At 66.8% G+C, this 56,061-nt stretch carries 52 protein-coding genes, 3 tRNA genes and 1 pseudogene (1 of these 56 only partly in view); 26 read left to right on the forward strand and 30 right to left on the reverse strand.

All coding sequences use genetic code 11. The features are described from left to right. Positions 1-9: 9 nt before the first annotated feature. Positions 10-776 (reverse strand): annotated as a pseudogene (locus E4V01_RS20895) (IS5 family transposase). Positions 777-1,026: 250 nt separating this feature from the next. Further along, positions 1,027-1,101: transfer RNA gene (locus E4V01_RS20900), tRNA-Glu, on the reverse strand. Between the two features lie 147 nt (positions 1,102-1,248). Here E4V01_RS20900 and rlmB point away from each other — a divergent pair. From rlmB to E4V01_RS20945, 9 genes are all read left to right on the forward strand, one after another. Then, positions 1,249-2,055, forward strand: a complete 807-nt coding sequence (rlmB, locus tag E4V01_RS20905; RefSeq protein WP_135299676.1) for a 23S rRNA (guanosine(2251)-2'-O)-methyltransferase RlmB — start codon at positions 1,249-1,251, stop codon at positions 2,053-2,055. Positions 2,056-2,469: 414 nt separating this feature from the next. Continuing rightward, entirely contained in the window at positions 2,470-4,182 is a 1,713-nt protein-coding gene (gene rpsA, locus E4V01_RS20910; RefSeq protein WP_135299677.1) for a 30S ribosomal protein S1, read from the forward strand. A 224-nt stretch (positions 4,183-4,406) separates the two neighbouring features. Further along, the gene (locus tag E4V01_RS20915) at positions 4,407-5,600 is read left to right on the forward strand and encodes a putative sugar O-methyltransferase (protein WP_245517630.1); all 1,194 of its coding nucleotides are present in this window, start codon (positions 4,407-4,409) and stop codon (positions 5,598-5,600) included. A gap of 261 nt (positions 5,601-5,861) precedes the next feature. Then, on the forward strand, positions 5,862-6,830 hold the full coding sequence (sppA, locus tag E4V01_RS20920; protein WP_060768132.1) for a signal peptide peptidase SppA: 969 nt from the start codon (positions 5,862-5,864) through the stop codon (positions 6,828-6,830). A gap of 41 nt (positions 6,831-6,871) precedes the next feature. Next, on the forward strand, positions 6,872-7,180 hold the full coding sequence (gene ihfB / locus E4V01_RS20925) for an integration host factor subunit beta (protein WP_012251998.1): 309 nt from the start codon (positions 6,872-6,874) through the stop codon (positions 7,178-7,180). 238 nt (positions 7,181-7,418) lie between these two features. Then, complete coding sequence (locus E4V01_RS20930; protein ID WP_135299679.1) at positions 7,419-7,787, forward strand: LapA family protein; 369 nt, start codon at positions 7,419-7,421, stop codon at positions 7,785-7,787. Positions 7,788-7,817: 30 nt separating this feature from the next. Beyond that, complete coding sequence (locus E4V01_RS20935; protein WP_135299680.1) at positions 7,818-8,465, forward strand: phosphoribosylanthranilate isomerase; 648 nt, start codon at positions 7,818-7,820, stop codon at positions 8,463-8,465. A 121-nt stretch (positions 8,466-8,586) separates the two neighbouring features. Further along, positions 8,587-9,828, forward strand: a complete 1,242-nt coding sequence (trpB, locus tag E4V01_RS20940; RefSeq protein WP_060768129.1) for a tryptophan synthase subunit beta — start codon at positions 8,587-8,589, stop codon at positions 9,826-9,828. A gap of 104 nt (positions 9,829-9,932) precedes the next feature. After that, positions 9,933-10,009 (forward strand) — tRNA-Met (locus tag E4V01_RS20945). A gap of 140 nt (positions 10,010-10,149) precedes the next feature. Here E4V01_RS20945 and E4V01_RS20950 read toward each other — a convergent pair. The 8 genes from E4V01_RS20950 to mdcA all read right to left on the reverse strand — a co-directional run bounded on the left by E4V01_RS20950 (position 10,150) and on the right by mdcA (position 16,597). Continuing rightward, on the reverse strand, positions 10,150-10,341 hold the full coding sequence (locus E4V01_RS20950) for a hypothetical protein (protein ID WP_153227057.1): 192 nt from the start codon (positions 10,339-10,341) through the stop codon (positions 10,150-10,152). Between the two features lie 226 nt (positions 10,342-10,567). Further along, positions 10,568-11,491, reverse strand: a complete 924-nt coding sequence (locus E4V01_RS20955; protein ID WP_135299682.1) for an acyl transferase — start codon at positions 11,489-11,491, stop codon at positions 10,568-10,570. Then, positions 11,488-12,348: a triphosphoribosyl-dephospho-CoA synthase MdcB gene (gene mdcB / locus E4V01_RS20960; protein WP_135299683.1), complete on the reverse strand. Its 861-nt coding sequence runs from the start codon at positions 12,346-12,348 to the stop codon at positions 11,488-11,490. Before mdcB ends, E4V01_RS20955 begins: the two co-directional genes overlap by 4 nt. After that, positions 12,345-13,004, reverse strand: coding sequence for a malonate decarboxylase holo-[acyl-carrier-protein] synthase (mdcG, locus tag E4V01_RS20965; RefSeq protein WP_135299684.1), 660 nt, complete (start codon positions 13,002-13,004; stop codon positions 12,345-12,347). Before mdcG ends, mdcB begins: the two co-directional genes overlap by 4 nt. Further along, positions 12,997-13,713, reverse strand: a complete 717-nt coding sequence (mdcE, locus tag E4V01_RS20970) for a biotin-independent malonate decarboxylase subunit gamma (protein ID WP_135299685.1) — start codon at positions 13,711-13,713, stop codon at positions 12,997-12,999. Before mdcE ends, mdcG begins: the two co-directional genes overlap by 8 nt. Continuing rightward, positions 13,700-14,632 (reverse strand): biotin-independent malonate decarboxylase subunit beta, encoded by a 933-nt coding sequence (locus tag E4V01_RS20975; protein WP_135299686.1) that lies wholly within the window; start codon positions 14,630-14,632, stop codon positions 13,700-13,702. Before E4V01_RS20975 ends, mdcE begins: the two co-directional genes overlap by 14 nt. Positions 14,633-14,634: 2 nt before the next feature. Next, complete coding sequence (gene mdcC / locus E4V01_RS20980; protein ID WP_135299687.1) at positions 14,635-14,943, reverse strand: malonate decarboxylase acyl carrier protein; 309 nt, start codon at positions 14,941-14,943, stop codon at positions 14,635-14,637. A gap of 7 nt (positions 14,944-14,950) precedes the next feature. Further along, positions 14,951-16,597, reverse strand: coding sequence for a malonate decarboxylase subunit alpha (gene mdcA / locus E4V01_RS20985; protein WP_135299688.1), 1,647 nt, complete (start codon positions 16,595-16,597; stop codon positions 14,951-14,953). A 268-nt stretch (positions 16,598-16,865) separates the two neighbouring features. On the opposite strand from mdcA, the gene madL reads away from it, so the two are divergent. The 4 genes from madL to E4V01_RS21005 all read left to right on the forward strand — a co-directional run bounded on the left by madL (position 16,866) and on the right by E4V01_RS21005 (position 19,918). Further along, positions 16,866-17,336 (forward strand): malonate transporter subunit MadL, encoded by a 471-nt coding sequence (madL, locus tag E4V01_RS20990; RefSeq protein ID WP_135299689.1) that lies wholly within the window; start codon positions 16,866-16,868, stop codon positions 17,334-17,336. Positions 17,337-17,340: 4 nt separating this feature from the next. Then, positions 17,341-18,105: a malonate transporter subunit MadM gene (gene madM, locus E4V01_RS20995; protein ID WP_135299690.1), complete on the forward strand. Its 765-nt coding sequence runs from the start codon at positions 17,341-17,343 to the stop codon at positions 18,103-18,105. 5 nt (positions 18,106-18,110) lie between these two features. After that, positions 18,111-18,797 (forward strand): GntR family transcriptional regulator, encoded by a 687-nt coding sequence (locus E4V01_RS21000; RefSeq protein ID WP_135299691.1) that lies wholly within the window; start codon positions 18,111-18,113, stop codon positions 18,795-18,797. 122 nt (positions 18,798-18,919) lie between these two features. Next, positions 18,920-19,918 (forward strand): SDR family oxidoreductase, encoded by a 999-nt coding sequence (locus E4V01_RS21005; protein WP_135299692.1) that lies wholly within the window; start codon positions 18,920-18,922, stop codon positions 19,916-19,918. 29 nt (positions 19,919-19,947) lie between these two features. On the opposite strand, the gene E4V01_RS21010 is transcribed toward E4V01_RS21005, so the two are convergent. Next, a complete protein-coding gene (locus E4V01_RS21010) occupies positions 19,948-21,153 on the reverse strand; it encodes a DUF2252 family protein (RefSeq protein ID WP_135299693.1) in 1,206 nt (401 codons plus the stop codon). Positions 21,154-21,534: 381 nt separating this feature from the next. Between E4V01_RS21010 and E4V01_RS21015 the strand changes: the two genes are divergently transcribed. Together E4V01_RS21015 and E4V01_RS21020 are read left to right on the forward strand one after the other, a co-directional pair. Beyond that, the gene (locus tag E4V01_RS21015; RefSeq protein WP_135299694.1) at positions 21,535-23,061 is read left to right on the forward strand and encodes an ATPase domain-containing protein; all 1,527 of its coding nucleotides are present in this window, start codon (positions 21,535-21,537) and stop codon (positions 23,059-23,061) included. Then, a complete protein-coding gene (locus E4V01_RS21020) occupies positions 23,061-25,106 on the forward strand; it encodes a PAS domain-containing hybrid sensor histidine kinase/response regulator (RefSeq protein ID WP_060768115.1) in 2,046 nt (681 codons plus the stop codon). The genes E4V01_RS21015 and E4V01_RS21020 overlap by 1 nt, the downstream gene beginning before the upstream one ends. A 196-nt stretch (positions 25,107-25,302) precedes the next feature. Here E4V01_RS21020 and E4V01_RS21025 read toward each other — a convergent pair whose 3' ends face one another. The 3 genes from E4V01_RS21025 to E4V01_RS21035 all read right to left on the reverse strand — a co-directional run bounded on the left by E4V01_RS21025 (position 25,303) and on the right by E4V01_RS21035 (position 27,223). After that, the gene (locus tag E4V01_RS21025) at positions 25,303-25,641 is read right to left on the reverse strand and encodes a hypothetical protein (protein WP_060768114.1); all 339 of its coding nucleotides are present in this window, start codon (positions 25,639-25,641) and stop codon (positions 25,303-25,305) included. A 56-nt stretch (positions 25,642-25,697) separates the two neighbouring features. Further along, positions 25,698-26,315 carry a hypothetical protein gene (locus tag E4V01_RS21030; RefSeq protein ID WP_135299695.1) on the reverse strand — a complete coding sequence of 206 codons (618 nt, stop codon included), beginning with the start codon at positions 26,313-26,315 and terminating at the stop codon, positions 25,698-25,700. Positions 26,316-26,659: 344 nt separating this feature from the next. Beyond that, positions 26,660-27,223 carry a helix-turn-helix transcriptional regulator gene (locus E4V01_RS21035; RefSeq protein ID WP_135299696.1) on the reverse strand — a complete coding sequence of 188 codons (564 nt, stop codon included), beginning with the start codon at positions 27,221-27,223 and terminating at the stop codon, positions 26,660-26,662. A 693-nt stretch (positions 27,224-27,916) separates the two neighbouring features. Between E4V01_RS21035 and E4V01_RS21040 the strand changes: the two genes are divergently transcribed. From E4V01_RS21040 to E4V01_RS21065, 6 genes are all read left to right on the forward strand, one after another. After that, complete coding sequence (locus tag E4V01_RS21040; protein WP_135299697.1) at positions 27,917-29,053, forward strand: hypothetical protein; 1,137 nt, start codon at positions 27,917-27,919, stop codon at positions 29,051-29,053. 284 nt (positions 29,054-29,337) lie between these two features. Then, complete coding sequence (gene csgH / locus E4V01_RS21045) at positions 29,338-29,673, forward strand: curli-like amyloid fiber formation chaperone CsgH (protein ID WP_135299698.1); 336 nt, start codon at positions 29,338-29,340, stop codon at positions 29,671-29,673. A gap of 141 nt (positions 29,674-29,814) precedes the next feature. After that, entirely contained in the window at positions 29,815-30,651 is an 837-nt protein-coding gene (locus E4V01_RS21050; protein WP_135299699.1) for a hypothetical protein, read from the forward strand. Positions 30,652-30,690: 39 nt separating this feature from the next. Continuing rightward, on the forward strand, positions 30,691-31,134 hold the full coding sequence (locus E4V01_RS21055; RefSeq protein WP_060768108.1) for a curli assembly protein CsgF: 444 nt from the start codon (positions 30,691-30,693) through the stop codon (positions 31,132-31,134). A gap of 135 nt (positions 31,135-31,269) precedes the next feature. Next, entirely contained in the window at positions 31,270-32,193 is a 924-nt protein-coding gene (locus tag E4V01_RS21060) for a CsgG/HfaB family protein (RefSeq protein ID WP_060768107.1), read from the forward strand. Positions 32,194-32,197: 4 nt separating this feature from the next. Next, positions 32,198-33,073, forward strand: coding sequence for a lytic transglycosylase domain-containing protein (locus E4V01_RS21065; RefSeq protein ID WP_135299700.1), 876 nt, complete (start codon positions 32,198-32,200; stop codon positions 33,071-33,073). A gap of 78 nt (positions 33,074-33,151) precedes the next feature. Here the strand turns inward: E4V01_RS21065 and E4V01_RS21070 are convergent, their stop codons facing one another. Then, positions 33,152-33,511: a curlin repeat-containing protein gene (locus tag E4V01_RS21070; protein WP_060768105.1), complete on the reverse strand. Its 360-nt coding sequence runs from the start codon at positions 33,509-33,511 to the stop codon at positions 33,152-33,154. Positions 33,512-34,014: 503 nt separating this feature from the next. Here E4V01_RS21070 and E4V01_RS21075 point away from each other — a divergent pair. Beyond that, a complete protein-coding gene (locus E4V01_RS21075; protein ID WP_135299701.1) occupies positions 34,015-34,236 on the forward strand; it encodes a hypothetical protein in 222 nt (73 codons plus the stop codon). After that, the gene (locus tag E4V01_RS21080) at positions 34,196-35,032 is read left to right on the forward strand and encodes a hypothetical protein (RefSeq protein ID WP_135299702.1); all 837 of its coding nucleotides are present in this window, start codon (positions 34,196-34,198) and stop codon (positions 35,030-35,032) included. Before E4V01_RS21075 ends, E4V01_RS21080 begins: the two co-directional genes overlap by 41 nt. Before the next feature lie 26 nt (positions 35,033-35,058). Here the strand turns inward: E4V01_RS21080 and E4V01_RS21085 are convergent, their stop codons facing one another. The 14 genes from E4V01_RS21085 to rpsT form a co-directional block, all read right to left on the reverse strand. Then, on the reverse strand, positions 35,059-35,274 hold the full coding sequence (locus E4V01_RS21085; RefSeq protein WP_060768103.1) for a hypothetical protein: 216 nt from the start codon (positions 35,272-35,274) through the stop codon (positions 35,059-35,061). A 185-nt stretch (positions 35,275-35,459) separates the two neighbouring features. Continuing rightward, the gene (locus E4V01_RS21090; RefSeq protein WP_135299703.1) at positions 35,460-36,344 is read right to left on the reverse strand and encodes an SMP-30/gluconolactonase/LRE family protein; all 885 of its coding nucleotides are present in this window, start codon (positions 36,342-36,344) and stop codon (positions 35,460-35,462) included. Positions 36,345-36,534: 190 nt separating this feature from the next. Then, positions 36,535-37,437 carry an NAD(P)/FAD-dependent oxidoreductase gene (locus tag E4V01_RS21095; protein WP_135299704.1) on the reverse strand — a complete coding sequence of 301 codons (903 nt, stop codon included), beginning with the start codon at positions 37,435-37,437 and terminating at the stop codon, positions 36,535-36,537. A gap of 72 nt (positions 37,438-37,509) precedes the next feature. After that, positions 37,510-37,845 (reverse strand): Grx4 family monothiol glutaredoxin, encoded by a 336-nt coding sequence (gene grxD, locus E4V01_RS21100; protein ID WP_060768100.1) that lies wholly within the window; start codon positions 37,843-37,845, stop codon positions 37,510-37,512. Positions 37,846-37,918: 73 nt separating this feature from the next. After that, on the reverse strand, positions 37,919-38,155 hold the full coding sequence (locus E4V01_RS21105) for a BolA family protein (protein WP_135299705.1): 237 nt from the start codon (positions 38,153-38,155) through the stop codon (positions 37,919-37,921). A 27-nt stretch (positions 38,156-38,182) separates the two neighbouring features. Then, positions 38,183-40,408, reverse strand: a complete 2,226-nt coding sequence (gene purL / locus E4V01_RS21110; RefSeq protein WP_135299706.1) for a phosphoribosylformylglycinamidine synthase subunit PurL — start codon at positions 40,406-40,408, stop codon at positions 38,183-38,185. Between the two features lie 190 nt (positions 40,409-40,598). Further along, positions 40,599-41,783 (reverse strand): hydrolase, encoded by a 1,185-nt coding sequence (locus tag E4V01_RS21115; protein ID WP_135299707.1) that lies wholly within the window; start codon positions 41,781-41,783, stop codon positions 40,599-40,601. A gap of 144 nt (positions 41,784-41,927) precedes the next feature. After that, on the reverse strand, positions 41,928-44,129 hold the full coding sequence (locus E4V01_RS21120) for an ATP-dependent RecD-like DNA helicase (protein WP_135299708.1): 2,202 nt from the start codon (positions 44,127-44,129) through the stop codon (positions 41,928-41,930). 110 nt (positions 44,130-44,239) lie between these two features. Next, positions 44,240-44,926 carry a trna delta -isopentenylpyrophosphate transferase gene (locus E4V01_RS21125; protein ID WP_135299709.1) on the reverse strand — a complete coding sequence of 229 codons (687 nt, stop codon included), beginning with the start codon at positions 44,924-44,926 and terminating at the stop codon, positions 44,240-44,242. Between the two features lie 197 nt (positions 44,927-45,123). After that, positions 45,124-46,971, reverse strand: coding sequence for a DNA helicase RecQ (gene recQ / locus E4V01_RS21130; RefSeq protein WP_135299710.1), 1,848 nt, complete (start codon positions 46,969-46,971; stop codon positions 45,124-45,126). Between the two features lie 183 nt (positions 46,972-47,154). After that, positions 47,155-48,309 carry a DNA replication/repair protein RecF gene (gene recF, locus E4V01_RS21135; RefSeq protein ID WP_135299711.1) on the reverse strand — a complete coding sequence of 385 codons (1,155 nt, stop codon included), beginning with the start codon at positions 48,307-48,309 and terminating at the stop codon, positions 47,155-47,157. A gap of 40 nt (positions 48,310-48,349) precedes the next feature. Next, on the reverse strand, positions 48,350-49,471 hold the full coding sequence (gene dnaN / locus E4V01_RS21140; protein WP_135299712.1) for a DNA polymerase III subunit beta: 1,122 nt from the start codon (positions 49,469-49,471) through the stop codon (positions 48,350-48,352). Positions 49,472-49,793: 322 nt separating this feature from the next. Continuing rightward, positions 49,794-51,299, reverse strand: a complete 1,506-nt coding sequence (gene dnaA / locus E4V01_RS21145; RefSeq protein WP_060768092.1) for a chromosomal replication initiator protein DnaA — start codon at positions 51,297-51,299, stop codon at positions 49,794-49,796. Between the two features lie 804 nt (positions 51,300-52,103). Next, positions 52,104-52,370: a 30S ribosomal protein S20 gene (gene rpsT / locus E4V01_RS21150; RefSeq protein ID WP_056197115.1), complete on the reverse strand. Its 267-nt coding sequence runs from the start codon at positions 52,368-52,370 to the stop codon at positions 52,104-52,106. Between the two features lie 284 nt (positions 52,371-52,654). Here rpsT and E4V01_RS21155 point away from each other — a divergent pair. From E4V01_RS21155 to E4V01_RS21165, 3 genes are all read left to right on the forward strand, one after another. Next, positions 52,655-52,729: transfer RNA gene (locus E4V01_RS21155), tRNA-Thr, on the forward strand. A 1,091-nt stretch (positions 52,730-53,820) separates the two neighbouring features. Then, complete coding sequence (locus tag E4V01_RS21160; RefSeq protein WP_245517631.1) at positions 53,821-54,585, forward strand: hypothetical protein; 765 nt, start codon at positions 53,821-53,823, stop codon at positions 54,583-54,585. A 45-nt stretch (positions 54,586-54,630) separates the two neighbouring features. Further along, complete coding sequence (locus tag E4V01_RS21165; protein WP_135299714.1) at positions 54,631-55,734, forward strand: TAXI family TRAP transporter solute-binding subunit; 1,104 nt, start codon at positions 54,631-54,633, stop codon at positions 55,732-55,734. Positions 55,735-55,926: 192 nt separating this feature from the next. On the opposite strand, the gene E4V01_RS21170 is transcribed toward E4V01_RS21165, so the two are convergent. Continuing rightward, on the reverse strand, positions 55,927-56,061 hold the end of the coding sequence (locus E4V01_RS21170; protein WP_083530953.1) for a PAS domain-containing protein. The gene runs 459 nt beyond the window's last position; only the last 135 of its 594 coding nucleotides appear in the window; its start codon lies off the right edge, out of view; it ends in the stop codon at positions 55,927-55,929.

The raw sequence follows: 56,061 nt of genomic DNA on the forward strand, positions 1-56,061 counted from the left end.
GGCCTGTTGTCACTTGAGCCAATCGAGCGTTGCGGCGAGGCAGAGGACACCGGCGAAGCTGACGGCGGTCTTCTCGTAGCGGGTGGCGACGGCGCGCCACTCCTTGAGGCGCGCCCATGACCGCTCGACGATGTTGCGGTTGTTGTAGGCCCAGTCCGGGCAGGCGAGTTGCTCTTCGTTGCGTTTGGTCGGGATCGCGGGACGCGCACCGGTGGTCCAGATGTGCTCGCGGAAGCCGTGGCTGGAATAGCCACGGTCGCCCACGACCCACTTGGGCACGCCGGGCAGTTGGTCGAGGAGCGGAATGGCGTGAGGCAGTTCGTGGGCCTGCCCCGGAGCGATGCGGAAGGCGACGGCGCGGCCTCTCCCGTCGGCGATCACGCAGGCCTTGGTGCCATAGCCGCCACGAGAGCGGGCAAGTGCTTCACGAGCGTCTCGCTCGGCCGCAGATCCCCCCTTTTTGCCGCGCCCGCTGCCTTCTGGTGAGCCCGAACGTTGCTGCCATCGAGGAAGACCATGCCCAGCGCGACGCCGCGCTCCTGCACGCGATCGAGCAGCCGCTCCCACACCCCGGCGCGTGCCCAGCGGATGAAGATCTGTGCCGCCTGCCACCAAGGACCCAACTCCTCGGGGATGGCGCGCCACTTCGCCCCGTTCAGATGTCGCTAGAGGATCGCAGAGATCGTGCGCCGAAGCTCCTTGGGCGGTGTCTTGGCCTTCGGGCGACAGCCCTCGATCAGCGGCTCTAACTCACCCCACTGCGCGTCTGACAGCATCGCGTCTCCTCACTTGAAAACGAGAAAACGCCAAAATTCGCAACTCGTTCAGGCGACGACAAGCCCTAATGCGCACGAACGTGACGAGTGGCGAAGTCCCGTTCCGAAAGGCGTGGCTGCAGGCGATCGTCGATAGAGTTGAGGTGGATGCCGACGTTATCCGCATTGTCGGCGACAAAGCTCGCCTGGAAGCCGCCGTCGTTGGTGCGGCCACATCTGCCACGCTTACGTTCGCAGTTCTGTACGGAAGTGGCGCGCCCTGCGGGAATCGAACCCGCCTTTTCAGCGTGAAAGGCTGACGTCCTAACCGATAGACGAAGGGCGCTGTCCGACGGCGACCGGTCTATAGTCGGGTTCGCCGCCGACGGCAACGGCTTTGCCGCATGATTCCGCGACTTGACGCGGAGCGGTCCCATCGGCTTCTCGGACATCCGATACGCCGCATTCATTTCATGCCCAGAAAGACCCGCCCATGACCCCGCCGCGCGACCGCCCGGCCAAGCCGTACGGCTTCCGGCCCCGCCCGCGAACCCAGCCTCCGGGACCGGCTGCGCGTGAGGGGAGGGACCATGTCGTGCTCTATGGCTGGCACCCCGTCTCGGAGGCTCTGGCCAATGCGGGCCGCCACTTCCATCGGCTGCTCGCCACCGAGAACGCGCTGGCGCGCCTGAAAGAGGCCGGTATCGAACTGCCGATCGAGCCGGAGATGGTTCGCCCGAGCGCGATTGACCGACTGCTCGGTCCGGACGCGGTGCATCAGGGCCTCTACGCGGAGGCCGAGCCGCTGGCCGCACCCGCGCTCGACGCGATGCCGGACGACGCGCTGCTGCTCGCGCTCGATCAGATCACCGATCCGCACAATGTCGGCGCTATCGTTCGAACGGCGGCCGCGTTCGGCGTCACCGCCATCGTCACCACCGCGCGCCACTCGCCGAATGCCACGGGCGTGCTGGCAAAATCGGCGTCCGGCGGACTGGAGCACGTCCCGCTGGTGATCGTACGCAATCTGGCCGAGGCGCTGATCACGCTCGGCGAGCGCGGGTTCACCCGGATCGGCCTCGATTCCGACGCCGGCACGACGCTCGAAGCGGTCGGCCCGCGCCGACCGGCGGTGCTCGTGCTGGGGGCCGAGGGCAAGGGCTTGCGTCAGCGCACCACCGAATGCTGCGACCTGCTGGTGCGCATCGACGCGACCGGCGCCATCCGCAGCCTCAATGTCTCGAACGCCGCGGCGATCACCCTCTACGCACTGACGCGTTCGGCCGGGACGGCCGCCTGAAACCTGATCCCGGCGCCGGATGGCGCCGGGCATGGTCCAGAGACCGTTACGCTCCGGTCTCATCGCGACAAGATCCCGGACGAATCGTATCCGCTCGAACTCAGCTCTCGCGGCGACGTTCGCGTCCGGGAGTCCGGCATTCCAAGTCGTTGCAAGACGTTGCGTCGCGCACGCGGATCCGGTATCGCTCGCCCCGATTTCCTCATCGATACCGTCAGGATCCGGGCTTTCTCGCCCGGCGGACGCATCGCCGGGGGGATCGAGCCCTCGACCATCGCTTTCAGCATGCGTCGGCCCTCCGAGAGGAGGCGAGCCCGGCCGGATCGTCCATCCGGCGGGCGGCGGTGACGGGGGTCCTTTGCAACACGAGCCGCCGACGCAGGCCTCCCGAAATGGGGCCATTCAGGAGAAAGAATGTCAGCTGGTCTGAACGCAAGCTCTTCGGCCCGCGAGGATTTCGCGGCCCTGCTCGAGGAATCCTTCCTCCAGCATGAGATCACCGAGGGTTCGGTCGTCAAGGGCACCGTCGTCGGCATCGAGAAAGATGTCGCCGTCATCGATATCGGTGCCAAGACCGAGGGGCGCGTCCCCCTCAAGGAATTCACCGGCCCGGGCCGCGAGGGCGAGCTCAAGGTTGGCGACGAGGTCGAGGTTTACGTCGACCGCATCGAGAACGCGCTGGGCGAGGCCGTCATCTCGCGCGACAAGGCGCGCCGCGAGGAGTCGTGGGTCAAGCTCGAGAAGGCTTTTGAAGCCAACGAGCGCGTCACCGGCACGATCTTCAACCAGGTCAAGGGCGGCTACACCGTCGATCTCGACGGCGCCGTGGCGTTCCTGCCGCGCTCCCAGGTCGATATCCGACCGGTCCGCGACGTGACCCCGCTGCTCGGCACGCCGCAGCCGTTCCAGATCCTCAAGATGGATCGCCGCCGCGGCAACATCGTCGTGTCGCGCCGCACCGTGCTCGAAGAGAGCCGCGCCGAGCAGCGCTCGGAGCTGGTGGCCAACCTTGAGGAAGGTCAGGTCATCGACGGCGTCGTCAAGAACATCACCGAGTACGGCGCCTTCGTCGATCTCGGCGGGATCGACGGCCTGCTGCACGTCACCGACATGGCGTGGCGCCGCGTGAACCACCCGTCCGAGGTCGTGACCATCGGCCAGACGGTCAAGGTCAAGATCATCAAGATCAACCACGAGACGCACCGCATCTCGCTCGGCATCAAGCAGCTCCTGGCCGATCCGTGGGAGGGCATCGCCGCCCGTTACCCCGAGGAAGCCAAGCTCAAGGGCCGCGTGACCAACATCACCGACTACGGCGCCTTCGTGGAGCTGGAGCCGGGGATCGAGGGCCTGATCCACGTCTCCGAGATGAGCTGGACCAAGAAGAACGTCCATCCGGGCAAGATCGTCTCCACCTCTCAGGAGGTCGAGGTGCAGATCCTGGAAGTCGATTCGGTCAAGCGTCGTATCTCGCTCGGCCTCAAGCAGACCCTGCAGAACCCGTGGGATGCCTTCGCTGAGAAGCACCCGGTCGGTTCCGAGGTCGAGGGCGAGGTCAAGAACAAGACCGAGTTCGGCCTGTTCATCGGCCTCGAAGGCGATGTCGACGGCATGGTCCACCTGTCGGATCTCGACTGGAACCGTCCCGGCGAGCAGGTCATCGAGGAGTTCAAGAAGGGCGACATGGTGCGTGCCCAGGTTCTCGACGTCGATGTCGAGAAGGAGCGCATCTCGCTCGGCGTGAAGCAGCTCGGCGGCGATCCCTTCGCCGAAGCCGGCGAGGTCAAGAAGGGCCAGATCGTCACCTGCGAGGTCGTCGAGGTGAAGGATTCCGGCCTGGAGGTGAAGCTCGTCGACACCGACATGCAGACCTTCATTCGCCGCGCCGAACTCGCCCGTGACCGTGGCGACCAGCGTCCCGAGCGTTTCGCCGCCGGCGAGAAGTTCGACGCCCGCGTCATCCAGTTCGATCGCAAGGCCCGCCGCGTGCAGGTCTCGATCAAGGCTCTGGAGGTCGCCGAGGAGAAGGAGGCGATGGCCCAGTTCGGCTCGGCCGATTCGGGCGCTTCGCTCGGCGACATCCTCGGTGCCGCCTTCAACAAGAAGAAGGGTGGCGACGAGGAGTAAGCCTCGCCGCCTTCCGATGATGCCTCGGGGCCGGCTCTGCCGGCCCCGAACTTTTTTCAGTCCCGTTTTCGAAACGTCCCGAAGCGAGCGCGATGGCAAACCGCCTCTCGAGCTTAGGCGCCAGCCTGAGATGGTTGAGGGGCAGGCGCCCCGGACGCCGTTCCGACCCGCTCCCGTCCCGTTTCGATTCCGAGCGTTATCTCGACCTCAACGCCGATGTGGCGATGGCGATTGAGGCCGGTCTCGTCGCCTCGGCGGAAGTGCATTACCGCGTCTTCGGTCGCCGCGAGGGGCGTCCGTTCCAAGTCCCGTCCGCGACGGCCGAACTCGGCGGCGGAATCGCCGGACCGTGGACCTACCGATATCCCTACCGCGCCTGGCCCGAGCTGCCGGCCATCGCCTTCGCCAAGCCCCGACCCGGCCCTGAGGATGAAGCCATCGCGCGACGTCTCATCGCGGCCTGGCAATCCGGTGCCGGACGCGCGCCGGTCCAGGCCGACAGCGAGGGCATGTGGGCGGCCAGGAGCCAAGGCTTTCCCGATTTCCATCGTGCCCTGCAGCACGGCGATGCCGGCACGCTCGCCGGACTGCTGAACAACCTGTTCCAGTCGCATCTCGCGCACGGCATCGCCATGGGGCGCACGATGGCGACGCTGGCGCGCCATGCGCCGACACCGTTCGCCGCAAGCTGGTGCGACCGGCTGCTGCGGCTCTCGGAGGCGGTCGGCCTCGCCCCGATCCGCTCACCCGAACAGGGCGATTACGCGGCCGCGCTCGTCGGCCCCCTTGCCCACCATGTCGAGCCGGCGCGTCTCGAGGCCGAACTCGGCTTCCCCCTGGCTTTTCCAGAGGTCGGCGCTCCGTTCGGCGTGCGTTACGGCGCCGGCATCCTGCCCGAGCACGCCTTGACTCACGCCTATGCCGCTTGGCGGATCGGACAACTCGGCCGCTTCGACCGGGTGGTCGAGATCGGCGGTGGTTTCGGCGGTCTGGCTTGGTTCCTGCGCCACCCCGACCGGCACTACACGATCCTTGATCTGCCCTTCACCAACGTGCTCCAGGGATGGTTTCTGCTGAAAGCGGGCCTCGACGTGTCCCTGGCCGGCGAGCCGGATGCCGCGATCCGGGTTCTGCCGTGGTGGGAGATCGAGCGGAACGAGCGCTACGATCTGGCGATCAATCAGGACTCGCTGCCGGAAATGCCGCCGGAGACGGCAGCCATGTATATCGCGCGGATCCGAGTCATCGCACCACTGTTCTACTCGATCAATCAGGAGGCGGCGGCCCCGAACACCGACGCTTTCCAGCAGGCCGTCGTCGCCGATCTGGTTGCGCGGGACGGTGGCTACCGGAGGCTGGGCCGGCATCTGTTCTGGATGCGTGACGGCTACGTCGAAGAGATCTACGCTCGACGTTGAACGGGTTGCCTCTCCGGGGGCGTGGCGTCGGACGACGACCGCTGCGGGTTGTGCCGGCCCCGGTCGGAACGGGCTCTTGCCCGCGCGCCTCGGGCGGCGCTAAACACGAGCGCGGACTCGGTCGCAGCAACCGAACCCAAGTCCATCAAGGGTTTGGCCAGAATCCGGATCGGACAGGGCCGTGCTCCGGCAGGGCGCGGTTGAACGGTCCCAACGAAACGACGGCTGCACCGCGCCGCTTGGAGAGGAGTACATCGTCGGATGGCTGCAGACGCCGAGTTTCTCATCGACCGCCGCCGTCTGCGCCGCAAGCTTACGCTGTGGCGGATGCTCGGTATCGGTGCCGCCATCATCGCCGTCGGCGCGTTGGGCTACCGCGCGCGGGTCGGCGAGGGCCGGTTGTTTCCGGCCACCGAGAACCAGATTGCCCGGATCTCGATCGGCGGTTTCATCGCTGGCAGCGACTCGACCCGTAAGCTGATCGAGCGGGTCGGCGAGTCGAACGCGGTCAAGGGTGTGGTGATCTCGATCTCGTCGCCGGGCGGCACGACGACCGGCTCGGAGGAGCTCTATCGCAACCTCCGTGCGCTTGCCGCGAAGAAACCGATGGTCGCCTTCGTCGATGGCACGGCAGCCTCGGGCGCCTACATCACCGCGATCGCCGCCGATCACATCGTCGCCCGTGAGACCGCGCTCGTCGGCTCGATCGGCGTGCTGTTCCAGTATCCGGACGTTTCCGGCCTGCTCGACAAGGTCGGCGTGAAGGTCGAATCCGTCAAATCCTCGCCGCTCAAAGCGGAGCCTTCGGGCTTCAGCCCGACTTCGCCGGAGGCCCGCGCAGCTCTGTCATCGATCGTTCTCGACACCTATGGCTGGTTCAAGGGCCTGGTGGCGGAGCGCCGCGGCATGGACGACAGCCAACTTGCCGCCGTCGCCGACGGCCGCGTGTTCAGCGGTCGCCAGAGCCTGCCCCTCAAGCTCGTCGATGAGCTCGGCGGCGAGCGCCAGGCGGTGGCGTGGCTGGAGAAGGAGAAGAAGGTCCCCGAGAAGCTTCCGGTGAAGGACTGGAAGCCGAAAGCCGACGGCGGGTTCAAGCTGTGGTCGACACTGGGACTCGGCGCCGATCTTCTCGGTCTTGAAGGGCTCGCCAGCCGCCTCCGTGCGGTCGAGGACGAAGCTGCCGGGCTCACCGGCGGCGGGCTCCTGGCCGTCTGGCGGCCGGCCCCCTGAGGTCTCGCGCCGCGCCAGCCCCGCATCCGGAAGAGAGCCGCATGATCAAGTCGGAACTCGTGCTCAAGATTGCTGAGCAGAACCCCCATCTCTACCAGCGCGATGTCGAGACCCTGGTGAACGCGATCCTCGACACGATCGCCGACGCCCTGGCTCAGGGCGACCGCGTGGAGTTGCGCGGCTTCGGCGCCTTCTCGGTCAAGCGCCGCGAGGCCCGCCGCGGGCGCAATCCGCGCACGGGCGAATCCGTGGCGGTGTCGGAGAAGGCGATTCCCGTCTTCAAGACCGGCAAGGAGATGCGCCTGCGCCTCAACCGCGCCGGCATCGGCGACGAGCAACCGGGCGCTTGATCGCATCCGCTCTAAGACGCCGTCACGGGCGTGACGCGAGGCGCGGTCGCGACATCTCGCTTCGCCGCTCCCCTTTCGACGCGCCCATTTCGACGCGCCTTGCGCCGAACCGGCATCCCCTTGGGCGTGAAACGCTCTAGTTCTGCGGTCTGAGCCTCGAAGAGCCCTCGCTCGAAAGCCCTTAGCGGCACCGGTGAGCCCCTCGAAGGCTTAACGCCGCCCGTCGGAGACCTCTTGCATGATTCGATTTCTGAAGGCGCTGATTCTGCTGCCGATCGCGGTGGTGGTGGTCCTGCTGGCCGTCGCCAATCGCGACGCCGTGACCCTTTCCTTCGATCCGTTCTCGCCTGAGCCCGTGTTCAGCCTCGTCCTGCCGCTCTACGCCGTGGTGTTCGGCTCGGTGGCACTCGGCATTCTCGTCGGCGGTATCGGAAGCTGGCTCGGGCAGAGCCGGACACGCCAGCGGGCGCGCTATCACCGCCGTGAGGCCGACCGTCTTGCCAAGGAGGCGGCCGAGTTGAAGACCTTCGGCACGCCGGGTGTCGAGCCGGGCTACGCCGGCGCCGGCACCTACACCGCCCTGCCTGCCCCGGCAGCGGCGCGCTGAGGGCTGAGGGCTGAGAGCGTCGTTCCGCCCATGGCAGACATCTGCGTCAAGATCTGTGGCCTCAGTACCGAGACGACGCTCGACGCGGCCCTCGACGCGGGTGCCGACCTCGTCGGCTTCGTCCATTTCCCCAAGAGCCCGCGCCACGTCACCCTGGAACAGGGCCGCGGCCTCGCACAGCGGGCGCGGGGGAGGGCGCAGCGCGTGGTGCTGCTGGTCGATCCGGACGAGGCGACCCTCGCTGCCGCCATCGAGGCGCTCGACCCCGACCTGATCCAGCTTCACGGCCATGAGACGCCGCAGCGCGTCGCCGCCATCCGTGCCCGGACCGGCCGATCGGTCATGAAAGCCGTCGGGATTGCCACGATCGCCGATCTTCGGGCGCTCCCGGCCTATGCCGCCGTCGCCGACCGGCTTCTGCTCGACGCCAAGCCTCCTCCCGGCGCCGATCTGCCGGGCGGCAACGGACGCCGCTTCGACTGGGATATCCTGAACGGGGCGGCCTTGCCGGCCGGCACGATGCTGTCGGGCGGCCTGGATGCCGGGAACGTCGTCACGGCGCTCGCGCATACGGGGCTGGCCGCCGTCGATGTCTCGTCGGGCGTCGAGATCCGGCCGGGCGAGAAAGATCCGGACAGGATCGCGGCCTTCGTCGCCGCCGCCCGTCGCGGAAGCTGACCGCTCCACTCCCACCGAAGACGGCGTCCGGCGCGTTTGTCCGGCTGTGCCGCATTGCGGCGGCCCGCGCATGGGTCTAGCACGCGAGGCAACGATCAGATTTTCGCGAAGGACCGTCCCCGTGACGCTGAACCCCGCTCCCAATTCCTTCCGCACCGGGCCGGATGAGCGCGGTCGCTTCGGCATCTTCGGCGGTCGCTTCGTGGCCGAGACGCTGATGCCGCTGATTCTCGATCTCGAGAAGGCCTATGCCGACGCCAAGGCCGATCCGTCGTTCAAGGCGGATATGGAATCCTACGGCACCCACTACATCGGCCGCCCGAGCCCGCTCTACTACGCCGAGCGCCTGACCGAGCACCTGCGTGCTGAGGCGCCGGCGGGGCAGGGGGCGAAGATCTTCTTCAAGCGCGAGGAGCTGAATCACACCGGCTCCCACAAGGTGAACAACGTCCTCGGACAGATCCTGCTCGCCCGCCGCATGGGCAAGCCGCGGATCATCGCCGAGACCGGCGCGGGCCAGCACGGCGTCGCGACGGCGACGCTCTGTGCCCGCTTCGGCCTGAAATGCGTGGTCTATATGGGCGCCGTCGATGTCGAGCGGCAGGCCCCGAACGTGTTCCGCATGAAGATGCTCGGTGCCGAGGTGATCCCGGTGCAATCCGGCACGCGCACGCTCAAGGACGCGATGAACGAGGCCCTACGCGACTGGGTCACCAACGTCTCCGACACCTTCTACTGCATCGGCACCGTGGCCGGCCCCCATCCTTACCCCGCGATGGTGCGCGATTTCCAATCGGTGATCGGCATCGAGACGAAGCAGCAGATGTTGGAGATGGAGGGCCGCCTGCCGGACTCGCTCATCGCCTGCATCGGCGGCGGCTCGAATGCCATGGGCCTGTTCCACCCCTTCCTCGATGACCGCGAAGTCGAAATCTACGGCGTCGAGGCGGCCGGGCACGGCGTGCAGAGCGGCCTCCATGCTGCCTCGCTCACGGGCGGTCGCCCGGGCGTGCTGCACGGCAACCGGACCTACCTGCTGATGAACGAGGACGGCCAGATCGCCGATGCCCACTCGATCTCGGCGGGTCTCGATTATCCCGGTATCGGCCCCGAGCACGCATGGCTGCACGAGATGGGCCGGGTCACCTACCTGTCGGCGACCGACGCGGAGACGCTGGAGGCGTTCAAGCTCTGCTCGATGCTGGAAGGCATCATCCCGGCTCTGGAGCCCGCGCACGCCCTGTCGAAGGTGATGGAGCTGGCGCCGACCAAGCCGGCCGAGCACCTGATGGTGCTGAACCTCTCCGGCCGCGGCGACAAGGATATCCCGCAGGTGGCGCAGATCTTCGGGCAGACGCTCTGAAGGGGGAGAACCTGCGCGGGGGCCGCAACAGACCGTTGACACCCTCGCGCCCTTCTCCCTATATCCCGCGCATCGGACGACGCGTCAGCGCCGGACGTGACAGTGGCGGGGTAGCTCAGCTGGTTAGAGCAGAGGAATCATAATCCTTGTGTCGGGGGTTCAAATCCCTCCCTCGCTACCAAATCATCTTTGCATAGAACACCAAGACGCCGAGCCCTGGACACCCGTCCGGGGCTTTTTGTTTCTTCGGGCTACCCTCCGGAACTCAGGGGCTTGAGCGGGGCGAGGATAGCGCAGTCACCCGCGCTCCGTAACATCGCCTCAGTTCCGAAGCGCCGGCTCCAGCGGAAGCAGTCGTAGCGTGACCGGCTGTCCCATGACCATGGCAGTGAACGGGCGGCCGTTCTGATCGAGGGTGACGCTGTCCGGCGCCATGGCGGTGATGCGCCCGTTGTCCCGTCCCTCGCCGAGGCCGGGACAGATCTCGTCGCCGCTCCCGTCGTCGATCAGCACACGGGAAGGCACCGAAGAGGAGCGAGAGAGCGGTGGCGATCAACGCGATGTCGCCGCCGCGGCCACCGCCCGTGAAACCCTGGAGCGCCCAGTGTCCCCCGGTGAGGAGATCGAGCGGCAGGCTGCGCGCTTCGTCCCCACTGACCGTCACCGGATCGGCGGCGATGCCGGCCTGCGCCAGCGCAGCGAGGAGCGGATCGAGCCGCGTCCGCGGACCGCATCGCTCTCATCGTCCCCCGATCCATTCGGCGACGCCGGCGGCCGAGCGGAATTCTTCGAGGGCATGGACCCGCGCCTCGGGGATCGCATTGCGCGCCATGGTCGCGAGGGCATGGCCGGGGCCGAGTTCGAGGATGGTGTCGCAGCCATATTCCCGGCAGGCCTCCAGGCAGGCGGCCCAATCGATCGTGTGCGAGATCTGGCGCGCGAGCTTCGACAATCCCGCTTGAACGTCGAAGACGGGCGCGCCGTCGAGGCCACTGATGAGCCGGGGAGCGCCCGGCGGAGGGCGCCGTGGTTGCATCCCGGCGAGAGCCGCCTCGAAGCACCGGCTGGCCTCGCGCAGCAGCGGCGTATGCGAAGGGGTGCGCACCGGCAGAACCACGGCACGCAGTGCACCGGCCGCCAGCGCCTCGACGCAGAGTGTTTCGAGCGCCGGGCCCGGGCCGCAGACGACGGCGCTGTCGCTGGCGTTGCGGATGGCGAGTTCGCAGCCATGTGCCGCAGCCGCGGTCTCGATTGCCGCGAGGGGCAATCCTCGGATGCCGGCAAGGCCGGCGCCATCACCGGCGGCCGCATCCATCGCCTCGGCGCGCGTCGCGGCAAGGCGCAGGATCGTCTCGGCGTCGAAGCGGCCGGCGCAGCCCCAGGCGGCGAGATCGCCGATGCTGTAGCCGGCGACGATCGTGCGGCTGGGGTGCGACGCCTGCACGAGGGTCCAGCCCGCAAGCGCCGCGACGCAGCAGAGGATCTGCCCGGTGCGGTTGCCGTGCAAGTCCGCCCCCGGCCTGCGGACGAATGCCCGCGGGTCTTGACCGAGGACGCGTTCGGCCGCCGCGAAGACGGGCGCGGCGGGGGGCCAATCCGCGGTGAGATCGAACATCCCCGGATGCTGGCCGCCCTGACCGGAGAGAAGCACCGCGAGCGTCACGCGGACGCCTCGACGCTCTCCACGAACAGCGCCATCGCGAGCAGGTCGGCTGCGCCGCCGGGGCTGAGGTTGCGGGTGACGAAGGCGCGATGCAGCGCCTCGGCGCGCGTGCGCCAGCGGGGTTGCGCCACACCGCCGTCGTCGATGAATCGCGCGGCCTCGCTGCGCGCGAAGGCAAAGCCCTCGGGCCCGCCGCGATGCAGCAGGTTCGTGTCCTCGATATGCGCGATCAGGGCAAGGCAGGCTTCGACCCGCGCGGCCTGCGCATCGCCGGGATGACACTGCCGGCCGCGGCGCAGGGCCGGCAGGGCGACCCGGTAGAGGCTCGGAAAGCCGGCGGCGGCCTCGGCCGGCGCGCCACCGACGCCGTGGCGGCGGCGCGCCCGTGCGCCGGGCGCATGGAGCAGCACCGGCCCGTCGAGGATTCCCGAACCGTAACGTTCGCGGACGAGGGCCCCGAGCGCTCCCGCCCCCGGCCGCTTCAGGGCGCCGGCTGCGGCGCAGAGCAGGCCGAGCCCGAAGATGGCGCCGCGATGCGTGTTCACGCCACCGGTGGCCGCCCGCATCGCCGCCTCGGCATCAAGGCCGATGCTGCGCAGAGCGGGCATCGGCGCGCCCGCCGCACCGGCGATCGCGAGGGTGCGGAAGAAGGGCGTGATCGCCGCCGTACTCGCCCGGAAGGTATCCGCATCCATGTCGGCGTGGCTGCCGCGATCGACGTGGCTGACGAGGCCCGGCTTCGGGTAGGTTTCGAGCTCGAGCCGCAACGCCGTCGCCGCCGACCGCGCGATCGCGTCCGCCTCCAGGCACCGATTATTTTCGGGGATACGCGCTCGCAGCCCGGAGAGCGGGCTCATTCGGGATCTCCCGCGAGAAGGGCGGCGGCCTCGCGGAGGGCGAGGCGGTCATGGTGCTTCACCAGTACCGTTCCGCCGGGGCCGATGCTGTGCAGTTCGCGCCAGTTCACGCCCCCCCCGTCGGACAGCAGGATCTCACCATCGAGGCGCATCGGCGCCCGCACCTCGATCGCCGCAATTTCCGCTATCAGCCGAAGCGGAATCGCGCCGGCAACCGGCCAGAGCAGATCGAGATCCGACCCATCGGACAGGTAGGGGAGGCCGCTCAGGCTCTGCCAGAGCAGGCTTCCGAAGGGACGCGGCGCGAGGCCATGGCGCTCGCCGAGGGCGATCAGCGCTTCGAGCGTCACGCCCCAGGAAAGCGGGCATGCGGCTCGCGCCTCGGACAGGAGAACGGGCGCGCGCGGGCGGACCGCGTCCGGCGGGAGCATCAGGCCGATGCGGCGCTTGCCGTCCCGTGGCGGCAGCGGCAGGCCGACCGGCACGCGGCCCGAATCCTCTCCCGGATACGAGCGGCGCAGGATGACCGGCCGGCCATTGTCCACCCACGCCGCGACGTGCGGCACCCCTGCGAGATCCGCCCGCGCGTTCACGGCATCGGCCCAGGCTCCCGGCTCGACGTCGAGGAGGTCATGGCGCCGGTGCGCCTCAGCCAAAAGCGGCCTCCCGCACCACCTGCGCGGCGATCGCCTCGGCCACCGGTCGTCCGCCGCGCTCGCGCCCGCTCCGGTCGCGGCGATCCTCGGCGGGCAGCGCATCGATCACGGCGGCGATCTGCTCTGCCAGCGGCTGGTCCGGATCGAGCACCGCCTGCACCGCACCCGTGCACACCATGTTGTCGAGGCCCGGCGCGAAGACGGGGGTGTCCTTGGCCATCGCCTCCAGCCGATCGAGGGGCAACTTCGTGACGCGGGCCACGGAGGGCAGATCCATCACGCTCGGGTTCGCCCCCGGCAGGCCGACGAGGACGCGGGTGGCGAGCGCCGTGGCAATGAAGGCGCCCGCCGCCGAATGCCCGTAGATCAGTCCGACGGTCGGGTGGCCGTGCGCGTCGGCGAGCAGCAGCGTCTTGGCGAGGTGGGCGAGGTACTCGTTGAGGCCGAGCAGCTCGTCGCGCCGGCTCATGCGCTGACTGTCGGAATCGATCGCCACGAGGATCGGCGTGGCGCCGCCCCGGCGCACCACGTCGAGGACGTAGCCCGCGAGCCGGCAGGCGCCGTCGACGCCGAGCGCCGTGTCGCCGTCGATGCCGATCACCGCGAGCCGGCCGCCCCGGAACGGACCCTCGCCATTCACGAGCCCGTCCTCCACGGTCACGGAATGACCCTCCGGAAACAGCGAGGCCAGGATCTCAGCGAGCGTCATGGGTCGTCTCTCCCAGGCTGGCGAGCAGGGTGTCGTAGTCGGCCGTGGTCAGGGCCGGGACCGCTTCCGGATCGTTCACCCCGAGCCGTGCCCAGATCTCGGTCGCGTCCCGGCAATCGCCGAAGCGCGTGAGGCGCTGTTCCAACCGCGCCTGCTCCGCCTCCAGCGTGGCGAGGTCGAAGGCCGGGGCCCGCCCGATCAGGTCCAGAGCCGCTTGGCGGAAGGCCGCGACGGTGTCGTCGGCATAGGCGTCGGCGCCGCCGGTAAGGCGGCGGTGCTTGCCGCCCATGGTGCGCCAGACCAGGGCACGGTCGCGGGAATCGAATTCTTCCGCCCCCTTGTTGGTCTCGATGACCTCCGGCCCCGAGACCGAGATGCGTCCGCCCTCGGAGACAACGAGCCGCGAGCAGGTGCCCGCGATCAAGCCGCCGCCGCCATAGGCTCCGGCCCGGCCCCCGATCAGGCCGATCACCGGCACGCCGGCCGCGCGCAGTTGCGCGATCGCGCGCATCACCTCGGCGATCGCGGTCTCGCCGGCATTGGCCTCCTGCAGGCGCACGCCGCCCGTATCGAACAGGATCAGCACGGCGTCCGGCTTCAGCGCCAGGGCAGCGCGCAGCAGGCCGACAAGCTTGGCGCCGTGCACCTCGCCGAAGGCACCCCCCATGAAGCGGCCCTCCTGCGCGGCGACGAGGACGGGTTTGCCGTCGAGGCGGCCCGAACCGACGATCATGCCGTCATCGAAGGCGCGCGGCAGGTCGAACAGCGGCAGGTGCGGGCTCATCCGGCGCTGCTCGGGGCCGATGACCTCACGAAAACTGCCCGCATCCAGAAGGCCGTCGATGCGGGCGCGGGCGCTCGCCTCGTACCAGCTTGTGGCCCAGCCCTTGGCGGCCGGGTCGATGATCCGTTCGCTCATCGTCAGACCTCCATCAGCCGGGCGCCCTGGAGCAGGCGCAGGGACACGGTATCGGGGCGGGCACCGCCATCGTTGATCGTGATGCGCAGGCCGCCGGGCTGAGCGCGGGCGACGAAGTCGGCGACCACCGCCGCCCAGACCTCGCCGTAGCCGCGGATCGGCGTCTCGATCTCGACGGTGCACTCTGTCGCGGGCAGGGCGCGCTCCAGCAGCACTTCGAGATTGCCGGAGGCGACGACGCCGGTAATGGCCTGCGCCTTCGCGCCGGCCAGGGGCCTCTGCGTCGTGTGTCGGAAGCTCAGCTTTTCCATCGCGGCCTCACCAGTTCCGGAACTTCGCCGGCGGCTCGTAGAGCCCGCCGGACCAGTGCACGAGATCCTTGATCGACCGCGCCGCGAGCAGGGAGCGGTCGGCGTCGAGGGGTTCGATGCCGAGATCCTCCGGCCGGCGCACGATGCCGCGCTGGCGCAGCCGCTCGACCATGGCCCGGTCACGCCCGCGGCCGATCTCGGTGTAGCCGGCAACCCCGCGGATCGCCTGCTCGCGCTCGTCGGCGGTGCGGCACAGCAGGAGGTTGGCGATGCCTTCCTCGGTGACGATGTGGGTGACGTCGTCGGCGTAGACCATCACCGGAGCCAGCTCCAAGCCGATCTTGCGCGCCAGTTCGAGCGCATCGAGTTGCTCGACGAAAGCCGGCACCAGCCCCTCGCCAAACGTCTCGACGATCTGCACCACGAGCTTGCGGCCCCGCATCAGGGCGGGATTGCCGGTGACCTGCGCCTCGCGTCCCGCCTTCATCCAGGTGTCGGAGGGGTGGCGCCGCCCGTGCGGGTCGGAGCCCATGTTCGGCGCGCCACCAAAGCCGGCCACGCGGTTCTGCGTCACCGTCGAGGAATGGCCGGCGAGGTCGATCTGCAGGGTCGAGCCGATGAACAGGTCGCAGGCATAGAGCCCGGCCGTCTGGCAGAAGGCCCGGTTCGAGCGGAGCGAACCGTCGGCGCCGGTGAAGAAGATGTCGGAGCGCTCGCGGATGTAGCGGTCCATGCCGACTTCGGAGCCGAAGCAGTGAACCTGTTTCACCCAGCCCGATTCGATCGCCGGGATCAGGGTCGGATGCGGGTTGAGCGCCCAGTGGGTAGCGATCCGACCCTTCAGGCCGAGCCGCTCGGCATAGGTCGGCAGCAGCAATTCGATCGCCGCCGTGCCGAAGCCGATGCCGTGGTTGAGCCGGCGGATGCCGTACTCGGCGTAGATCCCCTTGATCGCCATCATAGCCATCAGGATCTGCGTCTCGGTCATCGCCGCGGGATCACGGGTGAACAGAGGCTCGACGTAGAACGGCCTGTCGGCCTCGACCACGAAGTCGATCCGGTCGCCGGGGATGTCGACGCGAGGCACGCGCTCGACGATCTCGTTGACCTGCGCCACGACGACACCGTTCTTGAAGGCGGTCGCCTCCACCACCGTCGGCGTGTCCTCGGTGTTCGGCCCGGTATAGAGGTTGCCGTCCCGGTCGGCCGAGACGCCGGCGATCAGCGCCACGTTCGGGGTCAGATCGACGAAGTAACGGGCGAACAGCTCCAGATAAGTGTGCACCGCCCCGAGTTCGATCTGCCCGCCATAGAGCATCCGGGCGATGCGCCCGCCCTGCGGCCCCGAATAGGAATAGTCGAGGCGCTTCGCGATCCCCTGCTCGAAGATGTCGAGATGCTCGGGCAGCACGATGCCGGACTGGACCATGTGCAGATCGTGCACGCGGGCGGGGTCGCACTGGCTCAAGCCCCGTGCCAGGCAATCCGCCTGCTTCTGGTTGTCGCCCTCCAGACAGACCCGGTCGCCGGGCTGAAGGATCGCCTCCAGAAGAGCGACCACGTCGGCAGCCGTCACGACCTTGCCCGCGGCATGGGCTCGGCCCGCCTCGATCCGCGCATCGCGGGCCGCCCGTTCTCGACGCCAACCGCTCATCCGGTCCGCTCCCTGTCATCGCCGCGCTGCGAATACACCGATCTGCGAATCGATCGTGTATGTACATTCAGCAGCGCTCTCTCATTATTTTTGTATCCACACTTGCGCCAATGTCAATATCTTGCATACGATAGGGCAACAAAAACGAATCACTGGATACAGGAAGGAAGCGCCGGATGATCGCTGCATGCAGTGAGCCCGCGAGCGGCCGGATACGGACGTCGAAGCCGGTCGAGCCAGCCGCAGTTCCACGCGGGGAGGGGGCCCGATGACGATCCTCGGCGTCGCGCTCCTCGCGCTCTGCACCTTGATCGGCGTGTTCCTCGGCGACCTGCTCGGGATCCTGCTCGACGTGAAGGCCAATGTCGGCGGTGTCGGCATCGCCATGATCCTGCTGATTGCCGCCCGCGTCTGGCTGCTGCGCCACGACCGGCTCGGCCACGCGACCAAGCTCGGGGTCGAGTTCTGGGCGAGCATGTATATCCCCATCGTCGTGGCCATGGCCGCGCAACAGAACGTCGTCGCTGCGGTGAGCGGGGGCCCGATCGTCATCATCGCGGCCGTTGGCAGCGTGACGCTGTGTTTTGCCGCCACGGCCCTGCTCGGCCGGATCGGCGGGCGTCCGGCGCGCGACGGCGCCGAGGTCGATCAGGCGGGCGCCATCATCGCCGGCGAGACCGGCGAGACGAACGCGACGACGAACGCACCCTTGCGGCCCTCCACGGCGACCCGGAGTTGAGCCCATGCTGCACATGCTGGAACACGTCTTCGTCGAGCAGAGCTTGGTCGCCGCCTTCGCGGTCATCGGCGGCCTGATTCTGGTGTCGAACTTCCTCGGGAAGCGCCTGACGCGCGGCCGGGTCCACGGTTCGGCCATCGCCATCGTGCTCGGACTCGTGCTCGCCTATTTCGGCGGTCTCGCCACCGGCGGGAAGCGCGGGCTGGCCGACATCCCGGCACTCGCCGGCATCGGCCTGATGGGCGGGGCGATGCTGCGCGACTTCGCCATCGTCGCCACCGCCTTCGAGGTCGACGTGATCGAAGCGCGTCGCGCGGGCCTCCTTGGCGTCGTGGCGCTAGCGCTCGGCACGGTGCTGCCCTTCCTCGTCGGCACCCTGACGGCGGTGGCCTTCGGCTATCACGACGCGGTGTCGATCACGACGATCGGCGCCGGCGCCATCACCTACATCGTCGGCCCGGTGACGGGTGCGGCGCTCGGCGCCGACTCGACCGTGATGGCGCTCTCGATCGCCACGGGCGTGACCAAGGCGGTGATGGTGATGGTGGGGACACCCCTGGTGGCGCGGCTGATCGGCCTCGACAACCCGCGCTCGGCGATGGCCTATGGCGGGCTGATGGGGACGGTCAGCGGTGTCGCCGGCGGGCTCGCGGCCACCGATCCGAAGCTCGTGCCCTATGGCGCGTTGACCGCGACCTTCCACACCGGCATCGGCTGCCTCGTCGGCCCGTCGCTGCTGTTCCTGATCGTGCGGGCAATCGTGGGGTGATGCGGATGGGGGAGGGTGGCGCGATGGACGGCATGGCCGAGGGACGCGGCCTCCTCTCCGACCAGATCCGCAACGCCCTGACGGACGAGATCGCCTCCGGTGTGCTCGCAGCGGGTATTGCGCTGGATGAGCAGGATCTCGCCGACCGCTTCGGCGCCTCTCGCACCCCGGTCCGCGAGGCCCTGCGCCAGCTCGCCTCCAGCGGTCTGGTCGAGATGCGCCCCCGCCGCGGCGTCGTCGTCACCCGCATGACGCCGGAGCGGATCATGGAGATGTTCGAGACGACCGCCGAGTTCGAGGCCCTGTGCGTGCGGCTCGCCACCTACCGGATGACGCCGCTCGAACTCAGCGCGCTGATGGACCTGCACGAGCAATCGGCCGAGCCGGTCGCGGCACAGGACTACGACACCTACGACGCGCTCAACCGCGCCTTCCACGAGGCCCTGTACCGCGCGACCCATAACGGCTTCATGGCCGAGCAGGCGCTCGCGATCCGCTCGCGCCTGTCGGCTTTCCGCCGGACGCAATTGCGCCAGGGCGAGCGCATCCTGCGCTCACGCACCGAGCATGGCGAGATCCTCCAGGCGATTGCGGAGGGCGATGGCGACGCTGCGGCGCGACGCATGCGGGCCCACATGCTCAACGCGGCGAGCGCACTCGGCCGCTATGTGGCCGACCACGCGAGCGACTGAGCGCCAGGACGTCTTCCGCCGCCTCCGGCCTGCGCGGTTTGCGCGCGGGCCGAAACAGTTGGTCCCGTCGCGCGTACCCCCATCGCTGCCGCATCGAAGCGGCAGGATGGGAGTCCTTCGGAATGGGTCACAAGCCGCTGAACCAACAGGTCATCGTGATCACCGGCGCGTCCAGCGGCATCGGTCTCGCGACAGCGCGCATGGCCGCGCGGCGCGGGGCCCGCGTCGTACTCGCCGCCCGCAGCAGGGATGTCCTGGCGGACATCGCCGCGGAATTCGGGACACGCGCCACCTACGTGGTCGCCGATGTCGGCCGGCGGGAGGATGTCCAGGCCATCGCCGACCACGCCGTCGCCACGTTCGGGGGCTTCGACACCTGGGTCAACGTCGCCGGCCTCACCGTCTACGGACCGCTTCGCAAGATCGCCCTCGAGGACCACGAGCGGTTGATCCAAACCAACCTCTGGGGGACGGTGCACGGCTCTCTGATCGCCGCCGAGCATCTGCGCGGCCGGGGTGGCGCTATCGTCAATGTCGGAAGCATCGCCTCCGACCTCGCCTTCCCGTTCCAGGGCCTCTACGCCACGTCGAAACACGCGGTGAAGGGCTTCACCGACACGCTCCGCATGGAACTGGTCGCGGAGGGCGCGCCGGTCTCGGTGACGCTGGTGAAGCCCGCCTCCATCGACACGCCGCTGCCGAACCGGGCCCGCAACTACATGGATCGCGAGCCGACGCTGCCGCCGCCGATCTATTCGCCCAACGAGGTGGCCAACGCGATCCTGCACGCGGCGGTCCATCCGCAGCGAGACATCATTGTGGGTGGCGGCGGCAAGCTCTTCGTCATGGGTAAGGAGTTCGCGCCGGGCGCCTATGACGAACTCGCGCCGGCCATCATCGCTCTGCAGAAGCGGGCGGAACCGCCGAGGAACCCGAAGGGCGCGTTGCACGCGCCGCAGGGGGCCGGCCGCGAGCGGGGCGACCCACCGGTCTACGTCATGCGCACCAGCGTCTACACCCGCGCGAGCCTGCACCCGCTCGCGACGGCCGGGATCGCCGCGGGCTTGGCAGCAACAGCAGCCCTCGTTCTGGGAGGGCAGCGCGCCCGGCGCCGACCCTGATCGTCGGAAGCCGGGAAGGCGTCCCGGCGTCAGGCTGCCTCCTGGCCGGCATAGCGGCGGCAATGCTGCAGGTATCCGACCTCGTGACGGCCGGCGAGTTCGACCACGCTGGACCAGAGCCAGGACGGCGCCCCCTCGTCCGCGCTCCCACAACGCGTGATCTCGGACCGCCAAGCCGCGCGCGTCTCGGCGTCCATCTGCCGCCCATGCGCCTTTCCGACGACATGGGCGAGGTAATGCGCCGCCCGGACCGCCTCCTCGCGGCCGAACTGATCGACGTCGAGCTTCAGATCCTGTGGCGCGAGTTCGCGCATCACGGCCGACTTGCCCAGCAGCCGAACCGGCATCATGCGTTCTCCCAGATTCGGCGACAGGGCCCGCGCGCCGGCCACCACCCGTTCGGCCGGCTCGGACGGCATCGCCACACCGGGAGCGGTCGGCGCGGCCGGCTCGACCGCCTCCTTCAGGTCCACCAGCGCGAGCCGGCGCTTGTTCCCGGACTCCGTGATGCCGACGAGCGCGGCATAGCGCAGGAAGCCGAGCGAACTGCAGCCCTTCATCCAGTAGGCCGCGTCGATCAGGCGTATCTCGGCCTCCTCGCTGCGCCCATTCAGGGCCAGCACCAGATGGCGCACCGCGTCTTCCTGGAAGAGCCCATCGAGGGCATCACGCTCCTCTGTATCGAGCTTCCAGAACTTGCGCCCGAGCGGAATCGCCGGCTCCACGCCCTTCAGGCGCTCGCGCGCGAGGTGCTTCCAATGACGCCCGAGGGCCCAGCGGCGGACCGAGCGCACCGCCTCCGGTTCGGAGGGCTGCCCGTTCGTCTCCTTCGGTCCCAGCCCCGCGGCGTAGCCCAGAAGCATTTCTTCCAGCATCCGTGCCGTCACCACACCGGGAAGGTCGGAGCCGCGCGCGGCACTGGCGAGCGACAGCCCCAGGCGCACGAGGTCATGCGTCGGGTTACCGATGACGGTCTGGTCGAGATCGCGGATCTGGATGTCGACGCGGCCGTCGGCATCGGCCAGGGGCCCGAGATTTCCGAGATGGCAATCACCGCAGATCCAGACCGGCGGTCCCTCCGGCAGGGTGCCGCGGGCGAGACCCTCGAGCCACTCGTAGAACTTCAGGGTATTGCCCCGGACATAGGCGTGGGCCGATTGGGCCATTTTGAGGGTGCGTTGCCGCTCCAGCACCAAAGCACGTTCCTCAGGACCATAGGCTCCGTTCGCGGGCATCAAACACCTTCATTCGATCGTTGGGCGCTCAGCGCCCGCTTCCGGCATCAACGCACTCACGGCGGTGAGCGGAGCGCGGCTCATCGTCTCCGCTGTGGATGACCGTGCCAGTTAAAACGTAACGGGAAGCCAAGCATCGGGGAGGCTGGCCGACGCGCTGGGGAAATGCAGTCTCGGCGGCATTCGACAGGGCGACGCCGGGTGAAACGCGGGTTTCAACGGCTGCGACATGGGTCGTTGGAAGAGTAACGCCCCGCCGCTAATGAAATGATCGGAACGCGCTGCCCGTGCGTTATCCCCGGCATCGACGCAGATTTGTGGGGCGCTCGGTCGGCGTCCATGCGAGACGGGCCAGACAGTATAGGAGCGGCGACCGAGCCGATGAACGAGGCGATGAACACGACCAGCACCCGATCCGGTTCCGAGAACAGGATTTCGACCGGCATATCGGGCTTGGACGAGGTTCTCGGCGGCGGCCTGACGCCGGATCGGCTCTACCTTCTGGAAGGTACGCCCGGCACCGGAAAGACGACACTCGCGCTGCAATTCCTGCTTGAAGGCGCGGCCCGGAAGGGACGCAGCCTCTACGTGACGCTGTCGGAGACGGCGGACGAGCTGCGCGCCGCGGCCCGGAGCCATGGCTGGTCGCTCGACGGTATCGAACTCTACGAGCTCGTCAACGAGATGGGTCTCGACCCCGACAGCGAGCAATCGATCCTGCACCCGTCCGAGATCGAACTCGGTGAAACGGTCAGGGAGGTCATGGCACGGGTCGAGAGTCTCAAGCCCGAGCGCGTGGTGTTCGACAGCCTCTCGGAGCTGCGCCTGCTGGCCCAGAACCCGCTGCGCTACCGGCGCCAGATCCTCGCGCTCAAGCAGTTCTTCGCCAAGCGCGCCTGCACCGTCCTGATGCTCGATGACCGCACCTCCGAGGCGGGCGATCTTCAGCTCCACAGTATCGCGCACGGGGTGATTTCCCTCGACCAGAACCCGCGGGAGTTCGGCGCGGAGCGCCGACGCCTGCGGATCGTGAAGATGCGCGGCATCAAGTTCCGGGGCGGCTACCACGATTTCGTGGTGGCGACCGGCGGCGTCCAGGTCTTCCCACGCCTCATTGCGGCCGAGCACCGCGCGAGCTTCGATTCGACGGCGCAATCCACGGGTTCGGACGAACTGGACCTGCTGCTGGGCGGCGGCCTCGTGCCCGGCACCAACACGCTCCTGCTCGGCCCCTCCGGTGTGGGCAAGACGACGACCGGATTGCGTTGCATGCTGGCCGCGCTCGAACGGGGCGAGACGGCGACGTACTACCTGTTCGACGAAGGGCTCGCGACGATGATCGCCCGGGCCACCATGCTCGGCATGGACCTGAGGCCGCATCTGGGAACCGGACGGTTGACCATCATGCAGATCGACCCGGCGGAGCTCTCGCCGGGAGAGTTCGCCTCGAACGTCCGACAGGCCGTCGAGGAACACGGCTCCACCTTCGTCGCCGTCGACAGCCTGAACGCCTACCTGCACGCGATGCCGGGCGAGGAGCACCTCATCCTGCAGATGCACGAACTCCTGAGCTACCTGAACCAGAAGGGTGTGACCACGCTCCTCGTGCTCGGGCAGCACGGTGTGATCGGCGAGGTTCGGACCGACATCGACCTGAGTTACCTCAGCGACTGCATCCTTCTGTTCCGGTTCTTCGAAGCGAGCGGCGAGATTCGCACGGCGCTGTCGGTGGTGAAGAGCCGCGTCAATCCGCATGAGCGGACGATCCGTGAGTTGAGGCTCTCGACCGATGGGCTTCGGGTCGGCGAGGCGCTGAGCGATTTCGAGGGTGTGCTCACCGGTCTGCCGGCCTATCGCGGGCGGGTCGCGATGCTGAAGGGGTCAAATGCGTCCGGGGACGGCGCTTGATGTCATCCACCGAGGAACGCGTCCTGATCCTGGCACCACGCGGGCGCGATGCCGCGGTGATCGAGGGGGTGCTGGACCGCTCCAGCATCCGGGCTAGGGTCTGCGCGAACGTCGCGGAGTGGCTGACGGGGCTGCGCGAGGGGGCGGGAACCGCGCTCGTGACCGAGGAGGCTTTGGCCGACGGCGACACGGCGGACGTGTTCGCTTGGCTCGATGCGCAACAACCCTGGTCGGACTTCCCCTTCATCGTACTGACGACGCGCCAAGCCGGCCGTCGAACCCAGAGCGCGGCAGAACTGCTGCGGCGGCTCGGCAACGTGGTTCTACTGGAACGCCCGATCAATGCCGAAACGCTGACCAGCGCCGTCGTCTCGTCCCTGCGTGCGCGCCGCCGCCAGTATCAAGCCCGGCAGCATCTGCTGGAACGGGAGCGTGCGCAGGAGCAACTCCGGCTGGCGAACGAGGAGTTGGAGCGGCGTGTCGCCGAGCGGACGCGGGAGGTCGAGACCGCCCACGAGACCCTCGCCTTTGCCCTCGATGCCGCCGGCATGAGTTCGTGGGACATCGACTACGTCGCCGGAACCCATCGCCGTTCGCCTCACTTCGATGCCGTCTTCGGCTATCCCGGCACAGAACGGTCGTGGGACCGTGAGACATTCCTGGCCCATCTCGTCGATGAAGACCGCGAGACGGCCGAGGAGGCGTTCGCGAATGTCCCCAAGACGGGCAGACTCGATCTCGAATGCCGCATCCGGCGCGCGGACGGAGCGGTGCGCTGGATTGCGATGCGCGGGCGGGTCAAATCCGGCGAGGCCGATTCGCCGGAGCGGATCGCCGGCATCCTGATGGACCGCACGGATCAGCACGTCACGGAGGAGGCGCTGCGCCAAGCCCAGAAGATGGAGGCGATCGGCCAGCTTACGGGCGGTGTGGCGCACGATTTCAACAACCTGCTCACCGTGATCGTCGGCGGCCTCGACATGATGCTGCGCCGCCCCGACCAACCCGACCGCGTGAAGCGGCTGGCCGAGGCGGCGATGGGCGCGGCGCGGCGCGGCGAGCAGCTCACCCAGCAGCTTCTCGCCTTCTCGCGCCGCCAGATGCTGCGGCCGCAGACGCTCAACCCGAACCGGCTGCTGCTGGACTTCCGGCCGCTCGCCGAGCGCGCGGCGACGGGCGCCGTCGAGCTGGCCTTCGATCTCGACCCGGCCCTCGACCCGATCCGCATCGATCCGGCCCAGTTCGAGTCGGCGGTGCTGAACCTGATCGTGAACGCGCGCGACGCCCTGGAGGGAAGGGCGGGCCACGCGCGCATCGCGGTCACGAGCGGCAATGTCCGGCTCGGCACGGCGGCGGTCGCGGACCGGGGCGTTCCGCCGGGCCCTTACGTCGTCATTTCGGTGACGGATACCGGCAGCGGCATCCCGCCCGACAAGCTTCAGCGTGTCTTCGAGCCGTTCTTCACCACCAAGGAGGTCGGTAAGGGCACCGGACTCGGGCTCAGCCAGGTCTACGGCTTCACCCGCAGCGCCAAGGGATTCGCGCAGATCGAATCGGAGGTCGGCGAAGGCACGACGGTCAGCCTGTACTTTCCGCGATCGACCGACCCGGCCGGCGAGGAAATCGGGCCCGGACCGGTCGGCGCCATCCCGCTGCGCCGAGCCGGGGAGGGCGAGACGGTGCTGCTGGTCGAGGACGACGAACAGGTGCTCGGAATGGCCGTCGAGAGCCTGGAGGAGCTTCGCTATCGGGTCATCGTCACCCGCAATGCGGCCGAAGCGCTGGAGCATCTGCACGGCGTCGAGCGGATCGACATCCTGTTCTCGGACGTCGTCATGCCCGGCGGGATGAACGGCTCGCAGCTCGCCGTCGAGGCGCGACGGGTGCGCCCGGACATCAGGATCCTGCTGACCTCGGGCTATGTGGCGAATCTCGACGAGGGGCAGGTGATCGGCCAGGGCGAGCTTCCAGTGCTCAACAAGCCCTACCGGCGTGACGAACTCGCCCGGTCGCTCCGCCTCGTGCTCGGCGGCGAAAGGGCCTGATGGCTCCCGGAGCGTCTCCCGGCTCGCCACACTGACCGACCGCCGGAACCTGTCAGCACCAGGCAGGACGACCGGTGGAGAAGCCTGGCGAGGCTCAACTTCGTCGGCGCGTCCTCAGTGTCTCTCACAGAACTCCCGCTGCGCCGCCGTGCCCAGGACCGGGGCGACCCGTGATCGGGAGTTTTGTGAGGCACTCTTACTGGCTGAGATCGATGACCTTGCGCTTGTTCGATGGGGATCGATCCCGTGGCTTCGCGGCATCGCGGCCCAGCCACTCGGGCGAGTCCTGGTAGCTGGCATTCGGCGGTGTCGTACGATCGAGCTTTTCGCGCTCCGCCTGGGCCGGACTTTCGATCTGCGGGATGGGGGCCGATTGCGGATACTGCGCTGACGGTCCGCGAAGCTGGAAGCCGTCGATGCAACGCCGGAGCGCGATCGGATCCGTAATGAACGTACACTCGTTCACATTCGTGATCGGCTGGGCCATCACCGCCCCGGATTGAACCGAGAGCATGACGGCGAAAATGACCGACATCCGTCGCATCGATAGCCTCCTGATCCGCTACGCCAATCCGGCTGAGCCGGTCATGCTCAGCGTGACAGCGCCGGCGCAACTTGTCGGATCTCGACCTCGCTCGGCTCGGCCGGCCGCGGCCGCTTGACCTGCGTCTGCGGCGATGCGGTGCTGGGAGAAGCAGCCGAAGCACGCCCCGATCCGGCCGATCCGGCGGGAAGTGCCGCCGCTGCCGTGCTCGCACCCTTTCCATCGATGCGTCCCAGCCGAACCTTGACGCCGCGAACGGACTTGGCTGCGGCGTCGTAATCGCACTCGTAGGTAATGCGAACCCACTGACCCTGCGGATTGAGGAAGCGTACCGAGTCACCGCGAAACTTGACGACGGTGTCCGCGCCAGCCGGCGGCTCGGCCTCCTGGAAGATGGTTCCGGTCGGCCGGTTCATCCACTCGAAATCCGTCGGCGCCTGCCGCTCGATCCCCGGCACGCAGGCCTGCACGGCCGCGGGGATGGCCTGCCGGGCACAGTTGGCGTCGCATCCCGCTTTGGCGGCCTCGTTCGGACCCGGCTTTGCGTCCTGGGCGGTCGCGGCGGAAATGCAGAGCCCAGCTAAGCCGATACCCGCCAGCGCGCGAGGAACCACCGTCAGGGGGAAGGCCCGGCGCGCCACCAGTCCAGCCACGATCCGAATCATCCGTCGAACTCTCCAATATCCACCCAGGCGCGGTGGCACCCATACGGCACCTCTTTCAAGATGCGGGCGGAAGACATAGCGGGGTTTTGCGGCGTCAACCACTATCCATCAGCCGCGGCGCGGCCGTTTCCCGGCATGGAGCTGATCATTTCCAAAGTCCGTTGCCGAAATGTGAAGGCGCGGCACCGATCGAGGCATCACACAAGAGACATGGAGGGACACCATCGGCAATCGCTTATCGAAAGCGACCCGATGGGTCGATAAACGGATGACGCGACGAAGTACAACAGGCGACGATTAAATCATTTCTCATGCACCTTGCGCGCACGCCTCACATCGGGGCCTCAACGCGCCACGTCCGACGTCGGCGAGAACTGGCACACGCGCGCGAGCAGCGCCACCAGTTCGGGCTGTCGCGAGGTTCCGGTCTTGGCGAAGATCGAGGCCAGTTGGGTGCGGAGCGTCGCGATACTGACGTTGCGGCTCTGCGCGATGGTCGCCAACGGAACGCCGCGACTGAGTTCGGCAGCCAGACGCCCCTCGGCCACGGTAAGGCCGAAAATCTTTTCCAGCGCCGGGGCGCACACCTGCGACCGGACCGAAAGGTCGATCAGAATGAGCAGGCGATGGGCTTCTCCCATGGCCGTTATATCCATCGCTTGAAACACCAGACGCTGGTCGCTGCGCGGGCGCTCCAGTTCCACCGTGCCGAACGGCTCTGTCAGCGCATTGTTGATCATCCGGGCCGTGAACGGCTCGACGGTTGCGGCGGCCACGTCGTGATTACCATCGACAACAATCTGACGCGCCAGAACATTACAATCGATCGTCTTTGCGCGAATACTAATCAAAACGGCAGCAGATCCGACTTTATCGAGAACGTTGAGCAATGCATATTTATCAGGCATCGTTATCGGCTTTGTTCTTTTGCGTCAGTATGCGAATCTGAAACCAACGTTATTCTTCGTACGGCCGCATCCTGAATCTACAGTGAGCGTCGTCCGAGGCATTAACGATATATATCAGGTGAAGCTTTCGCGCCAACACCGGACTCTACGCATTCAGTGCCGTTTCTCACAGCGGCAAACTACGCATGAATCAACCTCACATGAGCGAAGATTGAAGCGCAAAAACGACCCCGCCAGATTGTCGTGGAGTTATTGCACAAAAGCAGGATTGATCGCGATAGATTGAGCGCAACCAATTTCGAGCTGAGGCCAGCAAGACCGAAGCAATTTCGGGAAATCGAGGCCAGGCCTCGGAGCGGTATTAGCAGATTTTGCTGCGAAAATTTTCTTCAGGTCGCTGGATCGCCAAACAAAATAGCCAAATCTAGGGCGAAAATTATATTGAATACTTTGATATTGACGGTGTGATATCGCTGCCCCTCCAGGACACAAATTAAGGTAAACGATCCGTTTCCATCCGAAACCGCAATTTATCCTTCAAATGAATGATGCGGCTCCCCCTGTCCTCCCGTATTTAACTCCTCGTTAACAACAGCACGAAGCAGCCACCCCACCCGGCAGACTGGTCAACAGTCGGTAAAGACCGGGCAAGCGGCTGCGGGATGACAGAATTCGGCACGCAGGGGATCAATCATGAAGCACTTCACCATCGCCACCATTAGCACCCTCGCCCTTCTCGTTGGCGCTCCTGTTCTCGCCGCCAGCCTGAACGATGCGACGACTCTGCAAAGCGGAAACTCGAACAATCTCGATCTGACCCAGACCGGCACCAGTGGCACCGCTTCGATTGACCAGCTGGGCAACAATAACGGCGACACGGCTTTGGGCGCCACGAGCACGCAGTCCGGCCGTAACAACAGTGTCGAGATCCTGCAGGACGGCAACCGGAACTCGTTCGTCACCAGCCAGGATGGCGGCAACGGCAACGTCATCGACCTGACGCAGCGCAACCGTAACAACTACGCCAACATCGGGCAGGTCGGCGGCAGCAACGCCACCACGACGGTCGAGCAGAGCGCCGGTCGCGGCGGCATCGCTGCGCACGAGGCCGAGGCGAAGCAGACCGACGTTCGTAACTCGCAGATCGATATCCGGCAGATCGGCTCCGTCCAGTCCGCCTATGCGTGGCAGGCCGACGATACCCGCGGCAACTCGAATATCTTCATCGATCAATCGATCGCATACAACGAGGCCCTCGCCGGCCAGTCGAACGTTGCCGGTTCCACCGTGGACATCGGTCAGGTCGGCTTCGGCAACAACGCCGTCGTCGGTCAGGAAGGCTCGCGGAACACGACGGGTACCATCAAGCAGTCGGGCTTCGTTCAGGTCGCGGCCGTCGCACAGAGCGGCAACGTGAACTCGTCGGCGCAAATCTCGCAGATCGGCTTCTCGAACTTCGCCAACGCTCAGCAGACGAACTCGACGGGAAGCGACATTTTCGTGAGCCAGTTCAGCGATAACAACGTGCTGTTTGCGAATCAGAGCAATTCGAATGCTGCGCTGATCGAGGCAACGCAGTTCGGGTCGGGTAACAACGCGCTGATCACGCAGACGAATTCGAACAACTCCGGCATCTATCTCTATCAGGCCGGAAACACGAACTTTGCGACCCTCGAGCAGCTCAATTCGGCTGCCAGCACGATCACCGGATTCCAGAGCGGAAGCTCGAACGTCCTGATCGCCTCTCAGCTCAACAGCGCGAGCAGCACGGTCCTGAGCTCGCAGCTCGGCAATGCAAACGTGGCGACCATTACGCAGGGCCGTCGCTAATCTCCGATACACATCATGAGACGTGGCCACCCTTCAAACCGGGCGGCCACGCCTTCAAGTCAAACATAGCCATCGACCTGTGTTCATCAGGCCGGTGGCTGTTCTCTTTCGAACGTCACGACAGCTCGTCGACCAGAAGGCGTTCTTCGCGAAGCGGAACGCGGATAAGGCTCCCACGGATCGGGTGACGTCATCACCCGCGGGGACGCCGTATCCAGCGCTCGTCGGCCTACGATCCGTCATAGATGGCGTGCGAGCGTTCACGTTTCATATCGAGGCGCGGAATGACCATGCCCGGCGACATCTCACCCCTGCCGATCGTGTGCGTGATGTCCGAGCACCGCCAAGGCTCGCAGCTGCGGGTCGAGGCGGAGATCCGCTCGAACCGGCCGCAATCCGGCCGCTACCGTCTCTTGGTGATGAAGCAGGGTCCATCCGGCAGCGCGCAGGTCAGCCAGCAGTCGGAATTCTCCCTTGTGCCGGGCTCCGCCGTACGGGTTGAGGGACTGAGCTTCTCCCTGGAGCCATACGGGCGCTATCGCGCCCGACTCTCCGTTCGTGCTGGAGACGCCGAATATGCCTGTGAGCGCGAGGGGCCGGATGGATCCGGCTCGCTGTAGCGGCCCTCTGCGACCGTGCGGCTGATCGCGTTTTCATCACCCGAGCCGACGTTTCGGCGGAGCTGCGACGGGACCGGTGACCGGCGCGGCTCTGTGGCGCGCGGGTCACGCCGAACCGCCGGAAAGCCCCGGGGCCGGGGCATGGGCCGGTTCCGCGTTGACTTCAATTTACGCGTACCACAATACAAATCAAACGAAAGGACCGTCCCGCCTCCTCATAATGCGTTCTTAATCCACTTCATTATCGCAAAATTAAAACTCAATGTGCTCTCTGATTGGTGTAAAATCACCAATGGATCGCAAGATAGCAATGGACGGAACGGCAAGATGAGCGGCTCAACCCAGAGAATCACGCACCGCTCGGCAGTCGTTTGTCTTACGGCTCTGGGCGTTCTGTTGTCCTTCCCCACGGTCTCGTCGGCTCAGCAGTCGAACGCTGCTTCAGTGCCTGCCGGCCAGTCGATCCCAACCGAGGTGGCGGTCGAGTACGCGACGATCGGTTCGACCGCTCTTCCGATTCGGATCCTGGGTCTCAACGGTGGCGTATCCGGAGCCAACGGCCAGACCGCGTCCAATCAGCAGGTCGGCAACGCCAACCGGACGGACATCCGTCAGAGCGGCGGCGGGAACGCGGCAGCGGTTCAGATTTTCGGCGACGGCAACACGGCAGCGATCACGCAGCAGGGCCTTAACAACACCGGACAGGGTGCCCTGACCGGATCGAGCATCCGCTTCGATCTCCAGCAGAGCGGGCTCGGCAATAGTGCCAATCTGAGTGTCAACGCGCCCACGGGCGCGAACCTCACCGCTGGCGCGAACGTCCAGGTCCGGCAGGACGGCAATGGCAATAGTCTGACAGGCTCTGTCCCGGGCGCGGCCGAGGTCGTTGTCAATCAAATCGGCAATGGCCTTTCGGCCGATGTGAGCCAAGTCGGTGCCGCCAAGAGCATCAACGTCCTGCAAGTCCGCACCCGCTGAGGCGGGAATGCAGGCAGCTTGAGAAAGTGAGACCCCACCATGAAAACATCTTTCCTGGCGGCAAGTGCTCTGCTGGCGCTCTCGGCAGGTCCGGTTCTGGCGGGCAATCTGATCCATCAGCCGATCAACCCGGCCTTTGGCGGGAGCCCGCTCAACGGAGGCTGGCTGCAGAGCGAAGCCAACGCTCAAAACATTCCACAAGCCCGTGAGCAGCGCCTGAACCAGATCTTCTCCAGCCAGACCGGCCGTGCCGGGCAAACGCTGACCCAGGGGCAGATCTTTGCCCAGCAGTTGCAGTCACAGCTCTTCAGCTCACTGGCCAATCAGATCACGCGGGCGATCTTCGGCGAAAATGCCCAGCCGAACGGAACCTTCGAGTTCCAGGGCACGACGATCAATTTTGCACGCGAAGGGGCGAATGTCCGCATCGTCATTTTCGATGGCACGACGACCAGTACCGTCGTCGTACCATCGGGTCCTTGAACACCGCTGAGACCGAGTTCGCCGAGTCTGCAAAAGCGTCAGGATCAACTCGGACGCAATAGATGCGGTGTTCGCGCCACGATAATCCGAAGGTTGCGACAAGCAGCCCGGTCATGGTTGGGATTCTTGATCCTTATGTGGGCTGAAAAACTCTCGATCCGACGTCTTGCCGTCGGTGGTCTTGTGAGCGCCGCGCTCGGCTTGGGCGGCTGCGTCCCCGTCGGCGGGCGCGAGCCGCTCAACGAGGCACCGACCATCACCGAGACGTCGCCGACCGGGCTCGACCTCGCTCTGCTGCCGCCGCCGGTGAAAGCGGTCGATCTGGCAGTCTACAGCTTTCCGGATCTGACCGGGCAGAACAAGCCCAGCGACAACTTCGCGGAGTTCTCCCGTGCCGTCACACAGGGCGGCGCGGCCTTCCTCGTCGATGCCCTGCGTCGCACCGGCAGCGGACGCTGGTTCCGGGTGGTGGAGCGCGGAAGCCTCGCTAACATTCTCCAGGAACGGCAGCTCATCCGCGCCACCCGCCAGGAATTCGATCAGGACCAGGCCAAGCCGCTTCCGCCGATCCGCTTCGCCGGCCTGCTGGTCGAGGGTGGCATCCTCGCCTACGACGCGAACTTCGTCACGGGTGGAATCGGGGCTCGCTATCTCGGGATCGGCGGCGATATCCGCTATCGGCGCGACGTCGTGACGGTCGGCATGCGCATCGTCTCCGTCCAGTCGGGCGAAGTGCTCACGAGCGTCACGACCACGAAGACGATCTACTCGATCGGGCTTGCGACCAACACGTTCCGCTACGTCGCGGTCAACAAGCTGTTCGAGTTCGATGCCGGCGTGACGCGCAACGAGCCGACGCAATTCGCCGTGCGCGAATCCATCGAGTTGGCCGTCTACTCGACCCTGATGGAAGGCGTGCGAAAGGGATTGTGGAAGTTCCGCGATCAGGACGTCGGGCAGCGCCTGCTTCAGCAATATATCGAGCGCGACAAGCCGCTTCCTGCCGCGAGCGCGAGCGTCGAAGTCGTTCCGGAAGCCGTCGTGGTCGCGAAGAACTGAGACGATGTGTGACAGGCATCCCTGGCGGGGGCTGGCACTGGTCGCAGCCGTCGTGTTCACGTCGCAGGCGCAGGCCGATGCCCGTGGCCGCCTGCCGATTCTGGATTTGACGGCCACAGTGCAGGTCACGGCCGCGATCGAACCGCCGCTCACGGTCACCGTTGCGATCGTCCAGAAGATCGCGCCGGAGTTGCCGGTTTCAGCGATCTCGACCCTCGTTGCCCAGGCCGCCCTCAGCGCCGGCGTTCCTTCCGATTTCCTCCTGCGGCTGCTTAAGCGGGAAAGTGGGTTGAACCCGATGGCCGTGAGCCCGAAGGGCGCACTCGGCATCGCGCAATTCATGCCGGCGACGGCGGCCGAGCGTGGTCTCGGCGATCCCTTCGATCCGGTTCAGGCGATCCCCAAAGCGGCCGAATTGCTGCGCGATCTCCGGCTGCGATACGGAAATTGGGCCTTGGCGGCGGCTGCCTACAATGCCGGCCCCGGTCGGGTCGACGCGTGGCTGAGCGGCCGCCTCGACCTTCCAAAGGAGACCGTGGACTACGTTGCCAACGTCACCGGCGTGAACACGCCGGCTTGGACGGAGGCGTATCGTCCGTCCGGGACCGGCTGGCCGCTCCGGATCGCGTCCTTCGCGGCACCGCTGTCCCCGTTCGGCTCAGCAGCCGATTTGGCCGCGATCCGGATATCGAGTCGCCAGGAGGCATCGGCCGAGGGGAAGAACGCGATGGGATCAGCCGGCGGCTCGATCGCACCGCTCTCGACGGCTCAGCTCCGCGCCGCGGCCGGCGGTGTTCTGCGATCGTCGGGCGGAGCAAGTGGCCCCTGTGCCGCCCTGCTCAGCTCCGGCGCGCAATGTTTGAACTACAGCCGGTATTGATCGGCCGCCCGTGCCCTGCCGCACGGCGCCGCCGTGGGAAGAGCCGCGAGCGATCCGCTCGCGGCGAGGAGCTGGGTATCAGCGGCCCTGCCTGACAATGATCTGGTTGAACGATCCGGACTGCGCGATGACCGCCGCGTTCGAGTTGCCGCTCTGCATCACGCGGATGAGGTTGCCCGTGCCGGTCTGCGTCGCGTCGATGCGATTGTACTGGCCATCCTGCACGCCGTAGAAGGCGTTGCCCTGCACGCCGCTTCCGGTCGAAGCGTCGAGGCTTGCCGAGACGCGATTCATGGTGTTGCGCAGGGCACCGTTCTCAATGTCCTGCATCGTCGTGTCGGATCGCGCCATCAGGGCCGACATGTCCTGCGCTTGCGCGGATCCCGTGATCTGCATCACGGCAGCGCAAAGGGCGATGGTCGCAACGATTTTACGCATTGAAAACGGTCCTCACGTTCGGCTGAGGATCCCGTCGTCGCGTTAAGAAACGCTGAATTCGCACCGCCCCGCCCACAACCAGCAGTCGCCGCAAGTCTATGCGCAAAATCCATTTGCGCCGTCATCCTCGCCGCGAAACCTAATGAGAGCTGCAATTCGGACCTAAACCCGGTAAATTCGGGTTATGAAAATTGAAAAAATTTAGATAACGATAGCAAATTCACAAGCACATCAAAGAATAAAACAGACACATTCGCAGCAGCGGCGGCGTTGCAACCATTAAACTTATTTACCTATGCCGGACGCGCGGCTGAAGCCAAGTTCAGCGCTGTCCGGTACGCGTGCCTGCGAGAAGCGAAGGCTACCGCGATCCGCCCGGCCCCGGCGGTCTAAGGTCAGCTCTCAACAGGCGATAGGAAGCCGAGGGACGCGAATTGCGGAGGCTTGAGCGGGTCCGCAGCGGTAACCTTTCGGTAAACAAACATCCTTAACAGAATTCTCGAATGGCCGACTGGATGTGGTTCGGGCGGTTGTTGCCGCTTCGCTTCGTGTTCAGCGGTGCGCTTCTCAGGGAAGCATGCCTGGCGGGCGGCGAAGTCTCGACGACGCCGATCGTTTTCGGACCGGCGCTCTCATGGATCACCGGTCGAGGTCTGCCGACCGTATCGTTGGAAAGCCATTGCCATGCCGGAGACGATCGAAACGCGCAAAGGGGCAACCGGTAAGCCGATCGCGCAACCCTCGCCCGTCGAGATGCTGAAGCAGGCCGTCGCCGGTGGCCCGAAAGCCGGTGCAAATGCGACGCCGCCCGCAGCCGCGCCGACGCGGAAGTCGTTTCACCTCGGAGCCAACGGTCGGCTTGCCGCAGCAAGCGTGGCCGCCTTGGTTGGCGGCGTGTGCCTCGGCTTGTTGGCGACCCCTCAAGAACGATCCGGCACGGTGCTTGCTCAGATCCAGACCGAGCTGTCGGCCGGGCGCTCGGAAGCGGCCAGGTTCGCACAGGAGATCGACCGGCTCGCCCGTACGGTGACCGCCCTGCGCGAGGCCAGCGACGTTGCTCGCAGTGAGACCAAGGCGCTCGGCCACACCGTGACGGATCGGCTCGGCCGCACCGAGCAAGCACTCGATAAGCGACTGGCGAACCTGTCCGAGACGATGGCCCGGGTCGAACGCGATCAGGCTGAGCGCATGACGAGCGCGATCGCGCAGTGGGAGAAGAAGCTGCAACCGGTTGCCGCCGCCGCTCCCGCCAAATCCGAGCCGAAGTCCGAGGCGCGCGCGCCGGAGCCGACACAGACCGGAAGTCTTCCCGACAAACTGAAGACCAACACCCTCGAAGGCTGGGCGCTGCGCGATGTCTACGACGGCGTCGCGATCCTTGAAGACCGCCGCCGTCAGCTCGTTGAAGTGGGACGGGGAGATGCGGTACCCGGCATCGGCCGAGTCGAGGCGATCGAGCGCCGGGGTCGGCAGTGGGTCGTGGTCACCCGCCAGGGGGTCATCACACCCCAAGCCTGGTAGCGTCGATTCGGGGAGCGGACGGGCCGTCAGTTCACCGGTAGAATGTCGACCCGCTTGAGAGCACCAAGCGTCGTGCCCGGCACGGCGGGTACCAACTCAGCCAGCATGGTCGCCCGCTCAATCCGCATCCGGCCGCGCGCGCGTGCCTCCTCCTGAGCCGTCGGCGTCGGGCGGAGGACCATGGCGAGAAGCGCTTCGCCTTCGCCCTGCTCGGTCAGATACTTCCCATCGAAGACTGGCATGACCCGCTCCCACCCTCGGTGAGGGCACGCGGTCTACGAGCGAAAGCTCGACCGTGTGTGGAGAACTAACAAAACTGGGATAAGTTCCGCCAGTTCTTCAATCTTCACCGCGCCTTCATATTTGCGGCGCAACAGACCTTACTGCGGTGCAAAGCCGCACACCAGCTCGACAATAGTCGTACAACTCAGGTTTGCGGCAGCGCCAAAAGATTTGCCGGAATGCCACGAAAACCCGTTTCGACTTTGTAGAGGTGACCCGCCATCGGCTCGAGCGTCGGATCGCGACCGCGAAGACAGGTCGTGACATAGAGCGTCGAGAGGTCGTCACCGCCGAAAGCGCATTTCGTGACGAGCGATGTCGGCATCGGCACGACGTACGCGACGCGGCCGTCCGGGTCGAAACGGGTGATGCGGCCCGCACCATAATGGCAGATCCAGAGGTGACCCTCGGCATCGAGCGTCAGACCGTCCGGCTTGCCCCAGCTCTCTTCGAAACGGATCAGCGGCCGCGCTTCGCCGATCCGCCCGTCATCGAGAGGGTGAACCTGCACAATGCCGTTCGCGGTATCGATCGTGTAGACACGCCGGCCGTCAGGGCTGACGACCGGACCATTGGTCACGGCGGCACGGCTGCCGAATGTCTCGACCCGCGCTCCATCCCAACGGTGGAAGCCACCGGTCTGCGCCTTCTCCTCGTCGTCCATGCTTCCGAAATAGAGCCAGCCATCCGGCCCGGCATTGCCGCTGTTGAGCCGATTGCCCGCAGGGTAATCGTCCGGATCGACGAGTGGCGTACGTGATCCGTCCGAGAGCCGCAGGGCGGCGACACCGGACTTGAACCCCGCGACGACGCGATCAGGATCAGGCGTCAGAACGGCGAAGCCGATCTTCTCGTCGAGCGGAAGCCGCACGGCCTCGCCCGTAGCAGGCCAATGCTGCCAGATCGCCGGGTTCTCGATATCGACCCACAGCAGTGACCCGTCACGGGCATCCCAGACGACCTCCTCACCGAGGGTGCAGCCGCAGGCGACCGCGACGCGCGGCGTATGGGGATGAACGGGTGGGGTCATCGAGGCTCCGGCACGCTGAAGGGTGGCGCTTTCACTGTCTCTCATGAAACTGCCGCCGCGCTGTCATCGCCGGAGCGAGAACGGTCAGAGACCGGGAGTTTTGTGAGGCACGCTAAACCCCGCCTCGATCAACGCGCTGCGCCCGCGCTTTTTCCTTCATCGGAGGCGACACGGTTCGAAACCTGCGGTCCTACCGGGTCGCCTCCGCGACGAACTCGGCATTGATGGCAAAAGCGGCCATCGCGCCTTCCGCGGCGGCCACGACGGCGAATTGCACGCGGCGCGACGCATCACCGGCGACGTAGAGTCCGGGCACGTTGGTCTTCTCGTACTCGCGGGTCGGAACCACGCTGCGGGTCTCGTCGAGTTCGCAGCCGAGTTGAGTGATGAGCGGGGAGGGACTGCAGGCGAACGGCATCAGGAAGAGCGCCGTGCAGGCCGTCTGGCTTCCGTCGCGGAAGCGGAGGCAGGTGGGCCGCGATCCGTCCCCTTCCAGCCGTTCGATCTCCGCCTCGATCACCCGCACGCCGTTGCGGGCGAGCCGATCACGGTCCTTGTCGGACAGTTCGCCGTCGTGACCACTCGTGCAGAGGGTGACGTCCTGGCTCCAGCCGGTCAGTTCCAGCGCGAGCCCGCAGCCGCCATGCCCACGCCCGTAGACGACGAGTGGGCGGTCGCGAACCTCGAAGCCGTCGCAATAGGGGCAGGAATGCACGCCCGTGCCCCAATAGGTGTCGAAGCCTTCGATTTCGGGGATGTCCTGCGCCAGGCCCGTCGCAAGGATCAGGCGGCGCGCCCGCTCAACAGTGCCGTCGGCCTGGATGATGGTGAAGCCGTCGGCGTCACGCGCAGCTTCCGTCACCGAAACATCACGGCACTCGACAGTCTCGTAGCGGTCGAGGTCGGCCCGGCCCTGTGCGCGCAGATCGAAGGGCGGGGTGCCATCACGGGTAAACAGGCCCCAGGTGCGGGGCGTCGCAGCGTTGCGCGGCTGGCTCGCATCGCAGAGAAGAACCTTGCGACGAGCCCGGCCGAGGATCAGGGCGGCGTTGAGGCCGGCCGGGCCGCCGCCCACGATGATGACGTCATGCATGCTGATCTCCCGGCGAACCCGCCGGGAATCAAGCCTCGTGATCGCAAAAGAGTTTCCGGAAAAGGGCGACGCTCAGGCGGCGCTCTTCACCGGCACGCCCTTCTCGGAGAGGAACTGCTGCAGCTCACCCGACTGGAACATCTCGCGGGCGATATCGCAGCCGCCGACGAATTCGCCCTTCACGTAGATCTGCGGGATCGTCGGCCAGTTCGAGAAGGCCTTGATGCCCTCGCGCACCGCCATGTCGTCGAGGACGTTGACGCCCTTGAACGGCACGCCGAGGTAATTGAGGATCTGAACGACCTGACCCGAGAAGCCGCACATCGGGAATTGCGGCGTGCCCTTCATGAAAACGACCACGTCCTGCGAATCGATCTCGTTCTTGATGGTGGTGTTGGCGTCGGTCATCGCACGGTCCTCGTTGTCTCTTCGTCTCGGTCAGGTGTGAAATCAGACCTGGCCGCCTGATTTCAAGGTCGTCTCAATCCTGCGGGACGCCCGTGGTGAGCGCAAGGGCGTGGAGCACGCCCCCCATCCGTCCCTGGAGCGCGCCGTAGACCATCTGATGCTGGGCGACACGGGTCTTGCCCTTGAAGGCGGAGGAGATGACGGTCGCCGCGTAGTGGTCGCCGTCGCCCGCCAGATCCTTGATCTCGACGTGCGCGTCGGGCAGCGCCTCGCGGATCATCGACTCGATCTCGCGCGCATCCATCGGCATGGGGGCTCTCCGCTCGCTTTCGTCTCGTTACGCCGCAGGTGCGGCCGGCTGGCTCGCCATATAGGCGGGGAACCAGCCTTCATGCGCGGCCTTCAGTTCGGCCACGGATATGGTCTCTTCGCCCGGCAGCACCAAGCTGTCGCCCGCGACGATGCCGACGGTCGAGGCGTCGATGCCCTGCGCCGAGGCGCTGTAGAGAAGGTCGGATGCCGCTTCCGCCGGCACGGCGATCAGGTAACGACCCTGATCCTCGCCGAACAGGTAGGCATGGACCGGCACGCCCTCCGGCGCCGCCGGCAGAGCCGCGCCAAGGCCGCCGGCCATCGCCATCTCGGCCAAAGCCACGGCGAGGCCGCCGTCGGAGAGGTCGTGCACCGTGTCGGCGATACCGGAGACGATGAGGCTGCGCACGAAGTCGCCGTTGCGGCGCTCGATCGCCAGGTTGACCGGTGGCGGCGCCCCCTCTTCGCGGCCGGCGATCTCGGACAGGTACAGCGACTGGCCGAGCCAGCCCTCGGTGCGCCCGATCAGCACCAGCACATCGCCCTCACGCTTGAGCGCGACCGTGGCGTGGCACTCGACATCGTCGATGACGCCGACGCCACCGATGGTCGGGGTCGGAAGGATGCCGACGCCGTTGGTCTCGTTGTAGAGCGAGACGTTGCCGGACACGACGGGGAAGTCGAGGGCGAGGCAGGCCTCGCCGATGCCCTTCAGGCAGCCGACGAGCTGGCCCATCACCTCGGGCTTCTCCGGATTGCCGAAGTTGAGGTTGTCGGTGATCGCAAGCGGGCGCGCGCCGACGGCCGTGATGTTGCGCCACGCTTCCGCAACCGCTTGGCGTCCGCCCTCGACCGGATCGGCCTCGCAGTAGCGCGGCGTCACATCGGTGGAAATCGCGAGACCCTTCGGCCCGTCCTCGACCCGGACGATGGCGGCGTCGCCGCCGGGCTTCTGCACGGTGTTGCCGAGAATGAAGTGGTCGTACTGCTCGTAGACCCAGCGCTTCGAGGCGAGTTCTGGCGAGCCGACCAGACGCTTGAGCGCCTCCGCGTTCGGCACGCTCGCCTCGACGCTTGCCGCAGCGATCACCGGCTGGTGCGTGTTGGCGATGTGCGGGCGGTCGTAGAGCGGGGCCTCGTCGCCGAGTTCCTTGATCGGCAGGTCGGCGACGGTCTCGCCGTGATGCTTGATGACGAAGCGCAGCGTATCGGTGGTGTGGCCGATGACCGCGAAGTCGAGGCCCCATTTCACGAAAATGGCCTGCGCCTCGGCTTCCATGCCGGGCTTGAGCACCATGAGCATCCGCTCCTGGCTCTCCGAAAGCATCATCTCGTAGGGGGTCATGCCCTCTTCGCGGGTCGGCACCTTTTCGAGATGCAGCTCCACGCCGAGATCGCCCTTGGCGCCCATCTCGACCGCCGAGCAGGTGAGACCGGCCGCGCCCATGTCCTGAATCGCGATGACGGCGCCCGAGGCCATCAGTTCCAGGCAGGCTTCGAGCAGGAGCTTCTCGGCGAAGGGGTCGCCGACCTGGACGGTCGGGCGCTTCGACTCGCTCGACTCGTCGAATTCCGCCGAGGCCATGGTGGCGCCGTGGATGCCGTCGCGGCCGGTCTTCGAGCCGAGATAAACGATCGGGTTTCCGACGCCGGTGGCGGCCGCGTAGAAGATCGCGTCGGTGCGGGCGAGGCCCACCGCCATGGCGTTGACGAGGATGTTGCCGTCGTAGCGCCGATGGAAGCCGACGAGGCCGCCCACCGTCGGCACGCCGAAGGAATTGCCGTAGCCGCCCACGCCCGCGACGACACCCGAGACGAGGTGGCGGGTGCGCGGATGGTCGGGCGAACCGAAGCGGAGTGCGTTGAGCGCCGCGATCGGCCGCGCGCCCATGGTGAACACGTCGCGCAGGATGCCGCCGACGCCGGTCGCCGCGCCCTGGTAGGGCTCGATGAAGCTCGGGTGGTTGTGGCTCTCCATCTTGAAGACACAGGCGAGGCCGTCGCCGATATCGATCACGCCGGCATTCTCGCCGGGCCCCTGGATCACGTGCGGACCGGTGATCGGCAAGCCGCGCAGGTGCTTGCGCGAGGACTTGTACGAGCAGTGCTCGTTCCACATCGCCGAGACGATGCCGAGTTCGGTCAGCGTCGGCTCGCGGCCGACGAGGGCGCGGAAGCGCTCGTACTCGTCGGGTGTCAGGCCGTGCTGGCGCACCAGCTCGGGTGTGATCGGAACATCGTTGCGAAACATCCGAAGGCCCTGTCCCAAACCGTTGCCGCAGATCGATCCGATCCCTCAACCGGAACCGGCCGACGGCGAGCCGAACGGGCTCGCTGCGGCGGAAATGACTTTGCGCATCGCTCTAGAGCGGATCAGGACCGGCTGCAAAGGGCGTGCGCAGCCGTGGTCGGATTGCGTACAAGCCGGCTGTGCCTTTTCCCTACGTAAATTCGGCGCTGGCCGTGGCAGGCCGCTGCGTTCGGCACCGCTCCACCGCCGCATGGACGGGCTCCGGCCCGGCGACGAAGGCGACGTAATCGAAGGCCTTCGGCTCCCGGCTCGACATCAGGAGCTGGAAATGCATGCGGAACAGGTTCCAGCGCCGCCGCGCCACGAGCGCCGGCTCGATCAGATCCTCGATCTCGACGCGCATCAATGCGAAGCGGCCGGGGGGCGGCGCGGGCAGGCCGGAGGCGCTGAGCGGGTCGCGCAAGTGAATCGAGAGCCAGTCCCAGCTCGCTCGGATGTCGAGCCAGCCGATCGCCGTGTCGCGGCCGATCCGTCCGAGGGAGCCCCGCGCCTCCTCGGCCAGCGGGTCGAGGGTGAGCCAGGGAATGACGCTGCCGAGGGTCACGAGCGTCACCGGCGTGCCGCGTCGGCCGAATTCGGGATCGGACTTCAGGATGCGGTCGAGGCACTCGAAGGCGAGGAAGCTCGACGAGGAATGGCCGATCACCACGATCTCGGAGGCCCGTCCCTCCTCCGCGCGGATGCGCTCCGCCCAGGGCTTCAGGCGCTCGAGCATCGCCGTTTCGCGCCCCGACGCGTGATCGTGAGTGAAGGCGGTGTCATCGACGAGATGCGTGACGTAGAGCGGCTTTCCCCGCGTCAGATGGGTCACCAGGGCCAGAATCGCGTAGGCGAGCAGCGGGACGAGGGCGATGCCGGCGAGCGTCGGCAGCGCGGCGAGCGGTGTCAGCGTCACCGCCGCGACGGCGAGCGCGAGGCTCGCAAGAACGAAGACCAGATAGAACTGGTGGACGCTGACGATGACCCGATAGAAGCGCCGCGCCTCGCGCTGGAACTTCCGCAGGTAGCCGGAGCGCCAGAGCCGCCACCATAAACCCGGCAGGCGCGTGAGCCGGCGCAGGTTTGAGCGGGGAAACCGGTCGCGGACGATGTCGTCCCAGCGCAGGAGGCTGTAGCGCACCCGCGTCACTTCCCCCTCGGCTTCGCTCTCCACGTCCCAATCGAGGCTGATGCCGTCGGCGGACCGGATTGGATCGCCGACCGAGATCGCCATGCCGCGCCGGTCGGCCGTGATGCGGCTCTCGCGACGGAACAGACCCCAATAGGTCTCCGGTTCGCGGGGATCGAAGCCCGGCAGGTAGAACACCTGCCGCACGGGATGCGCGTCTACGGATTCAGGAATGGCGGACCGCCGTTTGTCTCAGACCGATGGCGGGGCGTGCAGACGACGCGCCCCTTCGCCCGCTGCCTACACGATGCGGCAGGGCCGGGGCGAGGGCAAAACGCCGACGGCCCAGCCTCAGGCGGCGTCCAGCCACTCCCGGAGTTTGGTCCAGCGACGCCGCGAGGCGCCTTCGCGGATCGCCATCGCGAGGGCTCGGCGCTGGCCGATCAGCACGACGAGGCGACGCCCACGGGTGACGCCGGTATAGAGCAGGTTGCGCGCCAGCATCGTGCGGTGCTGCGTCACCACCGGAATCACCACGGCCGGATATTCCGACCCCTGCGCCTTGTGGATCGTCGTGGCAAAGGCCGGCACCAGCGTGTCGAGTTCGTTGAACGGGTAGATCACCGCGCGACCGTCGAAATCGACCACAAGCGCTTCGTCATCCGCATCGATGGCGCTGACCATGCCGAGGTCGCCGTTGAACACGTCGCGGTCGTAGTCGTTGCGGGTCTCCATCACCCGGTCGCCGGGGGCGAAGCGCCAGCCGAAGCGCTCAACCTCCGCCGATGGCGACGGATTCAACACGCGCTGAAGGGCGTTGTTGAGGTTGCGACTGCCGAGCGAGCCGCGGATCATCGGCGTCAGCACTTGGATGTCCCGGGTGGGATCGAGGCCGAAGCGGCGGGGGATGCGGCGGGTCACGAGTTCGATCAGCGTGTCCACGCCCTCGTCCGCGTCCTCGATCTCGACGAGGTAGAAGTCGCTCGGCTCGCCCTTGGCGGGTGCGGTCGGCATCCGCCCGGTGTTGATGCTGTGGGCGTTGACGACGATCCGGCTCTGCGCCGCCTGACGGAAGATCTCGGTGAGGCGCGCCACCGGCACGGTCCCGGAGGCAATCACGTCGGCGAGCACCCGTCCGGGCCCGACGGAAGGAAGCTGATCGACATCGCCGACGAGGATCAGGCCCGCCCGCTCCGGTACGGCCTTCAGCAGCGCATGCATCAGCGGCACGTCGACCATCGAGGTCTCGTCGATGACAAGCAGATCGCAATCGAGCGGGTTGTCCTCGTTGCGCTGAAAGCCGCCATTGCGCGGGTCGATCTCCAGCAGACGGTGGATGGTGCGTGCTTCCAGCCCGGTCTGCTCGGCCATGCGCTTGGCCGCCCGGCCGGTGGGGGCGGCGAGCAGCACCCGCACGCCCTTGGCGGTGAGGATGCGAAGGATCGCATCGAGGGTGCTGGTCTTGCCGACGCCGGGGCCGCCGGTGAGAACGCAGAGCTTCGAATGGAGCACCAGCCCGACCGCCTCGGCCTGCGAGGCGGACAGCGTCTTTCCCGTCTTCGCCTCGACCCAGGGCTTGGCCAGAGCGAAGTCGATCGCAAGCCAGGGTGGCGGTCCGGCGGCGCGCTCGGCCAGCCGCATCGCGATGGCGCGCTCGGCGCCGTGCAGGCCCTTCAGGAACAGGCAGGGCTCGCCGCGAAGCGTATCCGCGACAACCTCGCGGCCCTCGCGCAGGGCGAGCGCCGCGGCGAGCCGGACGAGGTCGGGCGCGACGTCGAGAAGATCGGCGGCCCGGCGCACCAGCCGCTCGACGGGAAGCCCGCAATGGCCCTCATCCATCGCGGTCTGGAGCGCGTAGGAGACACCGGCGGCGAGCCGCTGCGGCGCGTCCCGGGCGAGGCCGAGGCGCAGGGCAATGGCGTCGGCCGTGCGGAAGCCGATGCCACGGATGTCGCGGGCGAGCCGATAGGGATCCTCGGCCATGACCTTCAGCGAATCTCCGCCATAGGTGCGGAAGATCCGGGTCGCTCGCGCGGTACCGACGCCGTGGGCGTGCAGGAAGATCATGATCTCCCGCACGGCCTTCTGCTCGGCCCAGCCCTTGACGATGCGGGCGGCGCGCTTCCGGCCGACGCCCTCGACCTCGGTGAGGCGCGCGGGCGCGGCCTCGATGATCTCGAACACCGCCTCGCCGAAGCGGGCGACGATGCGCTTGGCCATCATCGGGCCGATGCCGCGCATCTGACCGGAGGCGAGGTAGCGCTCGATACCCTCGATCCCCGTCGGCGGCGTCACTTGGAGCGTGTCGGCGCGGAACTGGAGGCCGTGTTCACGATCCGTGACCCATCGCCCGGAAGCCATCAGCCACTCGCCCGCGGCGATGGCGGGGGCATGGCCCACCACCGGCACGAGGTCGCGCCGGCCGCGGGCATGGACCTTGAGCACGCAGAAGCCCGTCTCGGCGCTGTGGAACGTCACCCGCTCGACCGAGCCGGCGAGCATGTCGAGGGAAGCGGCGCCATCGATGGCTGAGGAGCGGAGGGGCGTATTCATGCGCTCGATCCGTCATGGTTTCGAAAGGACACCTCCTTTCGCGGGTCCAGGGCAGAGCCCTGGGATACGCCGGCACCCCGCCGAAGGGCTTGCCCTTCGGTAAAATCCCTTCACGCCGCGCGGCTGCCGCGTCCGCCCTTCTTGGCCGGCGGCCAGCCGAGGGCCCTGAGCCGCGCCTTGGCGTAGTCGCGCACCTCCTCGCGGGTGCCGTGCGGCATGGCGTTGAGGATGCCCTGCGTGCGCTCGTCGAGCATCAGATCGGTCACCGCGTTGATCGATTCCGCCTCGTCGATCAGGCGCTTGAGGTCGGCTTCCTGCTCGGTCACCTCGTCGAAGGCCGGCAGCGCGTCGAAATCCTCGTCCACCGCGCGGATCGCCATCGGTTGGTTCTGGCGGAACTCGTCCGCCTCCTCCTCGGAATAGACGAGGCCGTGCAGTTCGATCAGCTTGAGGATCACCCGGTCCTTCGCCCGCTTCTCGGCCATGGCGTAGACATAGGCTGCCTGCCGACCGGAGACGCGATAGTTCACATTGACCAGCGCCTCGCCGATCGACCACTCGACCCGCTCCTCGCCGGCCTTCTCGCCGGGCATGCGGCCGGTGACGAGGATCACCGCCTCGTCGCGCTCGCTGCGCAGAAGGGTCGGCGGATCGAAGCGGATCTTGGTGTGGGCGGCGATCCGCTCCAGGGTCTTGTGATAGATCACGGCGGTGCCCTGCACGCGCCAGACGTTGCCCGCGAAGGGCTCGCCGAAGCGGACGAGGATGTCGGCGATCTGCTTGTCGGCCGTTCTCATGGTGCGCTCTCAGGCTGTGGACAGACGAAGTGCGCGTAGGCGCTCCACCCTCTCCGACGACACGTGTTCGCTATATGTTCTTGTGGATAATATGTGGATAACTCAGCGCGACGCAAATCGCGCGACCTGCGGCGGGAGGTCGCGAGACGGCATTTCGGGTGAGGTTTGCGGCTAATTCGCGCCGAGAGGTCAGCCGGTCAGCCGGCTCGCTTCGCGTCGGCCAGGAATTCACGGATCGTGTCGGTGAAGCGCTCGCCATAAGCCTCGCGCTTGCGCTCGCCGACGCCATGGACGGTTCGGAGCGCCCAGAGATCGACGGGTTTTGAGCGCGCCATCTCGATCAGGGTGCGGTCGGGGAACACCATGAACGCGGCGATGCCCTCCACCCGCGCGATGGTGGCGCGAAGGCCCCGCAGGTGCTGGAACAGCGCTTCATCCGCCTCGCTCAGCGCATTCGCCTCGTCGTCGCGCGGCGCGGCGCGGCGGCTCCTCGGCTCGGCCTTCTTCGGCTCCGGATCGGGCCTGACCTCGATCGTCTCGCGGCCGAACAGGATGGCCTCGCCCTTGTCGGTCATCACGAGGCCGCCATAGCCGTCGGTGTTCTCGGCGACCGCTCCGGCCGCGAAGAGCTGGCGCAGTAGGGCGCGCCACGCCGCCACCGGCTTGTCGTTGCCGACGCCGAAGGTTTTGAGCGCGGCGTGACCGTTACGACGGATGGATTCGCTCTCCTTGCCATGCACAACGTCGCAGACATAGGCCGCGCCGAAGCGCTGCCCGGTGCGGACGATGGCGGAGAGCAGCTTCTGGGCCGCCACAGTCCCGTCGATGAGGGAGACGCCGCCGCGGCAGAGATCGCAGCGCCCGCAGCGCTCGCTCGCCTCACCGAAATAGCCGAGCAGCGATTGGCGGCGGCAGGCGGCGCCCTCGCACAGAGCGATCATCGCCTCAAGCTTGCGCCGTTCGACCCGGCGGCGCTCCTCCGAGATCTCCTTCTCATCGATCTGGCGGCGGCGCAGCGCCATGTCGTCGAGGCCGTAGAGGGTCAGGGTGTCGGAGGGCAGCCCGTCGCGGCCGGCGCGGCCGATCTCCTGATAATAGCCCTCGATGTTGGTCGGCATGTCGGCGTGGCAGACGTAGCGCACATCCGGCTTGTTGATGCCCATGCCGAAGGCGATCGTGGCAGTCATCACCACGCCGTCCTCCTGGAGGAAGGTGTCCTGGTTCCTCGCCCGCGTGCCCTGGTCGAGCCCGGCATGGTAGGGCAGGGCGTTGAAGCCGTCCCCCTTGAGAGTGTCGGCGAGCTGTTCCACCCGCTTGCGCGAGGAGCAGTAGATGATGCCGCTCTCCGCGCGGCGGTCGCGCAGGAAGCGCTCCAACTGACGGGTGGGGTTGTCCTTGGGCTGGAAGGTCAGCCGGATATTGGGCCGGTCGAAGGAGTGGACGAAGGTTTTCGGAGGGCGTCCCGCCGGAAACAGCCGCTCGGCGATCTCCGCGCGGGTCGCGGCGTCGGCGGTGGCGGTGAGCGCCAGGGTCTGCACGTTGCCGAGCGCCTCGCGGGCGCGGGCGATCTCGCGGTATTCAGGGCGGAAATCGTGGCCCCATTGCGAGACGCAGTGGGCTTCGTCCACCGCGAGCCGCCGCACGCCGGCCCCGCGCAGCGCCTCCATGCAACCGTCCATCAGCAGCCGCTCCGGCGAGACGAACAGCAGGCGCAGTTCGCCGGAGCGGATCTTGCGCCACGTCTCCCGCGACGCCGTCTCCGCGATCGTCGAGTTGAGGGTCGCGGCCTCGATGCCGAAGGCGTGCATCTGCTGCACCTGATCGTGCATCAGCGCGATCAGCGGCGAGACCACGACCGTCAGCCCGGCATCGACCAGGGCCGGCAACTGGTATGTCATCGACTTGCCCGAGCCCGTCGGCATCACCGCGAACACGTCCGTGCCGTCGAGGACGGCGCCGATCACCTCGTCCTGGCCGGGACGAAAATCGTCGTAGCCGAAGGTTTTTTTCAGCGCGGCACGGGCCTCGTCGAGGCGAGCTGTCATCGGATCACTTGCGATAGGCGAGGGGCGAAACGAACGCCCGCTCCGGCTTACGGACGAGCGGCGGGGCAACCGCTTGCGGCGGTCCGGGCGAGAGGCCGCCATGACCGCGGAGGCCGTGGAACGACGTGCCGGGAAGCTGGCATCGCCGGGGCGCGCAAGCAAGACCGCGGTGATGACCAAACCTCACGACGCGGCCGGCACGAGGCGGCCATCCGTCACGCCGATCAGGTCGGCCCGGCCTTCCAGCTCGGCGAAGAGCGCCGGGTCGGCGCCCGTCATCCAGACCTGTCCCTCCAATGCTTCGAGGGCATCGAACAGCCCGCCGCGGCGACGCGGATCGAGATGCGCGGCGACCTCGTCGAGAAGGATGAGGGGCGCGAGCCCGCTCATCGCCCGCACCAGGCGGGCATGGGCGAGCACGAGGCCGATCAGCAGCGCCTTCTGCTCGCCGGTCGAAGCGGTGGCGGCGGGCACGTCCTTGGGGCCGTGGCGCACGACGAGGTCGGTCGTCTGCGGCCCGATCAGGGTGCGGCCGGCCGCGCGGTCGCGGTGGCGGCCCTGCATCAGCGCCCGGCGAAAGCGATCCTCCGCCTCCAAAGCCGGCCAGACCGCGACGAGATCGTCGAGGTCGCCCTCCAGCCGGAGCGAGGCCCACGGAAAGGGCGCCGCATCGTCCCGCGTCTCGGCGATCAACCGGTCGAGACGCTCCACCGTCTCGCGCCGGGCGAGCGCCACGGCAACGCCGAGTTCGGCCACCTCGCGCTCGACCGCATCGAGCCAGCGGCCGTCGTCCGGCCGCTCGTCGAGCAGGCGGTTGCGCGAGCGCAGGGCCCGCTCCATCGCCGATACCCGGGCGCCGTGGCCGGCATCGACGGCGAGTACGAGCCGGTCGAGGAAGCGGCGCCGGTCGCCGGCCGCACCGCGGAACAGCCCGTCGAAATCCGGCGTCAGCCAGACGATGCGCAGGAATTCCGAGAAGGCGACGGGGGAGGGGGCAGTCGCGCCGTCGATCCGGCAGACCCGCGTGCCGCGCCCGTCGTAACCCGGCGGCTCGTAGCCCGAGCCGAGCCGGTGCTCGGCCTCCGACGCTTCGAGCGTCGCCGACACGGCGAATCCGCCCGGTCCACCGACCCGCGCCATGGTCGCAAGATCGGCCCGGCGCAGGCCGCGACCGGGGCAGAACAGCGAGACGGCCTCCAGGATGTTCGTCTTGCCCGCCCCGTTCTCGCCGACCAGCGCCACGAAGCGGTGTGTGGTGGCAAGATCGAGATCGACGTGGTTGCGGAAGTCGCGGGCGATCAGGCGGGTGAGGCGGGGGCCTCCCGGCAGCATGTCCATGTGAGCGATATATCCGATCCGGCCGCGGCCGGAAGCGGACTCACACGCGCATCGGCATCAACACATAAAGCGCCGGGGCGCCGTCGCGGTCCTGGATCAGCGTCGGCGAGCCCGGATCGGCAAGCTTGAACAGGGCCGTGTCGCCCTGGAGCTGCGCGGTGATGTCGAGCAGGTAGCGGGCATTGAAGCCGATATCGAGGGCGGAGGCCTCGTAATCGACATCGAGTTCCTCGGTCGCCGAGCCGGCATCCGGGTTGGTCACGGACAAAGCGAGGCGCCCCTCGCTCACGGCAAGCTTCACGGCGCGGCCACGCTCGGACGAGATGGTCGAGACGCGGTCCACCGCCTTGGCGAAGGCGTCGCGCTCCACCGTCAGGCGCTTGTCGTTGCCGGTGGGAATCACCCGCTGATAGTCGGGGAAGGTGCCGTCGATCAGCTTCGAGATCAGGATCACGCCGCCAGCAAAAGTCAGGCGGATCTTGGCCGGGGACAGCTCGACCTGCACGCTGTCGCCGCCATCGTCGACGAGCTTCTGGATCTCGGCGACGGCTTTGCGCGGGACGATGATGCCCGGCATCCCGCGGCTGCCCTCGGGAGCCTCGGTCTCGACGCGAGCGAGCCGGTGCCCATCGGTCGCCACCGCCCGCAGCTTCAGGGCGCCCTCGACCTCGAGGGTGTGGAAGTAGATGCCGTTGAGGTAGTAGCGCGTCTCCTCGGTGGAGATCGCGAACTGCGTCTTCTCGATGAGCTGCTTCAGCTCGGCCGCCGGAATGGCGAACGAATGCGGCAGCTCGCCCGCGGCGAGATCGGGGAAATCGCCCTCCGGCAGAGCGCCCAGCGCAAAGCGTGAGCGGCCGGAACGGATCGTCATCTGGCCCGTCTCACCGGAGGTCTCCAGCGAGACCTGCGCGCCCTCGGGCAGCTTGCGAACGATGTCGTAGATGACGTGGGCCGGGACCGTGGTGGCGCCGGCATCGAGCACGTCGGCAGCGACGGTCTCGGTCACCTCGATATCGAGGTCGGTCGCCTTGAGCTGAAGGCCGTCCTCGCCGGTGCGCAGCAGGACGTTGGAGAGGATCGGAATCGTGTTGCGCCGCTCCACCACCCGGTGCACGTGGCCGAGCGATTTCAGGAGGGCCGCGCGCTCGACTGTGACTCTCATCGGAAAACCCGTCGTCTCTTGAACAATCGGCCCGCCCGCCGTCAATCAGGCCGGATAAGGATGTCGCTCACCCAACGCCCGTTCGGCCATCGCGACCGGAGAACGGGTCGGCGACCGGACGTTTCGCGAGGCACTCCGAAGCGGAACGGGGCCGGCAGCTTGGCGAAGCGCCCCCGCGAAGGCAAGGGCGGCATTCGCACTGTCCCGCCCCGCGACGGCCCCCGGCTCGGGAGGGCGGCCCGGAGCGGACAGGATCCGCAGCCGAGATGACACGCCCTCAAGGCGAGACCGGGACGAACCCGGCCCCGGCCAGCGCCGTCTCTCAGTCTTGGAGCATGCGCTTCAGCAGCTCGACCTCGTCGCCGAGCACCGCATCCTCACCGATCAGCTTCTCGATCTTGCGCACCGCGTGCAGCACGGTGGTGTGGTCGCGCCCGCCGAAGCGACGGCCGATTTCCGGCAGGGAGCGCAGGGTCAGCACCTTCGACAGATACATCGCGATCTGGCGCGGTTTCACCACGGCGGCGGTGCGGCGCTCGGACAAGATGTCGGAACGCGAGACGTTGTAGCGCGAGGCCACCAGCTTCTGGATGTCCTCGATCTTCACCCGCTTGGGCTCGCGGTTCTTCACGAGGTCGCGGATCGCGGTCTCGGCGGTCTCGACCGTGACCGGCGCGCCGGTCAGGGTCGCGTGGGCCAGGAGCCGGTTCACCGCACCTTCGAGGTCGCGGCCGTTGGCCGTGATCGCCCGGGCGACATAGGCCGACACGGCCGGCGAAACCTCGAAGTTCGGGTGGCTCTGGCGCACGGCGTCGAGCCGGGCGGAGAGGATCGAGGCACGAAGCCCCTCGTCGAGTCCGCCGATCTCGACGACGAGACCACCGGCGAGACGCGAGCGCACGCGCTCGTCGAGCGCTTCCAGCTCCGTCGGCGGCCGGTCGGAGGCGACCACCACCTGACGCCCCGAATCGATCAGCGCGTTGAGGGTGTGGCCGAACTCGGTCTGGATCGACTTGCCCTGGATGAACTGCACGTCGTCGAGGATGAGCAGATCGATCGCCCGCAGACGCTCCTTGAAGGCCAGCGCGTTCTGCGTCTTCAGGGCGTTGACGAAGCCGTACATGAAGCGGTCGGCGGTGAGATAGATCACCCGGCGCCCCGCCTCGCGGGCGGCGTGCCCGGCCGCGTGAAGCAGGTGCGTCTTGCCGAGGCCCACACCGGCATGGACGTAGAGCGGGTTGTAGAGCGCGCCGTCGCTGTCGCTGCGGGCGATCCGTTCGGCAGCGGCATGGGCCAGCGCATTGGAGCGGCCGACCACGAAGTTCGCAAAGGAGAGCCGCGCATCGAGCGGCGCGCCGTTGAGATCGACCGAGGCCGAATCGCCGCGGGGCGAGGCGATCTCGGTCTCGATCATCGGGCCGGGCCCTTGGAGGGCCGCCGGCGTCGCGATCGCATGGAGACGGTTCAGCGGCCCGCTCGTCGCGTTCGGCTTCGCCGATACGCCGGCACTCGGCCGGGCCGGGGCGGAGGGGCCGCGCACGCCGACCTCGATGCGGCTCACGCCGTCGGCCTCAGCGCGGAACGTGGTCAGCACCCGGTCGATGTAATGCGATTCGATCCAGCTCTTGAGAAACCGGGTCGGAACGGTGAGGCGGGCAACTCCCCCCTCCACATTCTCCAGTTCGAGGCGGGCGAACCAGCTTGCGAAGACATCCTCGCCAAGCTCCGCCCGCAGCCGCCGCTTCACCCGCGTCCAGGCGGCGGGAAGATCGACGCTTCCCCTTCCGTTTCCGCCATCGCCGTCCGACATGCTGCCGTCGAGGTGCATCACCGTGTCTCCTCGCATCCTCAGCCGGCGGACCGGAGGGGACGCGTACGCATACGCCACACCAGAGGAGGCGCCGCCCGATTCGAGCGGTGCCAAGAGTGGCCGCGGCGCTGTCAAGAGCGGCGTCGCGGCCCATCGCTAAAGATGGCTGTGTATCAACAATCCTCTATCGTTCTCCTAACAGCGGGACGATCGGGGAAAACATCTTCGCGCCCACCGAGTCGTCAAGCCGGGACCGAAGAGTCGAAGGCATGCCCGCAACTTGGGGACGACTCTGGGGGTGCCGGTGCTGATCTTGTCGAGCCGATCGCCCGGCAACGTTTTGTTAAGCTACACGGCCGGCATGGCACCATGCAACGGAAAGCACTTCGCGCATGGTTAACGAAACCTGCACAGCGCTCCGAACAAGCGGGTGCAAGCGTCGATTCGGGATAACTCGGCGCGAACTGTGGAGAAGCGGTAGGGGTCGGTGCACAACCGCGACCGATCGAGCCTCGGCTTGGAATCTGACCTGGAGCTCGGCGAGGCCGCCCGGCTTCGTGTCCCTCACCGAGCGCAGGCTGCGTCGCCAGGCTCCGAGAGGAGACGATGGGTCATCGGAGGTTTTCTGAGCACTCCCAGCGGCAGCACCCCAATGAAGGGCAATCCGCATCCCACGTGACGGGCCATGGCCTGCGTCACGACTCACGGGGCGTACAGGCATGAAAAAAGCCCGGCCTATGCGGCCGGGCTGAATGCATCATCATATCGAGCGGGGATCCCTGAAGCCTACCAGTCGGAAGGCCGGGAGCCGTCGCAGCCCGATCAGGCCGCGATGGCCTTCACACGGGCGGCCAAGCGGGACACCTTCCGCGAAGCGTTGTTCTTATGAACGATGCCGTTCTGGGCAGCGCGCATGATCTCCGGCTCGGCGGCGCGGAGGGCGGTGAGGGCTTGGCCCTGATCGCCGGTCGCAATCGCCTCCTCGACCTTGCGGACGAAGGTACGCATCCGCGAACGGCGCGAGCGGTTGATCGCCGTACGCTTGGCGATCTTGCGGGTCATCTTCTTGGCCGACACGGTGTTGGCCATGGGGCATCCTCGTCTGGTCTTGGCGGCAAGAACTCGGCCCGGAGCATCCGGTGTCGGTCAGCGCAGCCTGATGATAAGCAAAGGCGAAAAGACCGGGCGCAATGCTGCGGCCGGACGTGGTGGCTGCTCTATAGCGACACCCCCATGGTCCGTCAACAAATCGTCACGCCATCGCTCGATCTCGCAGCTCATGCATTTTGTGCGACGGAAGAGCGTTGCCAAGCGAAATTCGATCGGCTAATGCCCCTCCAGTCCGGCGGCGGCACCGCCCCCCCCGGCACCGCGCTGCGGTAGCTCAGTGGTAGAGCACCTCATTGGTAATGAGGAGGTCGAGAGTTCAATCCTCTCTCGCAGCACCATTCTTCTCAATGTCATGGCTGTCGTTTTGTGGAGCGTTCTGAGGTTCGCTGGAACCTGAGCGCCCAGCTCTGTGCTTGTGCCCGGGCTCACGACATACCCGAATTCGCCACCGTCGGCGAACTTTCAAGACCAAGGCCGTCACCGATGAGCCGGTGAACGCGGCGGCCGGCTCGGCTTCGCCCGCGGGCTCGGCTTGGATGAGGCGACCGTGCGGGAGATCCACGAGGCGGTCGGACGCGAGGCTGCAGCCGCCGGAACAGGTGATGAGGACCGGTGGGTCGCGATGATCGGGCGGGGCGGCTACGAGCGACCGACGTCGTGCTGCGTGGCTTGAAAGTCTTCGCGCAGATGTCCCAGCCTAGCGCCGATGAAGGTGCGGGCAATCCAGATGGCCCTTGCTGCGGAAATGACGGCGGACGAAGCGGAGCGGAACGACCGCATGGCCGACGCGCTGAAGCGGATGGTCGCGGCAGCGCACTCAACCTGAAACGAAAAAGCCCGCGCGGCCAAGCCGGGCCGGGCAAGTTCATCGTGGAAGCCTACTTGATTACCCCCGAAGGGCGCAAAGGTGCGAACGGGCAGTGGGGCAACCGCCAGCGACCATGAACAGGACTAGATTCCGGCGTCATCACGAAAGCTTGCGCTGGCTTCGCTCGAAATACGGCCGTGTTCGTCAAAATTGACTACGCGGTACAGGCAAATACCAACCAAAATTAATTGACGCAATCGATGAAGCACTATATCCGATACACCATTCTAGCGGAAACGCGCCTGACAAGGACTGCATCCGATGGAAACAAATCGCACAAATATGTCCAGTTACATACTAGCTATGGCAGCACTCGTTTCGATAGTCTGTTCTAAGCTTCCGGCATTTGGGCAAGTTGCGGACAGTCAGCCTCCTACCGATGTCGCAGCGCCCGGCAGCAGAAGTGATGCAGATCCCGGGCAGAGCAAGACGTCTGACCTCTTCTTTGCTACACACGATGTCTCCGGAAAGCTCGGCACCCCTCTCCCGCTGGAAATAAAGCTTGTCCGCACAGGCGGTGTCTCTATCGAATCCATCCTCCTGCTAGGCCTGCCGCAAGGTGTGACGATCAGCGACTCGACCAACACTTTCTCGCCATCAGACGAAAAGAGGGACGTAGACATCAGAGCGTGGGATCTGCCGAACATCAAAATCACGCAGACCGACGAACGCGAGAGCCGCTTCTCGCTCGCCGTCGCGGCGATCTGGACTGCGGAGACCGGTGGGCAGGTCGATGTCGCGACGAGCCTTCTCAACGTCAGTTTCCGCCGCGACGGTCCTGATCGTGCCATTGCCGCCGGCAACGAACCGCGCAACCCGGAGAAGTCTGCAGCTGCAATCCGCGGAACGCTGTCGCTCCCTCAGGTCATCGCCAGCGCTGCAGCTCCCGATGCATCGGCCACGGCCGAGGGCGTCGTGGTGCCGTCGCCCCGTCGCGCACCTCTCACGGACACAGCGGGAATCGACCGTCCGGCATCGCCCGCCGTCTCTGAGAGAACGCCGGCCGCCGAGGGCGAGGCTGCGCGGCTCAAACGTCCCGTAGAGACAGCACCTTCGACGCTCCAGATGGACCGGCTGGTAGAGCGAGCCAGAGGCCTGATACGGCTCGGCGATATCAGCGGTGCCCGACTTCTGTTGGAGCGCGCACAGGCGCGCAACGCATCGAATGCGACCTTCCTGCTGGCACAGACCTGGGATGTGGAAATGCTGCGGCGCTGGAACGTGCGCGGCCTTCGGGCCGATCCGGATCTCGCCAGAAGCCTGTACGCAAAGGCCGCAGCTCAAAACCAGACGGATGAGCGGCTGCTTGCCGCGACAGGCCGCTGACAACACCCCTTGAAGAAAGTCCGACGATCACCGAAGGACACGCACATGTCGAGGCTCGCCCTGTACGTCGCCTTTCTCGGCATCGCCTTGATGGCGAACGTCCCTGTCGCGGGAGCCCCAGGCACCGCACCGGTCGAGGCCGCCCCCGCAACGGAAGCGGCCCTTGGCGAGCGCATGAACGCCAACACCGTCACGGTGGTGACCGGCACGCCCGGTGGAACCTACTTCCGCGTCGGCGCCGAGCTCGCCTTCGTGCTGGATGACGGCGATAAGCTGCGGATCCTGCCGATGCTTGGTAAGGGAGCAGGCGAGAACGCCTATGACATCCGGTTTCTGAAGGGCGTTGATCTGGGTTTCGTTCGCACCGATACGCTGCAACAGCTGCGGCAGGACAATCGCCTAAAAAACATTGAGCGGCAAATACAATACATTTCCAAGCTGTTCGACGACGAGTTGCATGTCATCGCCCCTAATTCGGTTCGGACAATGAGCGACCTCGCCGGCAAGCGGGTCAGCTTCGACGTCAAGGGCAGCGGAACCGACTACAGCGGCCGGGCCATGTTCCGCGAACTCGGTGTCGTTGTGGAGGGGATCAACGTCGATCAGCCCACCGCCCTCGAGATGCTGCGCAACGGAGAGATCGAGGCTGTCGTGTCGGTGGCGGCTAAGCCGGTGGCATTCATTGCGAGTTTCGATCCGGGCGAACGCTTCCACTTCGTGGCGGCGCCCTACCCGGACACGATGAACGAAGCCTATGTCCCCGCGATCCTGACACGGACTGATTATCCGAAGTTTGTCGGCGGAGAGGCGGTGGAGACCGTCGCGGTTGGCACCGTCCTCGGGGTCTACAACAGCCCGAAGGGATCAGCGCGCTATGAGAAGCTCGTCCGCTTCGTCGAGGCCTTCTTCGGCCAGTTCGACAAATTTTTGGCTCCGCAGCGGCATCCGAAATGGCGGGAGGTCAACTTCGCGGCCTCGGTCAAGGGGTGGACGCGCTTCCGGCCGGCGCAGGAATGGCTCGACCGCCACAAGGAGCAGGAGGCCGTTGCCCAGCCGGACCTTGACCGGTTCTTCCAGTCACAGCCCGAGCGACCGGCGGGAAAGGAGGAGATCTATCAAGCCTATCTGAAGTGGCGGCAAGCACGGTAACCACCTCGACGACTTCAAAACTCAGCATTCCGGCACATACATATTGCTGTATTTTATCCCCGATTTGAGGAGGCGAGCAAATGGTCTCGCGTTGAATCGCTAGCCCTCGACCCTCCTGTTTTCAGGAGGCGGCTCAACGCAGAGGCGGTCCATCACTTTGGTCAGAAGACGACAGCCAGAACTCAGAAAAGTTTAGCAACGGCTTCGTTTGGCCAGTGCACGCCCGACGGCCCAAAGTAGACCATCGATGGCGGAGCGCAGAGCTGTCTTCTCGTGCCCTGCAACGTCATCAACAGCACGGCGCGCTTTGAGAGCATAGGTCGCAAT

The sequence above is a fragment of the Methylorubrum sp. Q1 genome (assembly GCF_004683995.1).
Lineage (GTDB): Bacteria > Pseudomonadota > Alphaproteobacteria > Rhizobiales > Beijerinckiaceae > Methylobacterium.

What these genes read in the sequence shown, in the direction of transcription:
- rlmB (WP_135299676.1), top strand. Translation starts at nt 1,249, where the DNA reads ATGACCCCGCCGCGCGACCGCCCGGCCAAGCCGTACGGCTTCCGGCCC.
- rpsA (WP_135299677.1), top strand. Translation starts at nt 2,470, where the DNA reads ATGTCAGCTGGTCTGAACGCAAGCTCTTCGGCCCGCGAGGATTTCGCG.
- E4V01_RS20915 (WP_245517630.1), top strand. Translation starts at nt 4,407, where the DNA reads ATGGCGATTGAGGCCGGTCTCGTCGCCTCGGCGGAAGTGCATTACCGC.
- sppA (WP_060768132.1), top strand. Translation starts at nt 5,862, where the DNA reads ATGGCTGCAGACGCCGAGTTTCTCATCGACCGCCGCCGTCTGCGCCGC.
- ihfB (WP_012251998.1), top strand. Translation starts at nt 6,872, where the DNA reads ATGATCAAGTCGGAACTCGTGCTCAAGATTGCTGAGCAGAACCCCCAT.
- E4V01_RS20930 (WP_135299679.1), top strand. Translation starts at nt 7,419, where the DNA reads ATGATTCGATTTCTGAAGGCGCTGATTCTGCTGCCGATCGCGGTGGTG.
- E4V01_RS20935 (WP_135299680.1), top strand. Translation starts at nt 7,818, where the DNA reads ATGGCAGACATCTGCGTCAAGATCTGTGGCCTCAGTACCGAGACGACG.
- mdcB (WP_135299683.1), bottom strand. Translation starts at nt 12,348, where the DNA reads ATGAGCCCGCTCTCCGGGCTGCGAGCGCGTATCCCCGAAAATAATCGG.
- mdcE (WP_135299685.1), bottom strand. Translation starts at nt 13,713, where the DNA reads ATGACGCTCGCTGAGATCCTGGCCTCGCTGTTTCCGGAGGGTCATTCC.
- E4V01_RS20975 (WP_135299686.1), bottom strand. Translation starts at nt 14,632, where the DNA reads ATGAGCGAACGGATCATCGACCCGGCCGCCAAGGGCTGGGCCACAAGC.
- mdcC (WP_135299687.1), bottom strand. Translation starts at nt 14,943, where the DNA reads ATGGAAAAGCTGAGCTTCCGACACACGACGCAGAGGCCCCTGGCCGGC.
- mdcA (WP_135299688.1), bottom strand. Translation starts at nt 16,597, where the DNA reads ATGAGCGGTTGGCGTCGAGAACGGGCGGCCCGCGATGCGCGGATCGAG.
- madL (WP_135299689.1), top strand. Translation starts at nt 16,866, where the DNA reads ATGACGATCCTCGGCGTCGCGCTCCTCGCGCTCTGCACCTTGATCGGC.
- madM (WP_135299690.1), top strand. Translation starts at nt 17,341, where the DNA reads ATGCTGCACATGCTGGAACACGTCTTCGTCGAGCAGAGCTTGGTCGCC.
- E4V01_RS21000 (WP_135299691.1), top strand. Translation starts at nt 18,111, where the DNA reads ATGGGGGAGGGTGGCGCGATGGACGGCATGGCCGAGGGACGCGGCCTC.
- E4V01_RS21005 (WP_135299692.1), top strand. Translation starts at nt 18,920, where the DNA reads ATGGGTCACAAGCCGCTGAACCAACAGGTCATCGTGATCACCGGCGCG.
- E4V01_RS21010 (WP_135299693.1), bottom strand. Translation starts at nt 21,153, where the DNA reads ATGCCCGCGAACGGAGCCTATGGTCCTGAGGAACGTGCTTTGGTGCTG.
- E4V01_RS21015 (WP_135299694.1), top strand. Translation starts at nt 21,535, where the DNA reads ATGAACGAGGCGATGAACACGACCAGCACCCGATCCGGTTCCGAGAAC.
- E4V01_RS21020 (WP_060768115.1), top strand. Translation starts at nt 23,061, where the DNA reads ATGTCATCCACCGAGGAACGCGTCCTGATCCTGGCACCACGCGGGCGC.
- E4V01_RS21025 (WP_060768114.1), bottom strand. Translation starts at nt 25,641, where the DNA reads ATGTCGGTCATTTTCGCCGTCATGCTCTCGGTTCAATCCGGGGCGGTG.
- E4V01_RS21030 (WP_135299695.1), bottom strand. Translation starts at nt 26,315, where the DNA reads ATGATTCGGATCGTGGCTGGACTGGTGGCGCGCCGGGCCTTCCCCCTG.
- E4V01_RS21035 (WP_135299696.1), bottom strand. Translation starts at nt 27,223, where the DNA reads ATGCCTGATAAATATGCATTGCTCAACGTTCTCGATAAAGTCGGATCT.
- E4V01_RS21040 (WP_135299697.1), top strand. Translation starts at nt 27,917, where the DNA reads ATGAAGCACTTCACCATCGCCACCATTAGCACCCTCGCCCTTCTCGTT.
- csgH (WP_135299698.1), top strand. Translation starts at nt 29,338, where the DNA reads ATGACCATGCCCGGCGACATCTCACCCCTGCCGATCGTGTGCGTGATG.
- E4V01_RS21050 (WP_135299699.1), top strand. Translation starts at nt 29,815, where the DNA reads ATGGGCCGGTTCCGCGTTGACTTCAATTTACGCGTACCACAATACAAA.
- E4V01_RS21055 (WP_060768108.1), top strand. Translation starts at nt 30,691, where the DNA reads ATGAAAACATCTTTCCTGGCGGCAAGTGCTCTGCTGGCGCTCTCGGCA.
- E4V01_RS21060 (WP_060768107.1), top strand. Translation starts at nt 31,270, where the DNA reads ATGTGGGCTGAAAAACTCTCGATCCGACGTCTTGCCGTCGGTGGTCTT.
- E4V01_RS21065 (WP_135299700.1), top strand. Translation starts at nt 32,198, where the DNA reads ATGTGTGACAGGCATCCCTGGCGGGGGCTGGCACTGGTCGCAGCCGTC.
- E4V01_RS21070 (WP_060768105.1), bottom strand. Translation starts at nt 33,511, where the DNA reads ATGCGTAAAATCGTTGCGACCATCGCCCTTTGCGCTGCCGTGATGCAG.
- E4V01_RS21075 (WP_135299701.1), top strand. Translation starts at nt 34,015, where the DNA reads ATGGCCGACTGGATGTGGTTCGGGCGGTTGTTGCCGCTTCGCTTCGTG.
- E4V01_RS21080 (WP_135299702.1), top strand. Translation starts at nt 34,196, where the DNA reads ATGCCGGAGACGATCGAAACGCGCAAAGGGGCAACCGGTAAGCCGATC.
- E4V01_RS21085 (WP_060768103.1), bottom strand. Translation starts at nt 35,274, where the DNA reads ATGCCAGTCTTCGATGGGAAGTATCTGACCGAGCAGGGCGAAGGCGAA.
- E4V01_RS21090 (WP_135299703.1), bottom strand. Translation starts at nt 36,344, where the DNA reads ATGACCCCACCCGTTCATCCCCATACGCCGCGCGTCGCGGTCGCCTGC.
- E4V01_RS21095 (WP_135299704.1), bottom strand. Translation starts at nt 37,437, where the DNA reads ATGCATGACGTCATCATCGTGGGCGGCGGCCCGGCCGGCCTCAACGCC.
- grxD (WP_060768100.1), bottom strand. Translation starts at nt 37,845, where the DNA reads ATGACCGACGCCAACACCACCATCAAGAACGAGATCGATTCGCAGGAC.
- E4V01_RS21105 (WP_135299705.1), bottom strand. Translation starts at nt 38,155, where the DNA reads ATGCCGATGGATGCGCGCGAGATCGAGTCGATGATCCGCGAGGCGCTG.
- purL (WP_135299706.1), bottom strand. Translation starts at nt 40,408, where the DNA reads ATGTTTCGCAACGATGTTCCGATCACACCCGAGCTGGTGCGCCAGCAC.
- E4V01_RS21120 (WP_135299708.1), bottom strand. Translation starts at nt 44,129, where the DNA reads ATGAATACGCCCCTCCGCTCCTCAGCCATCGATGGCGCCGCTTCCCTC.
- E4V01_RS21125 (WP_135299709.1), bottom strand. Translation starts at nt 44,926, where the DNA reads ATGAGAACGGCCGACAAGCAGATCGCCGACATCCTCGTCCGCTTCGGC.
- recQ (WP_135299710.1), bottom strand. Translation starts at nt 46,971, where the DNA reads ATGACAGCTCGCCTCGACGAGGCCCGTGCCGCGCTGAAAAAAACCTTC.
- recF (WP_135299711.1), bottom strand. Translation starts at nt 48,309, where the DNA reads ATGGACATGCTGCCGGGAGGCCCCCGCCTCACCCGCCTGATCGCCCGC.
- dnaN (WP_135299712.1), bottom strand. Translation starts at nt 49,471, where the DNA reads ATGAGAGTCACAGTCGAGCGCGCGGCCCTCCTGAAATCGCTCGGCCAC.
- dnaA (WP_060768092.1), bottom strand. Translation starts at nt 51,299, where the DNA reads ATGCACCTCGACGGCAGCATGTCGGACGGCGATGGCGGAAACGGAAGG.
- rpsT (WP_056197115.1), bottom strand. Translation starts at nt 52,370, where the DNA reads ATGGCCAACACCGTGTCGGCCAAGAAGATGACCCGCAAGATCGCCAAG.
- E4V01_RS21165 (WP_135299714.1), top strand. Translation starts at nt 54,631, where the DNA reads ATGTCGAGGCTCGCCCTGTACGTCGCCTTTCTCGGCATCGCCTTGATG.